This is a genomic window from Streptomyces sp. BBFR51 (assembly GCF_044591655.1).
Classification (GTDB): domain Bacteria; phylum Actinomycetota; class Actinomycetes; order Streptomycetales; family Streptomycetaceae; genus Streptomyces.
Window position 1 is genome coordinate 1,525,001 of record NZ_CP172448.1, and the last position, 57,671, is coordinate 1,582,671.

Consider the following 57,671-nt stretch of genomic DNA (forward strand, 5'->3'; position numbering starts at 1 on the left):
CAGTGCGATTCTCGCGCGGGCGCTCGGGGTGCCCGCGGTCGTGGCCCTGCCCGGGGCCGGGGAGATTCCCGAGGGCACCGTCGTCGCCGTGGACGGCAGCACCGGTGAGATCTTCGTGAACCCCACCGACGAGAAGAAGGCGCGACTGGCGGCGCAGGCGGCCGAGCGCAAGGCCGCGCTGGCCGCCGCGACCGGGCCGGGTGCGACCTCGGACGGGCACAAGGTGCCGCTCCTGGCGAACATCGGTGGTCCCGCCGACGTGCCCGCGGCGGTCGAGGCCGGCGCGGAGGGTGTCGGACTGTTCCGGACCGAGTTCCTCTTCCTCGACGACAGCAAGAACGCGCCGTCGGAGGAGAAGCAGGTCACCGCCTACCGTCAGGTGCTGGAGGCGTTCCCCGAGGGCCGGGTCGTCGTGCGGGTGCTGGACGCCGGTGCCGACAAGCCACTGGACTTCCTCACCCCGGGCGACGAGCCGAACCCGGCGCTCGGCGTGCGGGGCCTGCGGACGCTGCTCGACCACCCGGACGTGCTGCGTACGCAGCTGACCGCGCTGGCCAAGGCGGCTGAGGGTCTGCCGGTCTACCTCGAGGTCATGGCGCCGATGGTGGCGGACCGCGCCGATGCCAAGGCGTTCGCGGACGCGTGCCGCGAGGCCGGGCTGCGGGCGAAGTTCGGCGCGATGGTGGAGATCCCGTCGGCCGCGCTGCGGGCGCGCTCGGTGCTGCAGGAGGTGGAGTTCCTGTCGCTGGGGACGAACGACCTCGCGCAGTACACCTTCGCCGCCGACCGTCAGGTGGGTGCGGTCTCCCGGCTGCAGGACCCGTGGCAGCCGGCGCTGCTCGACCTGGTCGCGCTGTCCGCCGAGGCGGCGAAGGCCGAGGGCAAGAGCTGCGGTGTCTGCGGTGAGGCCGCTTCGGATCCGCTGCTGGCGTGTGTGCTGACCGGTCTGGGTGTCACCTCTCTCTCCATGGGCGCGGCGTCTTTGCCTTATGTCCGGGCGACCCTGGCGAAGTTCACGCTGGCGCAGTGCGAGCGCGCCGCGGCGGCCGCCCGGGCGGCGGAGAGTGCCGAGGAGGCGCGGAACGCCGCTCAGGCGGTGCTGTCCGGCGAGTAGGACGGAGCGGCGACGCCGCCGTCGTCGTCGCTGTGTGGTGCGGGGCGTTCCACCTTCGGGTGGGGCGCCCCGCGGGCGTTCAGTGGTGGTGTCCCGGTGGCAGCCGGTCGTCCCCGAGGTCGGGCGGTGCGCAGTAGTCGACGTTGGATTCCGGGGAGATGAGGTCACCGGAGTCGGCGTCGGTGCAGTAGGCGTCGAAGACCTCACCGGCGGTGAGGGGCTCGAGGCCGTATCCCCGCAGCCGCCAGCCGTGGATGCGGTCGGGGCCGGTCGGCGGGCTGACGCGCATGACGAGTCCGCCGGGGCTGTGGGTCGCCAGGCCGAGGGCGAGGACGCTGGTGAATTCCAGGACCTCGGCCTCGTCGATGTGTGGGGTGCCGTCGATCTCCTCGTCGACGAGGAGGGCGGAGACGAGGGTCTCCTCCGGATGGCCCGAGACGCTGCAGACCAGGTGCCGGCTGCCCGGTGGGGCCGTTTCGAGGACGCGGCCCAGGAGGCGTGAGGCGCGGGTGAAGGCGGCTCGGCCGAGGTCCTCGCCGCAGGTGGCGCAGCTGCCGAGGCGGGCGAGCAGGCCGGCCGTGTACTCCCAGGTGGCCTGGCGGACGGCTTCGTCGACGAGGGCCGGGAGCAGGTCGGCGAGGGTCTGGCCCTCGTACGGCACGCTGGGGCCGTGGACGGCGAGTTCGGCGGTGAACCGGGCGCGGCTGGCGGGGGCGTCGGCGTCGAGGCCCGCCACGGTGCAGAAGTCGGCGTACTCCTCCGGGTCGAAGAGCGCGATCGTGGTGTGGGTGCCCTGTGCCGCGCGTGCCCTGAGCAGGGCTTCCACCTGGCGCAGGTAGGCGGCGTGGTCGTGGAAGGTGAAGCTGCGGTAGCGCCGCATGGCGCGGAAGTCGTGTTCGTCGGTGAGCAGTCCGATGGTGCCCGCGATTTCGCGGCGCAGGACGCGTCGCATGGTCTGGTCGGTCTGGTCGGTGTGCGCCATGTTTCCCCCTGTGCACGGTCGATCAATGCTCACTCACAGTAATCGGAGGCACTGACAACGGCGTCGGGCAGGCGCGGGGAGCCGGCGGCCGTTCGGGGCGGCCGGCTCGTTGTCGCCCTGGTCAGGAGCGTTTGCGGGCGAGTTCCTCGTAGAAGTGGAGCAGGTCGAGGTTGTCGATGGAGCCGGGGTTGACGGCCTTGGTCAGCGGGGTGCCCTGGAGGAGGCGCTTGACCGGGACCTCGATGCGCTTGCCGGTCAGGGTGTGCGGGATGCCGGGCACCTCGATGACCTCGTCGGGGACGTGGCGTGGGGAGAGCTGTGCGCGGATGGTCCGCTTGATGCGGTCGAGGAGGGCCTGGTCGAGGACGGCTCCGGGTGCCAGGTGCACGAACAGGGGCATCCAGTAGCCGCCGTCGGGCTGTTCGATGCCGATGACGAGGGACTCCCTGATCTCGGGGAGGCGCTCGACGGCTTCGTAGATGTCGGCCGAGCCCATGCGGACGCCCTGCCGGTTGAGGGTGGAGTCGGAGCGGCCGTGGATGACGACGGACCCGCGGGAGGTGAGGGTGATCCAGTCGCCGTGCCGCCAGACGCCGGGGTAGGTGTCGAAGTAGCTGTCGTGGTAGCGGCTGCCGTCGGGGTCGTTCCAGAAGCGGATCGGCATCGAGGGCATGGGGTTGGTGACGACCAGTTCGCCGACCTCGTCGGTGAGGGGGTGGCCGTTCGGGTCCCAGGACTGGAGGTCGGTGCCGAGGCCGGGGGCCTGGAGTTCGCCGATGTGGACCGGGAGGGTGGGGACGGCGCCCGCGAAGCAGGAGCACACGTCGGTGCCGCCGCTGACTGAGGCGATCCACAGGTCGGCGCCGCTCGCGGCGAACTCGTCGTGCAGCCAGCGGAAGCCGTCGGGCGGGAGCGGGGAGCCGGTGGTGGCGACGCACTGGACCCGGGAGAGGTCGTGATCGCGGGCCGGGTGCACGTCGGCCTTGCGGCAGGCCATGACGTAGGCGGCGGAGGTGCCGAAGAGGGTGGCGCCGGTGCGCTCGGCGATGCGCCACTGGGCGTCCGTGGCCGGGAAGCCGGGGCTGCCGTCGTAGAGGACGATCGTGGTGCCGGTGAGCAGGCCGGAGACGAGGAAGTTCCACATCATCCAGCCGGTCGAGGTGTACCAGAAGAAGCGGTCCTCGGGGCCGAGGTCGCAGTGCAGGCCGAGCTGTTTGAGGTGTTCGACCAGGATGCCGCCCTGGGACTGGACGATGGCCTTGGGCAGGCCGGTGGTGCCGGAGGAGTAGAGCACCCACAGGGGGTGGTCGAAGGGCACCTGCTCGAACACGGGGTCCGTGTCCGCGGCCGTCAGGGCCTCCCATTCCAGCGCGCCCTCGGGGGCCTTGGTGCCGAGCAGCGGGATGTGTACCACCGCGCGCACGGTGGGCAGTTCCCGGCGGAGTTCGGCGACGGTGTCGCGGCGGTCGTGTTCCTTGCCGCCGTAGCGGTAGCCGTCGACGGTGAACAGGACGACGGGTTCGACCTGCTGGAAGCGGTCCAGGACGCTGCGGGCGCCGAAGTCGGGGGCGCAGGAGGTCCAGACGCCGCCCACGGCGGCCGTGGCGAGGAGGGCGACCACGGCCTGCGGGATGTTGGGGAGGTAGCCGCTGACGCGGTCGCCGGGGCGTACGCCGAGGGCGCGCAGTTCGGCGGCGAGCGAGCCGACCTGGCGGCGCAGCTCGGCCCAGGTGACGGGGCTCGGTTCGTGGGTCTCGTCGACGTACAGGAGGGCCGGTTCGTCCGCGCGGGTGGCCGCCGCGCGCAGGGCGTGTTCGGCGTAGTTCAGCGTGGCGCCGGGGAACCACTGGGCGCCTGGCATCGCGCGGTCGCCCAGCACGCGCGCGTAGGGCGTCGAGAAGCGTACGTCGAACCATTCCGTGACGGCTTTCCAGAAGGTGTCCAGCTCGTCGACGGACCAGCGGTGCAGGGCGGCGTATCCGCCTTCGGCGGGGGCGCCGTGGTGCTCGGCTGCCCAGGTCTGGAACCTGGTGATCCGCGCCTCGGCGATGCGCTGCGGGTCTGGCTGCCAGAGCGGCTGGGGGTTCAGGGTCGACATGGGGCGGCTCCCGGACTGTGCGCGTCGTGTGCGTCCTGCGCGCACGGGCTGGGGTGTGCGCGTGACGCGGCTGACAGGGACGATGCCATGTGATCGACTTCCGCACCAGGGCGCGCCCCACATAGTCGGTGACATGAAGATGTGGTCCGGTCACGGGTGAACGGCAGTTGAACGACGCCCTCGCGCGAGGTCGTCGATGGCAGGGTGAGCAGCATGGACGGTCGTGACCTGGTGCGTTCGATGAAGACGGTCGGTTCTGCGGGGATGGCGCAGGGGTTGCGTACCGTACGGGCGGCGTTGCGCAGGCGGCGGGCCGATGCCGCCGGGCTGCCGCCGCGGGGCGCGGAACGGGCGCGGGTGCCGGGTCCGCTGCGGGAGGTGGAGCCCGGGCCCGGGGGTGGTGTCGTCCGGTTCGGCCGCTCGGAGCTGCGCATCCTCGTCGCGGTGAACGGAGCCGTGTTCTGGGGCTGGGACGGGGCCGGTCCTGAGCCGTCGTACGCGTTGGCGGGCCGTTGTCCGGAGCCCGATCCGCGGGCGGTGCTGGAGCCGGACAAGGACGGCGGCTGGCGGGTGGTGGCGGAGCGGGCGACGGTGGCCGTGTCCCGGCACGGCGCGATCGAGGTCCGTACGCCCGGGGGTGTGGTGTTGCGGAGCGAGCTGCCGCCCCGCTGGTGGGAGCCGGTGGGTGGCGGGCCGGCGCGCTGGACGCAGCGGTCGGAGGTGGCGGCCGACGCCCGGTTCTTCGGGCTCGGCGGGCGGTCTGCGGGTCCACGGCTGCGGGAGGGCACGTACCGGCTGTGGAACACCGGTCGCGGCCTGCCCCTCGCTGGGGGTGAGGACCCGTTGTCGGTCACGATGCCCGTGCAGCTGGTGGTGGCCGACGCGGGGACGCACCTGGTCTTCCACGACAGTTCGTGGGACGGCACGGTGGCGTTGCGGGAGGGTGCGGAGGGGGCGGGGTCCGGGCACGACCGGCCCGGACGGAGTGTGCTGCGGATGGACGGCGGTCCGCTGCGGTGCTGGGTGATGGTGGGTACCCCCGCGCGCGTGCTGCTGGCCTGGGCATCGCTCACCGGGGCGCCCGCGCTGCCTCCGGCGTGGGCGCTCGGGCACCATCACGCGCGGTGGGGGTGCGGTGACGAGCAGGACATACGCCGGGTCGTCGCCGGCCACCAGGAGCGGGATCTGCCGCTGGACGCGGTGCATCTGGGCATCGGCCATGCCGACGCCCAGCGGGTGTTCACCGTCGACGAGGAGCGCTTCGCGAAGCTGCCCGTGCTCGCCGAGGAGTTGCGGCGGGACGGTATCCGGCTGGTGTCGGTCGTCGAGCCGACGGTGGCGACCGCGCCCGGCGACGGCGTGTACGACGGCGGGACACGTGGGGACGTGTTCGTGCGGGATGCCTCCGGACCGGTCGTCAGGGGGGTGGGGCGGCCCGGGGACGTGGTCTTTCCGGACTTCACGCACGCGCGTGCCCGCGCATGGTGGGGCGGGCTCTACGAGGAGCGGCTCGGGCAGGGGTTCGCCGGGTTCTGGCACGACCTGGACCAGCCCACGTCGTTCGCCGCCTTCGGGGAGCCGACGCTGCCGCGGTCGGCCCGGCACTCGCTGGAGGGCAGGGGCGGTGACCATCGGGAGGCGCACAACGTCTACGCGCTGTGCATGGCCCGGGCCGGGTACGAGGGGCTGCGGGCTCTGACGCCGGACGAGCGGCCGTTCCTCCTCTCGCGCTCCGGGTGGGCCGGGATGCAGCGCTACGGCGGCACGTGGTCCGGGGACGTGGCGACGGACTGGCCGGGATTGCGGGCGTCGCTGGCGCTGGTGATGGGGCTCGGGCTGTGCGGCGTGCCGTACTCGGGGCCGGACGTGGGCGGGTCGGACGGGAGTCCGTCGCCCGAGCTGTATCTGCGGTGGTTCCAGCTGGCCGCCTACCTGCCACTGTTCCGCACCCACGCCGGGCCGCGGATGGGAGGCCGGGAGCCGTGGGAGTTCGGGACCGAGGTGCTGGAGCACGCGCGCGTGGCGCTCGTCGAGCGGCGGCGGCTGCTGCCGTACTTCGTGACGCTGGCGCACCTGGCCCGGCGTACGGGCGCCCCGTACGTGCGTCCCCTGTGGTGGTCGGCGCCGGAGGATCGGGCGCTGCGGGACTGCGAGGACGCCTTCCTGCTGGGTGACTGTCTGCTGGTGGCGCCGGTGCTCCACCCCGGGGCGGACAGGCGTGCGGTGCGGTTGCCGCGGGGGCGCTGGTACGACGTGGTGACGGAGCGGGCGTACGAGGGGCCGGCGCAGGTTCTCGTCGACGCTCCGCAGGCGCGGATTCCGGTGTTCGCGCGCGCGGGGTCGGTGGTTCCGGTGCGCGGTGCGGACGGCGCACCGGAACTGGAGGTGTGGGCGCCGGCGCGGGGGCGGACCGGCGGGGGCCTGGTGGTGGCGGACGGGGGCGACGGCTGGGTGGAGCCGCAGATCGAACGGTACGTGTCCCGCTGGGAGGGGCGGCGGGTGGTCGTGGAGCGGGAGGGCGAGGACGGTGTGAGCGGGCCGTCCTGCGCGGTCCGCGTCCGTGGGCTCGTGGAGCGCTCGGCTCAGATGTAGCGGCCCTCGAAGAAGGCCCGTGCGGCCCGTGTGTGGAGCGGGAAGGCCAGTTCCTCCGCCCTGCGCAGGAGGTGCCAGCCCTCGGTCTCGTTCGTGGCGGCGGAGGGCGGGAGGCCCTCCGCCGGCCGCTCGGGCAGCAGCCCGAAGAGCAGCAGGTGGCCGTCGGGCGAGCTCATGGCGTCGGCCAGCCGTACGTCGCGGTTCGCGGCGTCGATGCCCGTCTCCTCCTTGAGTTCGCGGACGACGGCCTGCCGCCAGTCCTCCCGGTCGTCCACGTAGCCGCCGGGCAGGGCGACGCCGCCGCGTGCGGGGGTCACGGTGCGGGTGATCACGACCAGGGCGGTGCCCTGCGTGTCGTACACGGGCTGGAGGGCGACCGCGACGGGCAGCGGGTTGCGGTAGGCCACGGTGCCGCATGCGGGGCAGGTGCGGGGCCAGCCGGAGACGCCCTCTCCGTAGGGCGTTCCGCAGCTCGAACAGTGGGAGTCCGGTGCGGAGTTGGGAACGGAGTTTTCAGTTTCGGACACGCGGCGGACTGTATCCGATCACGGAGGGGACGTCTCCGGCAGGCCGTTCAGCGGCGGCCGGCGAGGGACTTCGCGCAGACCGGGAAGTCGAAGTAGGTGTCCGGGTAGGGCTCGGGCTTGTACGTGAAGTGCCACCACTCCTCGGGCAGGTTCACCAGACCGACGTCCTCCAGGGTGTTCTTGAGCAGCAGTCGGTTGGCGCGCTGGACGCCCTGGATGCGGGGGTCGGCGGTGTGCGAGAGGGTGTCGAAGCAGTCGAAACCGGTGCCCATGTCGACGGAGTTGTCGGGGAAGCGCTCGTCCTGCGGCGCGTAGCAGGGCACCAGGGGCTGTCCGGGGTGGTACGGCGGGGTGGGCTTCGCCGGGAGCCGGACGATGGTGAGGTCCATGGTCGAGCCGCGGCTGTGGCCGGACTTCTCCGCGATGTAGCCGTCGGCGAACAGGCGGGTCTTGTCGACGTCCGGGTAGAACTCGGCCTTCATCTTCTGGTCGTCGAGGTCTTCGGCCCAGCGGACGAAGTGGTCGACGGCGCGCTGGGGGCGGTAGCAGTCGTACACCTTGAGGGAGTAGCCCTGGCGGGACAGCCGGGTCTGGGCCAGGTGGAGGGCTTCGGCCGCGGGGCGGGTGAGGATGCACAGGGGCTGTCGGTAGCCGTCGACGCGCTCGCCGACGAAGTTGTGCTCGGTGACGTAGCGCATCTCCTCGATGATCGTCGGGTCGACGCTTCTCAGGGCCACGAAGTCCTCCGGGGCCCTCGGTTCGGGCCGTGCCTGAGCGGTCGCGGGGACGGCCGTGACGGCGAGCAGGGCGGCGAAGGCGGTGACCAGTCCGCGGAACGCGGTGGAGATTCGTGTCATGTCCCCTGCATCTATCAGGGTTGGGCCGCGCGAGGGAAGTGGGCGGGCCGACGACCCCGCCGGGCGTACGCTGCGTGAGCGTGCCCCAGTCCTGCGTGAACGTCGCATGAACTGGGCCCGGTCGGCCGTGGGCCGCGCCATCCTGCTCCCGTGCGCTCCTGGACGGACACTCTCCGCTTCGCCTTCCAACCGGTGGTCAATCTGATGACCGGTACGGTCGCGGCGCTGGAGGTACTCGCCCGCCCGGAGACCGGCGACGTCCTGGCCGAGGCGCGTCGCGACCCCGAACTCGACGGCCGCCTGGCGGTGTCGGCGCTGCGTGCCGCGGCGCGCAGGGAGACGCTGCTGCCGCTGCACGTCAACGTGTTCGCCGGCACGCTCGCCGACCTCGGCGGTCTCCAGCCCCTGCACGACGCCGTGCGTGAGGTCGGGCACCGGGCACCGGACCCCGGGCCGCCGGACGGTGGCGCGCGCGGTCGGCGTGGGGCGTTCGGGGTCGTCAGGGGCCTGGGCGGCCGGGGGCGTCGGGCGTGGGCCGGACGGCCGGTGTGGGCCGGACGGCGGACGGGAACCGTTGCGGTCGGCCACCTTGACGCTCTCCGGGCGCCGGTGAACACTTCCGGTGTCAGTCGACGTCGCCGTACATCTCGGCGTATTCCGGCACTGCGTCGCGCGGGCTCTCCTGTGCTTCGAGGCCCACTCCCCCACGGGCGGTTCGGCTGTTACGGCACGCTCGTCACTCACGCCCCCCGGCGGACGTCGCCATGGGAACGCACACCCCGCACGTGAGGACCGGGGCCGATCGTCCCGGGCCAGGGCCTAGGAGCCGCCATGAGCAACGGAGACATCTTCGTCGGCGAGATCATCGGTACGGCGATCCTCATCCTCTTCGGCGCGGGTGTCTGCGCCGCCGTGACTCTCAGGTACAGCAAGGCGCGGGCGGCGGGCTGGGTGGTGATCGCGTTCGGCTGGGGGTTCGGCGTGCTGGCGGGCGCGTACACCGCGGCCCCGCTGTCCGGCGGGCACCTCAACCCGGCCGTCACCCTCGGGATCGCCATCGACACCGGCGAGTGGGGCAAGGTCTGGGTCTACATGCTGGGGCAGTTCGTCGGCGCGATGCTCGGTGCCGTCCTGTGCTACCTCACCTACTTCGCCCAGTTCCAGGCCAACGTCCGCGGGACCGGCAGCACCGAGGGCACCGCGGACGAGCCCGTGGCGACGCTCGGGATCTTCTCGACCGTCCCGGAGATCCGGAACCCGGTCGCCAACCTGGTGACGGAGATCATCGCGACCGTCGGGCTCGTGCTGCCGATTCTCGCGTTCGGGCTCACCGAGGGGCTCGGCGAGTCGGGGACGCTGGTGCTGATCGTGGCGCTCCTCGTCGTCGGGATCGGCCTCTCCCTCGGCGGGCCGACCGGCTACGCCATCAACCCGACACGCGATCTCGGTCCGCGCATCGTGCACACGTTCCTGCCGATCCCGAACAAGGGGACCTCCGACTGGGGTTACGCCTGGATCCCGGTGGCCGGCCCACTGATCGGCGGAGCGCTCGCCGGGCTCATCTACAACGTCGCCTTCTGAACGGCCCACCGCGACCGCCGCCTCCGCGGTCGCCTCCGCGGTCGCCTCCGCGGTCGCCTCCTCAGCCCTCCGAACCCAGCCCAAGGGGCAGCCATGACGGACCACTCCACGAAGTACGTCGCCGCCATCGACCAGGGCACCACCTCCAGTCGCTGCATCGTCTTCGACCAGGACGGCGCGATCGTCGCCGTCGACCAGCGCGAGCACCGCCAGATCTTCCCCAAACCCGGCTGGGTGGAGCACGACGCCACCGAGATCTGGTCCAAGGTGCAGGCCGTGGTCGCCGGAGCGATCGCCCGGGCAGGGCTGCGCGCCGAGCAGCTCTGCGCGCTGGGCATCACCAACCAGCGCGAGACGACGGTCCTGTGGGACCGCGCGACCGGCAAACCCGTGCACAACGCGATCGTGTGGCAGGACACCCGTACGTCCGCGCTGTGCGGGGAGCTGGGCGGCACGGACGGGCAGGACCGGTTCCGCGAGACGACGGGGCTGCCACTGGCCAGCTACTTCTCCGGGCCCAAGGCTGCCTGGCTGCTCGACAACGTGCCGGGCCTCAGGGCCCGCGCCGAGCGCGGCGAGATCGCCTTCGGCACCATGGACTCCTGGCTGATCTGGAACCTCACCGGCGGCACCGAGGGCGGACGGCACGTCACCGACGTGACCAACGCGGGGCGCACCATGCTGATGGACCTCCGGACCCTCCAGTGGGACCCGGAGATCCTGTCGGCGATGAGCATCCCCGAGGCCGTGCTCCCCGAGATCAGGTCCAGTGCCGAGGTGTACGGCACCGCCGTCGGCCCACTGGCCGGGGTGCCCGTGGCGTCGGCGCTGGGCGATCAGCAGGCGGCGGTGTTCGGGCAGGCCTGCTACGACGTGGGCTCGGCGAAGAACACCTACGGCACCGGCAGCTTCCTGCTGCTCAACACCGGTGACCGGCCGGTCCCGTCGAAGAACGGGCTGCTGACGACGATGGGCTACAAGATCGGCGACCAGCCGCCCGTGTACTGCCTGGAGGGGTCGATCGCCGTCACCGGTGCACTGGTCCAGTGGTTCCGCGACCAGCTCGGCATCATCCGCTCCGCCGACGAGATCGAGCCGCTGGCCGCGAGCGTGGCGGACAACGGGGGCGCGTACATCGTGCCCGCCTTCTCCGGGCTGTTCGCGCCGTACTGGCGGTCCGACGCGCGCGGAGTCGTCACCGGGCTCACCCGGTACGTCACGAAGGCGCACCTCGCACGCGCCGTGCTGGAGGCGACGAGCTGGCAGACGCGCGAGGTCGTGGACGCCATGTACCAGGACTCCGGCGTGCGCATCACGGCGCTGAAGGTCGACGGGGGCATGACCAAGAACAACCTGCTGATGCAGCACCAGGCGGACGTGCTGGGCGTGCCGGTGATCCGTCCCCGGGTCTCCGAGACGACCTGCCTGGGTGCCGCGTACGCGGCCGGACTGGCCACCGGTGTGTGGGACGGTCTCGACGAACTCCGGGCGCACTGGCGGCGGGACGCCGAGTGGGCGCCCGCCATGGAGGCGTCGGTGCGCGAGGGCGAGTACCGCAACTGGCGCCGGGCGGTGGAGAAGAGCTTCGGCTGGCTCCAGGACGGCGGCGACGAGGGCGAGGGGTAGGTGCGGTGGGTTGGTCCCCTCAGGTCGTGACGACCCGGCGCCGGTCCGCCGCCTGGGCCATCGCGTGCTGGACGACGCCGATGAGGACCTCCTTGACGGACTCCCGGTCCCGGGCGTCGCACATCACCAGGGGAACGTCGGCGTCGAGGTCGAGGGCCTGGCGGACGGTCTCGGCCGGGTAGCGGGCCGAGCCCTCGAAGCGGTTGACGCCGACCACGAACGGGATGGAGCGCCGCTCGAAGTAGTCGACGGCGGCGAAGCAGTCCTCCAGGCGCCGGGTGTCGGCCAGTACGACGGCACCCAGGGAGCCCTCGGACAGCTCGTCCCACATGAACCAGAACCGCTCCTGGCCGGGTGTGCCGAAGAGGTACAGCACCAGGTCCTCGCGCAGCGTGATCCGCCCGAAGTCCATGGCCACCGTGGTGGTGTGCTTGTCCTCGACACCGCTGACGTCGTCCACGGGCCGCCCGGCCTCGGTGAGCAGTTCCTCGGTGCGCAGCGGTCTGATCTCGCTGACCGCGCCGACGAGGGTGGTCTTGCCCACGCCGAACCCGCCGGCCACCAGGATCTTGAGCGTGACGGGCTCGACCGGCGGCTTGCCGCGCTGAGAACGCCCGAAGATCATCGATCTCTTCTCCTTAACCTGCCGCTCACCGTGCCCGGGAGCCGATTCACAGTGCCCTCAGCCCGCTGATCACGTCGCGCAGAATGTTCTCGTCCGGCAGTTCGGCCGGGGGCACGGGCCGGTTGACGTGGACGAGTTCGACGTCCACGAGGTCTCCGACCAGGACCCGCACGACCCCGACGGGGAGGTCGAGTTCGGCGGCGAGTTCGGCGACCGACTGCGGCTCCTGCCGGCACAGTCCGACGATGTCCACGTGCTCCGGGGAGAGGGTGACGTCCGCCTCCGGGTCGTCCGCGTGGGGCTCCGCGACGACCACCGCGATCAGGTCGAGGCGGTGCTGGGCCGCGCTGGTGGTGCGGCCGCGCGTCATGGCGTACGGACGGACGACGGGCCCCGCCTCGTCGTCGAACCAGTGGTTTCTTCCCTGACCGTCTGCGCTCATGTCATCCCACTTACCCGCCCGAGGGCAGATCGGTGCGCGGCGCGGTGCCCAGGTGCACGCCGACCCGCTTGACGAGGAGGGTCATCTCGTAGGCGACCTGTCCGACGTCCGAGTCGGCGTCCGACAGGACGGCCAGGCAACTGCCGTCGCCGGCGGCGGTGACGAAGAGGAAGGCGTCGTCCAGTTCCACGACGGTCTGCCGGACGCTGCCCGCCTCGAAGTGGCGGCCCACGCCCTTGGCGAGGCTGTGGAATCCCGACGCCACGGCGGCCAGGTGCTCGCTGTCCTCCCGGGTCAGGTCCTTGGACACGCCCGTCGCCAGGCCGTCGCCGGACAGGACCACGGCCTTGCGGATGCTCGCGACACGGTCCACCAGGTCGTCGAGGAGCCAGTTCAGCTCCCCGGACTTGGTCGCGGTGTGGCCGGTCGCCTTTGGTGCGGTCATCGACCGTCCCCCTTAGTCGTTCCTCGTGGTGCTGATGGTGCTGTGCCGTCGGGGACGTCGTCGCCCGCGGCGTTCTCCGTGCGGCCGCGTTGCCAGCCGCGCTGGAGCGAGGCCATACGGCTGCGTACTTCCTCGGCGTCACGGTCGCTGGGGTCGGAGCGGTCCTCGGCGGAGGGTTCGGGGCTCTGTCTGAGCTGGGGTGCCAGGTTGGCCTGCCGTACGCGCCGGGGCAGTGCGCCGGTGGCGCCGGTGCCGGACGGAGCGTCCTCGCGCGCGGGGGGCGTGCCGCGGCGGCGGGCGGGGAGGGAGGGCAGCGCGTCGGACTCCGTACGGCCGGCGGGGCGGCGGGCGGGCAGGGCGGGCGGCTCGCCCTCCCGTGCCTGTGCCGGGGCCGGGTGCTCCGTGGGGTCCGCGCCCGCCGTCGGCGCGTCGACCCCGGTGTCCCGGGCGTACCGGGTGGCCCGCTCCGGGACCGGACGCCCGTGCGAGCTGACCAGCTTGGGGGTCCGGCGGCGGGGCAGCGGAAGCGGTCCGTTCGCCTCGTCCCCGTCCCCGTCCCCGTCCTCGGCCGGCTCGGTTTCGTGATCCCGCCCGGAGCGTCGCCGTTCGGCGCGGCGGGCCGCCCGGTCGTCGTCCGCCGCGACCAGTGAGCGGCGCGGGCGGAACAGGCCGCCCCGCTCGCCGTCCTGGTCGTCGAGGGCGTCCAGGTCGACGGACGCCTCCAGTTCGACCGGTCCGTCCAGCAGCGGGGCCGGCCGGTCCGAGAGCCGTGCGGGCACGTGCGAGAGGGCGGAACGGCGGCTCTCCTGCCGCTCCTTCTCCTTGACGTGCTGCGGGCGGTCGAGGCGGAAGCCGACGCCGTTGGTGTCCGGGGCGTCGTCCGTGAGCAGCGCGTCGGGGACGAAGACGACCGCGGTGGTGCCGCCGTACGGGGAGGGCTGCAGGGACACCCGGACGTTCTGCCGCTGGGCGAGCCGGCTGACGACGAAGAGTCCGAGCCGGTCGGTGTCGGACAGCTCGAACTCGGGCGTCTCGGCCAGCCGGAGGTTGGCGTCGAGGAGGGCGTCGGCGGCCATGCCGAGTCCGCGGTCGTGGATCTCCAGGGTGAAGCCGTTGGCGACGCGCTCGCCCAGGACCTGCACGGCGGTGTGCGGCGGCGAGAACACCGTGGCGTTCTCCAGGAGTTCGGCCACCAGGTGGGTGAGGTCGGCGACCGCCGGTCCGGTGACGGCGATGCGCGGCAGCCTGCGGACCTCGATGCGCTCGTAGTCCTCGACCTCGGCGACGGCGGCCCGCACCACGTCCATCAGCTGGACGGGCTTGCGCCACTGCCTGGACGGTGCGGCGCCGGAGAGGATGACCAGGCCTTCGGCGTGCCGACGCATGCGGGTGGTCAGGTGGTCCAGGCGGAACAGGTCGGCGAGTTCCTCGGTGTCCTCGGTCCTGCGCTCCATCGTGTCGAGCAGGGTGAGCTGCTTGTGCAGCAGCACCTGGCTGCGACGGGCGAGGTTGACGAAGACCTCGGAGACGCCGGCGCGGAGTTCGGCCTGCTTGACGGCCGCTTCCACGGCGGCCCGCTGGAGGGTGTTGAGGGCCTGGCCGACCTCGCCGATCTCGTTCCTGTCGTACTCCAGGCGCGGCACCTCGGTCTCCACGTCGACCTCTTCGCCCGCCGACAGGCGGCGCATCACGCTGGGCAGTCGCACGCCGGAGGCCTCGTGGGCCTCCAGTCGCAGCTGCTTGAGGTCGCGGATGAGGGAGCGGCCGACGCGTACGGACAGGAAGACGGAGTACAGCAGGGCGATCAGGCCGAGCGCGCCGGCGATGACGACCTTGGCGATGACGTTCGTGGCGACCGGGTCGACCCGGTCCTGGTAGCGGTCGGCCGCGTGGTCGTCGAGGTCGGCGAGTTCCTCGAGGACGCTGCCGACGGCGGTGTCCCAGCTCTGGGCGGTGACGCCGCGGGGCGCGCCGGCCTCGGAGGCGACGGCGGCCTCCTCGGCGACCCGCAGGGGGGCAGAGGAGGCGTTCTTCCAGAAGCGCTCGTAGCGGTCGCGTTCGGCGGAGGGCAGCAGCGGCAGGTTGATGTCGTACATCACGGTGCGCTGCGCGACCAGGTCGGAGACGTCCCGTATCTCGCCGCGGGTGAGCCGGCCGGTGACCAGGGCGGAGCCGAGGAGGGCGTCCTCGCGGGAGAGCAGTTCGCGGGCGCGGGAGACGTTGACGAGCGCGCGGTACTGCTTGTCGAGATTCACGTTGTCGACGACGTCGAGATTGGCGAGCAGGTCGTGGCAGGGGTCGACGAGACGGTTGTAGAGGCCGAGGGCCTGCGCGCGGTTCACGGTGCCGTCCTCGACGCTGCGGCGCAGGGAGCCGATGCCGTCGAAGGCGTCCAGTACGGCGGTGAGCCGCTCCTCCCCGGCCTGGCCGAGGTCGTCGCGTACGTCGGCGTCGGTGGCGTTGCGGCGGATCTCGGCGACGGCCTCGTCGGTGGCGGTGCGGCTGCGCTGCAGAGCGGCGAGTCCGTCGGAGGCGCGCGGGTCGGCGAGGTGGACGAGGGTCTGGCGGCGTTCCTGCTGGAGGACACGGACGGTGTCCTCGATCGGATAGCCGATTTCCTCGACGACGGTCGAGACGCTGAACAGCCGCCCCGCCTCGCGTCCCGTCAGTACCGTGGCGAACGCCCAGATCGCGGTGAGGGACACCAGCGGCACGAGAAGCAGCGCCACGATCTTCCGGCGGATCGACTTCCCGCGAAAGCGCATGGCCTCCCCCAGCTCGACCCCCACCGGCGGGGGTACACATGTGCGTCAACAAACGGCGCGAGCCTACTACTGACGCACAGGTAACTCGAAGACCCATCCGGAGGTCGAACCTCCGCACCGGGGTCATGCGATGGTCAGTTGTCCGGTCATTGCGGGAGATTGCCTCCCGGGATCGGCGGACGGAGGGGAGGGAGTCGTTCCGGCGTGACGGGCGGATTGGCCGAAATTCTTCGACTGCGCGGGATTTTCGGGAATCTTGGGGACCCGTCGTTCGTCCTTCACTACGGGAAATGGAGGCGGAATCGGCCACAGGAGCCGCATCCCGCCCCTGGGCGGCGTAAAGCAGCGCAAGCCGGGCAGCCAGAGGGGAGCCGTGTCTTGGGGCACGGGCGAGCTGTCTGCTGGCGGTGGGGAGTGACATGTTGATGGGCACGGCGGAGCGGCGCAGGGCGCCCGAGGAAGACGGTGCGGGCGGGTTGACCGCCCCATCGGCCTCCGAGGCTCCGGATCGCGACATTCCGGCTGCCGGGCCGGGCGCGCCGGCCGGTGGACGGCCGACGCGTGAGCGGCCGGAGCGGGAAGGACCGGAGCGATCGAACGGTCGGGAAGCGCGGGAGCAGCGCTCGGGCTACCGGCCGTTGTGGACGGAGGAGCCCGCGCGGCGCCGCCGGCTGCCGGATCCCGTGCGTACGGCGGCAGTTCGCGCGGTAATCGTCGTCGCCGTGACGCTGATACTGGCGATGGTCGCCTTTCTGTGCACGATGGCGGAGTCCTGGCTGGCCTTCCCGATGGTGCTCGGCAGTGTGGCGGGCACAGTGGTGGCGACCTGGGGCGTGCTGGACGTGTGGGTGACGCGCCAGGTCTACAACCAGCGGCACGGCGTGGTGTCGGCGCCGAGCAGCACCGCGCGCGCCATGCGCCGCGAGCGTCGCCGGGCCAGGCGCCAGGCCCGGTCCGCCGAGCGGGGCCAGGAGCGGATACGCAGGCAGGGCGGCACGGGCCGGCTGTCCCACCCCTGAGTGGCAGGCCGGCGTCCGCGCTTCACGGCACGGCCGACCGCACCGCCCCGGCCGTCCTCGGCATCCCCTGGCTCTGGCGGGCGAGTTCGCGGCGGGCCCGCATGAAGGGGCGGGGCCGGTCGACGGCGAGCACCGCGGCCGTACGGCCGTCCCGTTCGTACCGGGCGAGGAGGCCGCCCTCCGTGGGCGCGCCCCCGGCGATCTCACCCTCGGTGACACGGACGGTGTCGCCCTCCCGGCGCCGGCCGGCGAACTGAAGGCGGGCGCCGTACTGGTCGGACCAGAAGTACGGCACCGCGCTCGCGCTCCGCACCGTGCGCCCGGCGAGCAGGTTGGTCACGGCGACCTGGGGCTGTTGCGTGGCGGAGGTCCAGTGCTCCGCGCGCGTGCCGCCGACGCGGGCCACGTCGCCGACGGCGACCACCTGCGGCAGGGAGGTCACACAGCCGTCGTCGCACAGGACGCCGTCGTTCAGGACCAGTGCCGAGCTCGCCAGCCAGGCGGTGTTGGGCGTGGCGCCGATGCCGACGACCACCACGTCCGCGGGCAGCGTCCGGCCGTCGGCGAGTGCCACCGCGGTGACGGCCGCGGTGCCGTGCAGTGCGGCCACGGAGGCGCCGGTGACCAGTGCGACGCCGCCGCGGCGGTGCAGTGCGGCGCACACGGCGGCCATCTCGGGCCCGAGTTGGGGCACGAGCGGCAGTGGAGCGGCCTCGACGACGGTGACGTCGTGCCCGAGGGCCGCGCACGAGGAGGCGGTCTCCGCGCCGATGAAGCCGCCGCCGACGACGACCACCCGGCGTGGCCCGCGGGTGAGTTCCGCGCGCAGGGCGCGGGCGTCGTCCAGGGTGCGCAGGGTGTGTACGCCGTCGAGACGGTCCGCGGTGAGGCGGCGGGCCGAGGCGCCGGTGGCGACGACGACCCCGTCGGTGGACACCGTACGGCCGTCGTCGAGCAGGACGGTACGGCCGCGGGCGTCCAGAGCGCGGGCGCGGACGCCGAGCAGCCACTCGGCGTCCAGGTCGGCGCCCTCCTCGGCGTCGGTGAGCGCCAGCAGGCCCTCGTCGGCCCGGCCGGTGAGGTAGTCCTTGGAGAGGGGAGGCCGGTCGTAGGGCCGGTGGGGCTCGTCGCCGACGATCACCAGTCGGCCGTCGAACCCCTGGGCCCGCAGTTCCCGGGCGGCGTACAGGCCGGACAGCGAGGCGCCGACGACGGTCACGGTCCTCATGCGGCGTTGCCCTCCTCGGCGGCGAGATGGACGTGGACGAAGCCGTCGTCGACGGTGACCCGGTGGGTGCGGACGGGCCTGCGGGCCGGGAGGCAGGTGGGCAGTCCGGTGCGGAGGTCGAACGAGGCGGCGTGCAGTGGGCATTCGACCAGGCAGCCCTCCAGCCAGCCGTCGGACAGGGAGGCGTCCTGGTGGCTGCAGGTGTCGTCGATGGCGTAGAGATCGCCGTCGTCGGTGTGGAAGACGGCGATCGGCGGGTTCGTCCCGACGCGGGCGGACTCGCCCTTGGGGAGGTCTTCGAGGCGGCAGACGGGAATCATGGGCTCCCCTCTCGGTCCGGAACGTGTCCGGCGGGGTGCGCGGACGCGTACCCTTCCGGGATCCGGACGCTTCGGTAACATGATGTTTCACATGGCGCACTGGAGAGCGCTATGCGCAACAGAATCCGGGCGGGCGCCCGTGGCGTCAAGGGCTTCCCGCAGATGCGGTCCCCACAGGGCCGCCAGGTGGTGAGAGTTGAGCCATGCCCCGCACACAGAAGCAGCCCGACCATGGTGAGGACCACGTGGAGAACAAGCAGGGCGGCAGAGGCGCCGCGAGCGGCGTGCAGTCGGTGGACCGCGCCGTGAGCGTGCTGGAGATCCTCGCCCGGCACGGGGAGGCGGGTGTCACCGAGATCGCCGACGAGCTGGAGGTGCACAAGTCCACCGCGTTTCGGCTGCTCGGCGTGCTGGAGAACCGCGGCCTGGTGGCCCAGGAGAAGGAGCGCGGCAAGTACTACCTGGGCGCCGGTGTACTGCGCCTCGCGGGGGCGGCGGCGGTGCGGCTGGACATCTCGCAGGAGGGCGTGCCCGTCTGCCGCGAACTCGCCGACGAACTGGGCGAGACGGCGAACATCGCGGTGCTGGACGACGACGCGGCGGTCAACGTCATGCAGGCGCGCGGCACCGCCTCCGTGACGGCGCAGAACTGGCTCGGCCGGCGCACTCCGCTGCACGCCACCGCCAGCGGCAAGGTGCTCCTCGCCCATCTGCCGCCCACCCTGCGCGAGGGCCTGCTGGCCCGTCCGCTGCACCGGTTCACCGAGCAGACCGTCACCGGCGCGACGGTGCTGCGGGGCGAGCTGGAGACCGTGACCGGGCAGGGCTACGCGATCACCCAGGAGGAGCTGGAGATCGGGCTCGCGGCCGTGGCGGCACCCGTGCGTTCCCACGACGGCAAGGTCATCGCCTCGATCAGTGTCTCGGGCCCGGTGTACCGGCTGACGCCGGACCGGCTGCCGGACCTGGCGAAGCGCACCCTGGCGGCGGGGGTCGAGCTGTCCCGCCGTATGGGGTACGGCGGCTGACCGTACCGGCGGCGCGGGACCGGGATCGCGAAGGGGACCCTCCGGGCCCGCGCCGCGGTGTGTGGCGGGCGCGGCGTGGCGTGCGTGGTGGGCGTGGCGGGCGCGGCGTGGCGTGGTGTGGCGGGCGGGCAGCGCCCGGCGGATTTCGGCCTTCGCGTTCCCTTTGCCAAGGGTTGAGCCGCACCTCTTGACGGCCACTTGATGGCATTCCCACTATGTTCCTCATCGCGCAACCCATCGTGCAATGCGCAACAGCAGAGGAGCTTGTCGTGCCACACGAGGTCCGTGCCGTAGTCGCTGTGAAGAGGGGCGCACCCGTCGAGGTGCAGACGATCGTCGTCCCGGATCCGGGGCCCGGCGAGGTGCTGGTCGCGGTGCAGGCCTGCGGGGTCTGCCACACGGATCTGCACTACCGGGAGGGCGCGGTCACGGACGACTTCCCGTTCCTGCTCGGCCACGAGGCGGCCGGCACGATCGAGGCGGTCGGTGAGGGCGTCGACGGCCTCGCGCCGGGCGACTACGTGGTGCTGGCCTGGCGGGCGCCCTGCGGGCGCTGCCGTTCCTGCCGGCGCGGCCGCCCGTGGTACTGCTTCGACTCCCGCAACGCCGCCCGGCCGATGACGCTGCTGGACGGCACTCCCCTGACCGGAGCCCTCGGCATCGGAGCCTTCGCTGAGAAGACGCTGGTCGCCGCCGGTCAGGCGGTGAAGGTCGACCCGGCCGCCCGCCCCGAGGCCGCGGGGCTCGTCGGCTGCGGGGTGATGGCCGGTTACGGCGCCGCCGTCAACACGGGCGGCGTGGGCCGCGGCGACTCGGTCGCCGTCATCGGCTGCGGCGGCGTGGGCGACGCGGCGATCGCGGGCGCCGCCCTGAACGGCGCCATGAAGATCATCGCGGTCGACGTGGACGGCGGGAAGCTGGACCGGGCGGAACGGTTCGGCGCCACGCACACCGTCGACTCCCGGGGCACCGACCCCGTCGAAGCGGTCCGCGCCCTCACCGACGGCCACGGCGTGGACATCGCGATCGACGCCGTGGGACTGCCCGAGACGTTCCGCCAGGCCTTCTACATGCGCGACCACGCGGGCGTACTGGTCCAGGTCGGCGTGCCCACGCCGGACACGACGGTCGAGCTCCCGCTCATCGACGTGTTCTCGCGCGGCGGCGCGATCAAGTCGTCCTGGTACGGCGACTGTCTGCCCAGCCGCGACTTCCCCTTCCTCATCGACCAGTACCTGTACGGGCTGCTCGACCTGGGCGCCTTCGTCTCGGAGACGACGACGCTGGACCGGGTGGAGGAGGCGCTGGCGAAGATGCACCGCGGCGAGGTGCTGCGTTCGGTGGTGGTCCTGTGAGCGCCCACGGCCTGAGGCCTCCGCCACGCGTGGTCGTCATCGGCGCCGGAATCGTCGGCTGCTCCCTCGCCGACGAGCTGACCGCGCGGGGCTGGACGGACGTCACCGTCCTCGAACAGGGCCCGCTGCCCGCCCCCGGCGGCTCCACCTCGCACGCGCCCGGCCTCGTCTTCCGGACCAGTCCGTCCCGCACCCTGACGGCCTTCGCCCAGTACACCGTCGAGAAGTTCACCTCCCTGGAATCGGACGGCGTGCCGTGCTTCCAGCAGGTCGGCGGCCTGGAGCTGGCCACCACGCCGGAACGCCTCGCCGACCTGCACCGCAGGGCCGGTCACGCCGCCGCATGGGGCGTGACCGGCGAGGTCGTCGGCGCCGCCCGCTGCAAGGAACTCTGGCCGCTCATCGACGAGTCGGTGGTGCTCGGCGGCTTCCACACCCCCGGGGACGGACTGGCCCGCGCACTGCACGCCTGTCGCGCCCAGCTGGACCGCGCGACCGCGCACGGTGCCCGATTCCTGGACCGGCACACGGTCACCGGCATCGAGCGACGGGACGGGAGGGTGACGGGAGTGGTCACGGACCGGGGCACCTTCCCCGCCGACCACGTGGTCTCCGCGGCCGGATTCTGGGGACCGGTCGTCGGCCGCATGGCGGGCGTCGACGTCCCTCTGCAACCGCTCGCCCACCAGTACGCGAGGACGGTGCCGCTGCCCGCCCTGAGCGGCGCCACGGCGGAGGCCGCGAAACCGATCCTGCGTTTCCAGGACTGTGACCTGTACTTCCGTGAGCACTCCGACCGCCTGGGCATCGGCTCCTACGCCCACCGTCCGCTGCCCGTGGACCCGTTCGCCGTCCTCCCCTACGACGAGGCCCGCGCCCGGAACATGGACATGCCGTCCTCGTACCCCTTCACGCCGCGGGACTGGGCGCCGAGCTGGGAGGACTGCCGTCGCCTGATGCCCGCCCTGCGCGACGCCGAGATCGAGTCGGGCTTCAACGGCGTGTTCTCCTTCACCCCGGACGGCATGCCGGTCCTCGGCGAGTCCCGGGCGCTGCGGGGCTTCTGGCTGGCGGAGGCGGTCTGGGTGACGCACTCGGCCGGTGTCGCCAAGGCCGTCGCGGAGTGGATGGTGAACGGGCGTCCGTCGCTCGACGTGCACGAGTGCGACCTCACGCGCTTCGAGGAGGCGCAGCGTTCACCGGCGTACATCCGTGAGCGCGGTTCACAGCAGTTCGTCGAAGTGTACGACGTCGTCCACCCGCTCCAGCCGATGGAGCGGCCACGCCCGCTCAGGGTCAGCCCCTTCCACGCCCGTCAGCAGCAACTCGGCGCGTACTTCCTCGAGGCCGGCGGCTGGGAGCGCCCGCACTGGTACGAGGCGAACTCGGGCCTCGCCGAAGAGGTGCGACCTCCCGGGCGCGACACCTGGTCGGCCCGCCACTGGTCCCCGATCGCGGCGGCCGAGGCGCGGGCCACCCGCGAGAGGGTCGCCCTGTACGACATGACCCCGCTGCGCCGCCTGGAGGTCACCGGCCCCGGAGCCCTCGACTTCCTCGACCGCATGACCACGAACAACCTCCGCAAGAAGCCGGGGGCGGTCACCTACACGCTCCTCCTCGACGAGACCGGCGGCATCCGTTCCGACCTCACCGTCGCCCGCCTCGCCCCCGACCGCTTCCAGGTCGGCGCCAACTCCCCCGCCGACCTGGACCACCTGCTGCGCCACGCACCCGACGGTGTCCACGTCCGGGACATCACCTCCGGCACCTGCTGCGTCGGCGTGTGGGGCCCGCTCGCCCGCGACCTCGTCCAGCCGCTGACGCCGGACGACTTCTCGCACGAGGCGTTCGGCTACTTCCGCACGAAGGAGACCTACGTCGGTCACGTACCCGTCACCGCCATGCGCCTGAGCTACGTCGGGGAACTCGGCTGGGAGCTGTACACCACCGCCGACCTCGGACTGAGGCTCTGGGACACGCTGTGGGAAGCGGGTCAGGACCTCGGCGTGATCGCGGCCGGGCGTTCCGCCTTCAACTCCCTGCGGCTGGAGAAGGGATACCGCGCCTGGGGCACCGACATGACGGACGAGCACAACCCGTACGAGGCGGGCGTCGGCTTCGCGGTCCGCATGGACAAGGCGGACTTCGTCGGCAGGGCGGCGCTGGAGCGCGCGGGCGAGCCGGACCGGCGCCTGACCCCCCTGCTCCTCGACGACCCGGCCGCCGTCGTCCTCGGCAAGGAGCCGGTCCATGTGGACGGCGCCCCCGCCGGGTACGTGACCAGCGCCTCGTACGGCTACACGCTCGGCCGCTGCGTCGCGTACGCCTGGCTCCCGGCTCCGCTGGCCGCCGGCACCGGGGTGCACGTGGAGTACTTCGGCGAGAAGATGCCCGCCACCGTCGCCGACGAGCCCCTGTTCGACCCCGGGATGACCCGTATCCGCCGCTGACCCGCCGCCAGGAGGTCTCCGTTGTCCCCCACCTACGACGTGATCGTCATCGGTCTCGGCGGCATGGGCAGCGCCGCCGCCCACCACCTCTCCGCCCGCGGCACCCGTGTGCTGGGCCTGGAGAAGTTCGGCCCGGTGCACAACCGGGGCTCCAGCCACGGCGGTTCCCGGATCACCCGGCAGTCGTACTTCGAGGACCCGGCGTACGTGCCGCTGCTGCTGCGCGCCTACGAGCTGTACGAGGACCTGGCGCGGGCCTCCGGCCGGGACATCGCCCTGCTCTGCGGCGGAGTGATGGTCGGCCGCCCCGACTCGTGGACCGTCTCCGGCTCGCTGCGCTCCGCGCGCGAGTGGGACCTGCCGCACGAGATGCTGGACGCCCGGGAGATCCGCCGCCGCTTCCCGACACTCACGCCCGAGGACGACGAGGTCGCCCTGTACGAGGCCAAGGCCGGGCTCCTGCGCCCCGAGAACACGGTCGCCGCGCATCTCCAGCTCGCCACCCGGCAGGGCGCCGACCTGCACTTCGACGAACCGATGACCCGCTGGGAGCCCTATCGGGACGGCGTGCGGGTGCACACCGCCGAGAACACCTACACCGCTTCCCACCTGGTGATCTGCCCGGGCGCGTGGGCGCCGCGGCTGCTCGCCGACCTCGGGGTGCCGTTCACCGTCGAGCGGCAGATCATGTACTGGTTCCAGCCGCGCGACGGCATCCGCCCCTTCCGTCCGGCGAACCATCCGATCTACGTCTGGGAGGACGCGGCCGGCGTCCAGGTCTACGGCTTCCCGGCCATCGACGGCCCGGCCCAGGGTGCCAAGGTCGCCTTCTTCCGCAAGGGGCAGGTCACGACCCCGGAGACCATCGACCGCACCGTGCACGACGACGAGATCGAGGCGATGGCGGACCACATGTCCGGCCGCATCCCCGATCTGCCCGGCACCTTCCTCAAGGCCGCGACCTGCATGTACACCACCACGCCCGACGAGCACTTCGTCATCGCCCGCCACCCGGCGCACCCCGAATCGGTCACCGTGGCCTGCGGCTTCTCCGGGCACGGCTTCAAGTTCGTACCCGTCGTGGGCGAGATCCTCGCCGATCTGGCGCTGACGGGCACGACCGCGCACCCCATCGGTCTCTTCGACCCCGCCCGAGGAGTACGCACGTGACGACGACGCCCCTGTCCTCCAGCCTCATCGCGACGCTTGCGGGCCACTACTACACCGACCCGGAGATCTTCCGTCAGGAACAGCGGCACGTCTTCGAGTCGATGTGGTTCTGCGCGGTCCGCGGCGCCGACCTCGAGCGGCCCGGCGCCTTCCGTACCGTGCAGGTCGGCCGCGAGAGCGTGATCGTCACGCGGACCCGCGGGGGCGGGCTGCGCGCCTTCCTCAACGTCTGCCGCCACCGCGGCGCCCGGCTCTGCCTGGAGGAGTCCGGCGAGGTGCGCCGCACCCTCCAGTGCCCGTACCACGCGTGGACGTACGACCTCGACGGCAGGCTCGTCGCCGCGCCCAACCTGACGAGGATGCCGGACGTCGACCGGTCGGCGTACGGCCTGGTCGAGGTCGCCCTGCGCGAGTGGCTCGGCTACGCCTGGGTGTGCCTGGCCGACGAGCCGCCCTCCTTCGAGGAGACGGTGCGCGGCGCGGCCGTCGAACGGCTCGGCGATCCAGCCGCCATCGAGCAGTACGGGACGGAGAACCTCGCGCTGGGCCGGCGCGTCAGGTACGACGTGCGGGCCAACTGGAAGCTGATCGTCGAGAACTTCATGGAGTGCTACCACTGCGCGACCATCCACCCCGAACTCACGGACGTGCTCCCGGAGTTCGCCGAGGGCTACGCGGCGCAGTACTACGTGGGCCACGGTGCCGGGTTCGGCGACGGGGTGAAGGGCTTCACCGTCGACGGCAGCGAGGGCTTCGGCAGGCTGCCCGAGGTGTCGCCGGACCAGGACCGCCGCTACTACGCCATCACGGTCAAACCGACGGTCTTCGTCAACCTCGTGCCGGACCACGTGATCCTGCACCGCATGTTCCCGATGGCCGAGGACCGCACGGTCGTCGAGTGCGACTGGCTGTACGCGCCCGAGGTCGTGGCGTCCGGTGCCGATCTGTCGAAGTCGGTCGAGCTGTTCCACCGGGTCAACACCCAGGACTTCGCGGCCTGCGAGCGGACCCAGCCGGCCATGGCGTCCCGGGCCTACCGGGCGGGTGGGGTGCTGGTGCCGACGGAGCACCACATCGGGATCTTCCACGAGTGGCTGCGGGAGCGGCTCGGCGGCCGCGACGAATAATTCGCGGCGCCTCTACTCCTCGTCGCGCAGCCGGGCCGCCAGCGAGGTCAGCGGCTCGGTCTCCTCGGTGTGGCCCAGGGCGGTCAGTCGGGAGACCGCCGCGTCGAGGCGGGTGAGGGCGGGGGCGGGGCGTTCCAGGTAGAGGCCCTCCACCGCGCCCGCGAGCCGGACGCACTCGGCCCACTCGCCGGCGCGGTCGTTGTCCGGGCCGGGCTCGCCGATCAGGGCGAGAGCCTGGTCCAGGGCGGTCAGGGCGTCCTCGTAGGCACCCGCGTAGGCGTTGACCCGCCCGTGTTCGTAGGCCAGCGCGGAGTCCAGGGGGCGGCCGTGGGCCTCGTACCCGGCGGTGCGGGCTCCGTCGGCGACGCGGGCGGCGTCGGCGAGGAAGGCGAGGGCGTCGGGCAGTCCTTCGGGGGCCTGCTGCTGGGCCTGGAGACGGGCCAGTTCGCGCAGGCAGTTGCTGAGCAGCTCGTGGCGCGGGTCGCGGGCGTGCGCGGCGAGTGCCTGGTCGGCTGCCTCGCGGGCGCTGCCGAACTCACCGGACTCGGCGAGGAGTACGGCCGTCTCCGCGGCGATCATGGCGTGGCTTCCCGGGTCGTCGTCCCAGCCGGCCGACTCCGCCGCGAGGGCGACGAACTCCGCCGTGGCGGCCTTGAGGTCGTCGCCCGTGTGCAGCGCGCGGGCGCGGGTCAGGCGCAGCTGGGCGGCCAGCCGGTCGTCCAGCTCTCCGGCGGCGACCTCCGGTTCGGCCAGCAGGGAGTCGAGCAGGGCGATGCAGTCCTCGACGCGGCCGAGGTCGAGGCTGAGCTGGGCCGCGTTGCTGTAGGTGCAGTACGCGTCGAACCGGCTGCCGCGGCGCAGGGTCAGCTCCGCCGAGCGCGTCAGGTGCCGCAGTGCCTCTTCGGGGCGGCCCAGATGCATGCAGGCCTCGGCCAGGTCGCCGTGGAGGCGGGCGGTGTCGACCGCGTCGGCCGGCCAGTCGGCGGCCAGGCGCAGCGCCTCGCCCAGGTCCGCGTGCGCGGCCTGCGCGTCCTGGAGGGCGAGCCGGAGCCGGGCACGGAGTGCGAGGGTGCGCGGCAGGTGCCAGGCCGGGCCGTGCGCCTTCAGCCGGTCGAGGAGCGCGTCGGCCTCGGTGAGCGCGGCGGGCAGGTCGCCGGAGATCGCGTAGGTGCTGGCCCGCACGAGCTGGGCGCCGGCGATCTGCCCGACGAGGTCGTGCCGGGTGGCGAAGGCGTGCAGCAGGTCCGCCTCGGCGAGGACCGGTGCGACGTGCGCCTCGCTCCGCGAGGTCTGCAGGCGCAGGCCGAGCGCGGTCGCCCGCAGCCGCAGCAGGCGGGCCTCCTGGTAGGGGGCGAGCCCGGGCGTGCCCTCGTGCAGACGGACGATGGCCACGTGGGCGGCGCCCAGCGCGGCAGCCTTCGCCCCGTCCGCGTCACCGCCGCCCGCGGGGCCCTGGCCCGAGGCCCCGTCCCCGGTCGCGGCGGGGATGGGGACCACGTCGCCGTCCCCGGCGGGCATCTCCGCGTCGGCCGTGGCGGGGGGCGTCGCGCCAGCCCCGGCCGGAATCCCCGCGCCGGCCACAGCAAGGCTCGCCGCATCAACCCCGGCCGGCATCTCCACATCGGCCCCGGCAAGGCTCCGTCCATCGCCCCCGACAGGGCTCACCGCATCAACCCCCGCCGGAACCCCCGCGCCGGCCACAGCAAGGCTCGCCGCATCAACCCCGGCCGGCATCTCCACATCGGCCCCGGCAAGGCTCCGCACATCACCCCCGACAGGGCTCACCGCATCAACCCCCGCCGGAACCCCCGCGCCGGCCACAGCAAGGCTCGCCGCACCAGCCCCGGCCGGCATCTCCACATCGGCCCCAGCAGAGATCACCACATCAGCCCCGGCAAGGCTCCGCACATCGCCCTCGACAGGGCTCACCGCATCAACCCCCGCCGGAACCCCCGCGCCGGCCACAACAGGGCTCGCCGCACCAGCCCCAGCCGGCATCTCCACATCGGCCCCAGCAGAGATCACCACATCAGCCCCGGCAAGGCTCCGTCCATCGCCTCCCGCAAGAGCCTGGGCATCAACCCCAGCAGGACCCCCTGCATCCGCCCCGGCAGGCGTCACCGCATCGCCCGCAACAAGACTCTCCGCATCAACCCCGGCAAGGGCCTCTGCGTCGCCCCCATCAGGAGCCTTGGCGTGGCCCCCGGCCACAGCCTCCGCGTCGCGCCTCGCAAGAGCTTCCGAGTCGCCCTCGGCCGCAGCCTCCGCGTCGTCCCCGGCGGTTGCCTCGGCGGTGGCGAGGAGGGCGCAGGCGCGGGCTATGGCCGCGTGGGCCGGTGCGCCGGCGTCGTCGTAGAGGCCGGCGGCCTCCTCGTGGAGGGCGGCCGCCTCGGTGAAGTCGTCCCTCTCACCCGCCCGGCTCGCCTCGTCGGCCAGCAGGTCGGCGCGCAGCCGTACGAGCGGGCCCACGGCCGGGTCGTCGGGGTGGGTGTAGTCACGGGCGGCGACGCGGGTGCGCAGCAGAGCCCAGCATGCCTGCGCGTCCGGGTGCCCCTGCTGGTCCAAGGCCCGGGCCCGCGCCACGAGTTCGGGCAGCGACTCGGGCACGTCGGCGGCCGTACGGGCGGCGGGAGCGGCGACCGGGGCGGCCGGGGCCACGTCGTCGAGGGCGCGGGTGCGCAGGGTCAGCTCCAGCGCGTCCAGCAGCGGGGCGCGCTCGAGGCGGGCGCCGCGGCGCTCGGTGTGGGCCGCGGTTTCGTTCCGGGCGTCGAAGCGGGCGGCGAGGTCGTCGGCGCGGCCCCGCACCTCGGTGCGCAGTCCGGCCACCGTCCAGGTGCGGCCCGCGTAGCCGCCGGCGGGCAGTTCGCCGTGGCCGAGCGCCTCGACGCGCTGGAGGAGGACCTCCGCGCCGGTGAGGAAGTCGAGCAGGTCGAGCGGCGAGTCGACCTCGTCGAACAGGTTCCGGTTCTCGGCGAGCAGTTCCAGGCCGCGCGCCTCGTTGCCGGTGAGCGCGCAGAACTCCAGGTGCCGCCCGACCTCGCCGGCCGTCGCGGGGTTGCGGCGGCAGCCGCGGTAGCCGGCGAGGTGCAGTTCGCGTGCCCGGTCGGTGCGGCCGGTGCGCAGCAGGGGCAGCAGCGCGTACGAGATGGACCGGGTCGGCTCCTCCTGGCAGGACTCCTTCCCGGCCAGGACGGGCTCCCAGGCGTCGAGCGCGCCCTCGTCGTCGCCCGCCGCGAGCCGGTACAGGGCGCGTTCGCAGATCTCGCAGGCCTCGCAGTCGCTGAGCACGGTGCGGCCGCGGCCCGCCCACAGCTCGTAGGCGAGGTCGGTGCCTTCGCCCATGTGGGCGGCGAGCTGGTACGCCTGCCCGTAGTAGGGCTGGAGGCCGAAGCCGGCCTTCTCGTACCGGTCGCGCATCTCGGTCAGCCACTGGCGCAGGCCGCTCAGCGGTACCTCGGGCAGCGCGCGCAGGGCGTTGGCCACCCACTTGAACCGCCAGAACAGCAGGTGGCGCAGCCGCTCGTCGAAGATGTCCGGCTGCTCGTCGAAGAGGGTGAGCAGGCGGGCGAAGACGACGGGTGACTTCCGGGGCTCCGAGCCGTAGGTGTACGCCTCCTGGAGTTCGAGGAGGACGCGGACGAGTGGAAGGGGCTCGGCGAACTGCTCGGCGGCGTCGACGAGTTCCTCGGCGGTGACGGTGCGGGTACGGCCGTAGGGGCGCCGCTGGTTCTCCTGGAGCGCCTCGTACAGCTCGTCGGTGTTCTGGGGTGCGGTCGGCATCGTCAGCTGTCCTTGCGGAGGGCGTGGGCGAGGAGGTCGAGGAAGGAGCGGTTGATGAGGCTGGACTCGGCGGGCCTGAGCGGGCGCCGGGACAACAGCGCGGCCTGTCCGTAGAGGGCTTCGGCGCTGGTGCGGGCCAGTTCGGGCTCGTCGATGGCGACGGCGGTGCGGACCAGCGGGTTGAGCTGGTTGAGGATCAGCTGGGCTCGCGGGGCCTCCTGGCGCAGGGCGCCGAGGATGTCGCCCCACAGGCTGCCCTCCTGCTCACGGGCGAGTTGGGAGCGGGTGCGCTCGTGCCGGGCCTCGCGGCTGTCGACGAGGAGGGCAGGGGCGGACGCCGGCTGGAAGGTACGCAGTGCGACGTCGCAGTCGAAGACGGCCAGGGCGTCGCGGGCCCGGGCGAGGTAGGCCGCGGCGGCCAGTTCCGTCTCGCGGTCCACGGGGTCGAGGTGGGCGGTGAGGGTCGCCGGGTCGAGGTCGGCGACGTTGACTTCCGGCCTGATCTCGGGCAGCCGGTGGACCAGTTCGCGGTCGTAGGTGTAGCCGCCGTTGACGACGCCGAGCCCGGCGGCCGAGGCGATCGCCGCGACCTGCCGGAACTCCTCCACGCTCGACGTCACGAGCACGGTGCGGTGGGTGCGCGCGAACTCGTCGAGTGTGGTGTGCCCATCGGTGGTCTCGAACGGCAGCCAGGGCAGCAGCATCCGCAGGATCTCGTCGTCGTGCACCGCGAGCGACTTCACGGCCAGGTGGTGGGCCTGGAGGAAGCGGGCGAGCAGGTCCGGGTCGCTGGCGGCGGCCCGGGCGATCCACGCGCGCAGCCGCTCGGCGAGGGCGTCGCGGACGGCGGCGAGGGTGTCGTCCTCGTACAGGGACTCGCGGGACGCCGTCGGGCGCAGGCTCTCGGCGTCGACGACGCAGCGGACGAAGAACGCCCACTCGGGCAGGATCTCCTCCGCCCGCTCGGACAGCAGCATGCCCTTGACGTGCACGCGGTGGCCGTGGCGACGACCGGCCGGCACGGCCTCCGGCAGGACGCAGGCGATGCCCTTCAGGCCCACGGCCGGCAGGTCCAGTTCGATGGTGTCCAGCGGCTTGAAGCCGAAGACCTCCTCCCCGTACGCGGCCAGGGCACGGGAACGGGCTCCCGGCGTCGGGTGGGCACGGGCCCAGGGCGCGGGCTCGGGGTTGACGGCCGCGCCGCCGCTGCCGCTGCCGCCCGTGCCGTCCTCGAAGGTCACCGGGTGACGCAGCAGGGAGCCGAAGTGCCGGGCCAGCGCGTGCACCTGGGCCGGCCGGGTCCACTCGCCCGCGTCGGCGCGGGGCGTCAGCGTGACGGTGGTGCCGGGCCGGGGGCGGGCGGAGGCGCGCAGGGTGCGGACGGTGTAGCTGCCGTCGCCGCGGCCCCGCCACTCCACGGCGGGTGCGTCCGGGGTGCGTGCGGAGCGGCTGACGACGTGGATCTCGTCCGCGACCAGGAAGCAGGAGAGCAGGCCGATGCCGAACTGGCCGATGAAGTCGGCGCGTTGCTCGGCGATCCGATCCGTGCGCTTGCTGCTGCGGCCGATCGTGGCGAGGAAGGTGTGGACGTCGGCCTCGGTGAGGCCGACGCCGTCGTCCTCGACGCGTACCACCGAACCGTCGGCGTACAGGCGGATGCCGAAGGCGTCGGCGGGGGCGGCCGGTTCGAGGCCGTGCCGGGCGGTCAGCGCGTCCACCGCGTTCTGCAGGAGTTCGCGCAGGTAGACGCGGGGACTGGAGTAGAGGTGGTGGGAGAGGAGGTCGACGAGGCCGCGCAGGTCCACTTGGAAGGTGCGGTCGGCGCCGGCCGGGCTCAGGGGGGCGTCGGGCAGAGTCATCGGGCAGTCCCGGGGTGGGTTGATCGAGGAGCGGGGGCGAGTGAGGGGCGGTGTGCCGGGCGGCGGGGCCGGACCGGGCGGCGGGCTCAGGCGTGGCGCCTGAAGCGGGCGTACGCCTTGTCCGGTTGCGCCATGTAGCCCCAGGGCCACGAGGTGTACGCGCCGTCCAGTGCGTGGAAGACACGCGGGGCCACGACGCTCTCCGAGGCGAGCGACAGGGCCATGGCGAAGACGTTGAAGTCGTGCTGCCAGCCCGGGCGCCGCTCGTAGGCGGGGTGGAGGATGCTGTGTCTGGCCGCCTCCCTCAACTCGGCCTGGATGTACGGCAGGTCGAGGCAGCTCTGGCTGTCCGACTCCACCCAGTCCTCGATGTGGGCCATCGCCACCACACAGCCGAGGCGGTGTCCTTCGGGCGCGCGGGTGAACGCCTCGCGGGCGTATGTCATGGCCTGCCCGGGCCTGCCGCCCCAGCGGGGCTGCAACTGCGACACCCACTCGACGTGGGTCTCCAGGTCCAGCGGGTCGCGGCGCAGGGCGGCGTCGCGCCGGGTCCGGTTGACGGTGTCCCCCAGCGACATGCCACGCCCCGAAGTCAGCAGCCGACGCCACGGCGTGACCCACGCGGGCCGCAGCTCGGCGGCCCGGAGCAGGTGCTCCTCGGCGACTTCGAGCCGCTCGTGGAAGACGCGCCACTGCTCCTGCGTGACGTTCGCGGCACGTTCGGCGGTGCGCGCCTCCCAGCCCCAGGCGATGTGGCGCGCCCCGGATATCAGCAGGGCCGTCGCCCGGTGGTCGCCGTCCTCCTCGGCGGCGCGGCCGATCCAGTCCTGCACGCCGTCCAGGTCGGCCAGTTCACCCAGTACCTGGTGGTCGCTGCCGAGATCGAAGGGGACCAGCGCCGCCTTGACCGCCTCCCAGTCACCCGCGTCGGCCGCCTCCACCAGCGCGAGCACCCGTGCGTCGCCGAGGGCGCGCACGGTGTACGTCCCGTTCTTGCGCCTGCGCGGGGCGGGAAGGGCGTGCGGGTCCGCCGCCGGTCTCTCCCCAACCCTGCCGAACAGCTTGCCGAGCATGTCGCGCCCTCCCCAGGTCCCGCGTGATCAACCGGAGCAGCATAAGCGGACCCACCGACATCCCCTCCACAGGGTTTTCACTGGGGCTTCACACGCTCGGACGGGCAGGGCCCCGGCCGGGCCCGCCCGTTTAGGCCGGTGGCTGGGCCGGTGGCTGGGCGGGCCGTTTGTACATGCGGGTCGCCGTGATCTCGCTGTGCACCGTCTCGCCCTCCCCCTCCGCGGCCGGGGTCGGCTGGGGCAGTCCCGGCTTCAGATGCTCCTCCACGCTGATGTACTTCAGCCCCGCCCTGAGGTCCGCGTCGTTGCGCAGCCGGATGACCAGCGGGAACTCGGCCAGCGCGGTCGTGTCGAACAGGCCGGTGGTGTACAGGAGCTGGACGCCGAGCGCGTCCGAGACGGCCCGCTGAAGCTCCAGCAGGTAGGTGGCGTTGGCGCGGCCGATGGGGTTGTCGAGGAACAGGGTGCCGGCGTGGCGGTGCCGGTCGCGGCCCCGGTCGTTGCTGCGCAGGGCTGCCATCGTGCAGTACAGGGCGATGGCCGCCGTGAGCAGCTGGCCGCCGGAGAAGACGTCGCCCATCTGCCCGACGGGGACGCGTTCGGCGCGCAGTACGGCGTCGGGCTTGAGGATCTCGACGGCGACGCCCTTGGGCGCCAGGGCGGCGGCGACGCCGCGCAACAGCAGGGACATGCCGTCGCGGCGCAGGTCGGAGTTCTTCTTCACGGCCGCGCGGGTGGCCTCGTCGACGACCTCGCCGAGCCGCTCGGTGAGGGTGGCCTGGTCGGGTTCCTCGAAGCGGATGCGCAGGAACTCCTGCCCGGACCACTCGCCGAGGCCCTCCGGCAGCCGGGAGAGCCGCTGGGCGGAGCGCAGGGTGGCGAGGGCGGACTCGACCAGGCCGCGCAGCCGGTCCACGATCGAGTCGCGGTTGCGCTCCAGCTGGGCCAATTCGTCCGTCAGGACCCGGAGCCGGGGCGCGAAGGCGTCCGCCCACTTGGCGGCGTGCTCGGGCAGTGCGGCGGCGGGCAGTTCGCGGATCTGCTGGCGGGCGGGGGTGCGGACCTGCTCGTAGCGAGTGGAGTTGGCGTGCCGGACGAGTACGTCGCTCGCCTCGCGTACGGCGGTCTCGGCGGCGGAGAGGTCGGCGGCGCAGCCGCGCAGCGAGCGGCGGGCCTCGGCGGCCGACTGGCGGGCCTCCTCCAGAGCGCCCGGGTAGGGCTCGGGCTCCTCCTGCTCCTCCTCGGGCGCGTGCTCGCGCAGCAGGTCGCGGAGCATGGCGGCGATCTCGTCGAAGCCGCCGGCCGCGTCCTCGGCGGCGCGGTGCGCGTCGAGCAGTTCGGCGTGGGCCTCGCGGGCCTGGGCCAGTGCCTCGGTCCGGGAGGCGAGTTCGGCGCTCGCCGTGCGCAGCAGGGTCTGGGCGTGCTCGGCGTCGCGCGGGAGGAGTTCCCCGGCGAGTTCGGTGTGGGTGTCGCCGTCCTCGGGCGCGTGCCGTTCGGCCTCGCCGCGCAGCCGGCCGAGCTGTTCGCTCGCGCTGGACATGCGCGTTTCCAGGAGCTGCACCAGCTCCTCGGCGCGGGCGGCGGCGGCCTGCCGGGAGGGCCCGTCGGAGCCGTCGGGCGACTCCAGCAACTGCCCGGCCCGGGTGCGGACCTTGTTGCTCAGCCGGTCCAGCTCCGCGCGGGCCGCGCTCTCGTCGCTCTCCGCGCGGGCCTGTTCGGCGCGCAGGTCGGCGCCGACGCCCACCTTCTCGTAGAGCTGGGAGGCGGCGCGGTAGGCCTCGCGGAGGGCGGGCAGGGACGACTGGGGCGTCTCGGTGCCGCTCTCCGATGCCTCGTCCGGTACGTCGTCGGGGGCGCCCGCGATCTCGGAGCGCTCGGCGCGCAGTGCGCGGGCGGTACGGCGGGCGTCGTCGGCGGCCCGCTGGGCGGCACGCCGGTCCTCGTCGGCGGCGCGGGCCCGCTCCAGGCAGGTCTGGGCGCGGGCCTCGGCCTCGGCGCCCTCGTCGGCCAGTTCACGGAGTCTCACCTGCCAGCCGGCGCGTTCGCGCAGCCGGAAGGCGAGTCCGGCGAGGGCGTCGGCGGCACGCCGGGCCTTCTGCGCGGCCTCCTGCCGCTCGTCCCGCATCCGTACGGCCTCGGCGGCGCTCTCGTCGGCCTCGGCCCGCACGGTGCGCGCCTCGGTCAGCTCGGCCTCGGTCTCAACGGCGAAGGCGCGGGCCTCCTCGGCGGTCTGTGCCAGCTCGGCGAGGCGTCCGGCGGGGCAGCCGGTGCGCCAGGAGGCGAGCCGGGCCGCCAGCTCGCGGTCCTTGCCGAGCCGGGCGGCCAGCGTGCGGATCTCCCCGTCCCGCTCGCCCGCCCGCGCGCGCAGCGCGTGCCGCTCCTCGTCGGCGGCGTGCTCGTCGTGCATGGCCGGGTTCGGCGGTACGAGGAAGACGTCCCCGGTGTCGGCGTCGGGGGCCGGGGTCGGCGCGAGGAGCGCGGCGGCCGTGCCGACGGCGACGGCGGAGCGCGGGAGCAGGGCGGCGTCGCCGAGGACGTCGCGGGCGCGGGTGTGCGAGTCGGGGTCGGTGATGATCACGCCGTCGACCAGCTCCGGGCGGGCGGCCAGCACGCGCGCGTGGTCGGCGGGGTCGACGGCCTGCGCGAGGTAGCGCCAGCCGGGCAGGGCGGGGATGCCGTGCTCGCCGAGGAACTCGACGGTGGCCAGCACGTCCGGTCCCGGCGGCAGCAGTCCGCCGTCGCCGAGCGCGCCGAGGATGCGGGAGTCGTCGGCGGCCGCGGTGCGCAGCTCGAACAGCTGGCGTTCGGCGGCGGAGACGGTGTCGTCGAGCAGTTCGCGCAGCTCGTCGGCGAAGCGGTCGAGCTCCTCGGGGGCCAGCGCGCCTTCCGCTGCCCTGGGGGCGGCACTCCGGTCGTCACGGTCCGCGTCCTGGCGGGGCTGGGGGATGCCCGGGCGGGTCTCGGCGGCCAGGCCGAGCAGGTCGGCGAGCCGTTCCTGAGCCGCCAGCGCCTCGGCCGTGCGCCGCTCGGCCTCGTGGGCGAGCTCGGCGGCGGTGGCCGCGTCCGCCGCGCGGGCCGCCGTCAGTTCGGCGCGGCTCTCCGCGGCGGCGGCCTCGCGCGCGTGCTCGGTGGCCCGGTGTGCCGCCTCGCGGGCGGTGTCCCAGGCCGCGACGGTCGTCTTCTCCGCGTCGCTGGCCGCGAGGGCGGCGCGGGCCGGGTCGGCGTCGGGCGCGCTGTCGTCCAGCCAGCCGGCGCGGACCGCCTCGGCGGTCTCCTGCTCGACCTCGCCGAGGCGCTGACGCAGGTGCCCGGCCTCGCTGCGGGCGCGCTGCGCCTCGGTGGCGGCGGTGGTGGAGTCCCGGTGGGCGGCCTCGCCGGCCTCCTGGAGGGCGGCGGAGCGCTCCTCCTCCTCGTTGGCGTGGTGCTCGGCCTTCCCGGCCGCCGCGTGCAGGGCGCGGACGAGTCCGACGGCGGCCTTGGCGCGGGCGGCGAGCGCGGGGGCCGCGTCCCGCTCGGCCTCCTGGATGGCGGCGGACACGCGGGAGACGCGGTCGGCGGCGGCGCGGTCGCGCAGGACGGCCTCGGCGGCCTGCCAGGCGGAGTGCAGGGTGCGGGCGTCGGCCAGTTCGCGCTTCTGCGCGGCGGCGGACTTCTCCGCGGCGGTCAGGGCCAGGGAGGCGTGCCGGTAGGCGAGTTCGGCGGCGACGAGGGAGCCGCGGTCCCGTGCGGACTCGGCGTGCGTGACGGCGTACGCGGCGGCGGTGACCCGCTGGGCGAGGTCACCGGCCCGCACCCGCTCCCGGGCGCCGCGGGCGGAGAGCCGGCGGGCCAGGTTCCTGGTGCGGCGTTCGGCGGCGGTGTGGACGTCCCGCGCGCGTGTGCGCGCCTCGGCGGCCTCGACGATCCGGCCGAGGAGGTCGACGGACCCGGCGGTGAAGTCGCGTTCGGCGATCAGCTCGGCGCGCCGGCCCAGCTTGTTGCCGAAGCCCCCGACCAGGTCGGCGAGTCCGTCGGTGTCGCGGGTGTCCGTGACGGCCCGCAGCAGCAGGTCGGTGAAGTCGGAGTCCTTCTTGACGGCGAAGAGGCCGGCGGCCTCGCCCTCGTCGGCGTTCATCTCGCGCTGGTAGCGGAAGAGTTCGGGGTCGAGAGCGAGGTCGCCGAGGTGCTCGATCCAGCGGTCGTGGATCTCCTCCCAGTGCACCTCCAGATGCGGGTACGCCTTGCCGGCCTCGGTGAGCGCGTCCCGGAAGCCCTTCATCGTGCGCCGCCTGCCCTGCGCGCCGGAGACGCCCTCGGCGGGCGGGCGTACGGCGGTGGCCTCGGCGACGGGCAGGTTGTCCAGGGTCAGTCCGGGTCCTGGCCGGAAGGAGTACCAGGCCTCGGCGAACTTGCGCGGGTCGCCGGAGACCTGCCGTCCCCGCCACTCGCTGACCTTGCCGACGACGACGCACTCGCCGGTCTGCACGTGCTGCCACTCCAGCGCCACGTGTCCGCAGTCGTCGGCGAGCAGGAACTTGCGCAGCACGCCGGAGCTGGCGCCGCCCAGGGTGTTGCGGTGGCCCGGCAGCATCACCGAGAAGATCAGCTTGAGCAGCACGGACTTGCCGCCGCCGTTCTCCAGGAACAGCACGCCCGCGGGAGCGGGCCGGCGCGGCGGGCCGACGGGCTCCTCCTCGAAGAACTCCGCCTGCGTGGGCGCGGGGTCGGGCACGGGCTCACCCACACCGCGCAGGTCAAGCACGGTGTCGGCGTAGCGCGCACCGGCGGGTCCGATGGAGTAGAGGCGGACCCGGGACAGCTCGTACATGGCGGACTCTCGTAAGTCTTCGGGAAGTCGGGGACGTTCGGACGGGTGCGGGGGCAGGGACGGAGGCGGGGCGGGGGCCGGGCGGCCGGAGGTCAGGTGGAGTGGAAGGGCAGGCCCGCGTCGGCGACCAGGTCCAGGTCGTCCGTCTCCTCGGCGGGCAGCAGCGTCGCGGTGCCGTCGGTGACCGGGACGACGCCGAGGTCCAGCAGCTCGGCCAGGGCGGCGCTGCCCGCCATGTCGCGCACCTGGAGCTGGTAGCGGGCCGTCGTGCGGTACGTGCCGCCGTTGTCGTCGCCGGTGCGCTGGAGGAAGCCGGACTCGGTGAGGAACGCGGCGGCCTTGCCGACGATGCCGGTGGTGGAGCCCGGGAGTCTGCGCGCGTCCTTGGTGGCGCCGGTCGCGCTGCGCCGGACCCAGATCCGCCACGCGGCCTCCAGGCCGGGGGCGTCGCTGGCCGGGTCGGTGTTCTCGCCCTGCTGCTCCGCCCGCTCCTCGAGTCTCCGGCAGGCCTGGCGGACGAACGCGTCCACGCCGTTGACCGTGACACGGCCGATGTAGCCGTCGTCGGCGAGGTCCTCGGGGCGGGGGTAGGCCATGGCGGCGACGGCGAGGTGGGCGAGGCCGTGCAGGAAGCGGTCGCCGGAGTCGGTGGCGGCGCGGCGCGCGTAGTCGCCCATGCGGACGGCGAACACCGAGTCCTCGGCGGCGCTCACGGCCATCCCCGCGCGCGGGGACACCTCCAGGACGATCAGTCCGAGGCCGGCCGCCACGGCGTCGGCGAGCCGGGCGAAGGGCGGGTCCTCGCGGTACCGGCGCAGCAGGTCGGCGTACTCCTGGTCGCGGGCGGGGAGCAGCTTGGGCTGGAGGCCGAAGGCGACGAGCCGCGCCGCGTCGGCGGCGTCGGCGGGCGTGACGGCCGCGGTGGCCGGTGCGGCACCCGCTTCCGGTTCGCTCCGGTCGACGTGCTCGGTCACGGTCGGTACTCCTCGCTGTGCGGTCGCTCGGGGGTGAGGTGGTGGGAGGGGTGCTGCGGGCCGGTCATGCCGCCTCCGTCCGGTCGGCGGCCATCCCCGCGGCGTCCAGCAGTGCCGTGCCGACTATCAGGTCGGCGCCGCCGAATCCGGGGTCGTCCAGCTCGGTGCCGTCGTCCACGGCGAACAGCAGTTTCGGCTCGCCCTGGCGGTAGGCGGTGCCGACCGGCGGACTGGCCGCGTGGACGGCGAGCAGGGCGACGAGGTACGGCAGTTCGGGGTCCCGGGCGCGGGCGTCGGCCAGCAGCCCCGACAGCCGGCGCGGGGCGTCGTGCGGCAGGTCGAGCAGTTCCATGGCGGCGGCGAGCTGTTCCTCGCTGAAGCGGCTGTCGTCCGGGGTGGCGATCAGGTCGGGTTCCGGCATCTCGGCGCCCAGGTGCTCCCGCTCCACCGGCGGGGTCAGGAGTATGTCGACGAGGTCGCCGACCCGGACGGAGACGGGCGTGCGCAGCCCGGTGCCGCGGGTGAAGAAGGCGTCGGTGACGCGCAGCGCCCGCTCCAGGGGCAACGGCAGCACGGGGGCGACGAGATGGCCGTACAGGTCCAGGCCCGAGGTCGTCAGGGGGGTGGCGAAGGCCTGCCGGTCCTGCTCGGCACGGAAGAGCGGGCCGGCCTCCAGGAGCCGGGACTGGAGCTGGGTGTGGCGTCGGATGCAGTCCTTGACGATGTCGACCAGCTCGGCCGCGCGGCGCTTGTGCTCGGCGTCCTCGGACTCGTCGCGGGCTTTGCGGATGTTGGTGAGGATCGCGTTCTCGTGGCGGTACCGGTCGGCGACGTGGTCCAGGGCCTCCGCGATCATGTCGGGGACGGCGCTGAGCCAGTCCACCGCGCGGACGTTGCGCCGAGTGGCGTCCAGGGCGCGGCGCAGGGTCTCGGAGTACTGCACGGTCCGGTACCTGGCCTGCTCGGCGGCGAGCTGGGCGTCGGCGAGGCGACCGCGGCTGATCAGCACCTCCAGCTTGACCTCGGCAGCGATCTGGGCGCTGGTGACGTCGGTGTCGAGGGCGCCGACGAGGACGTTGACCGCCTCGTCGGTGGTGCGCAGGTAGACGGTGCCGCCGGGGCCGGGGACCTCCTCGAGCAGCTTGAAGTCGTAGTCCCGGCGGACGTAGGTGCCGTCCGGTCCGAAGGTGCCGTACACCGCGCGGAAGCCGCGGTCGACGCTCCCGACGTTGATCAGGTTCTCCAGGACCCAGCGGGCCACCCGCTCGTGCTCGGCGGCGGGGCGGCGCGGGGCCTGGGCGGCGACGCGCGGGATCAGTCTGGCCACTATCTGGTCGTGGTCGGCGCCCGTGTCGAAGTCCATGTTCAGTGTGACGAGGTCGATGGCGGCCAGGGCGACCTCCGCCATGCCGTAGACCGAGTACTCGCCCGCGAGGTTGGCCTTGCGTGCGTCGAGGTCGTGCAGCGGCGCCGTGCAGGCGAGCGCGCGCAGCCGCCGCGCCAGTCCCTCGTCGGCGGCCGGGCCCGGTGCGGGGCGCGGCCCCGCGCTGAGCTGGGGCGGAACGCTGTCCGTCGATGCAGGCGAAGTCACGGTGCACAGACTAGGTCCTCGGTCTGACATCGACCCAAACGACGCAGATGCGCCCCGACGCGACAGGCCGAACCGCAGGGCCGTCGTGCCGTCCTGCCCTCGCGCCGCCGTGCCGTCCTGCCGCCGCGCCCGGAACTATCCCTCGTCCCCGACCCGCCGCAGGTAGACCTCGACCACGCGCTTGAGCGAGTTCTCGAGGTAGACCGCGAGCAGTCGCGCCGCCGTCTCCCGCTCGCCCGCCTCCAGGGTCGCGAGGAGTTCCGCGTTCCGGGCGATGTAGGGCTCGTGCAGGCGTCGCGGGTCGTCCACGACGTGGAAGGCGAGGCGCAGTTCGGCGAAGACGCTGCGCATCAGTTCGTCGGTGCGTTCGCTGCCGGCGAGGGCGACCAGTTCCCGGTGGAAGTGGATGTTGGCCGTACCCACGGCTTTCCAGTCACCTTCGCGGGCCGACCGCCGTCCGTCCTCGACCGCCTCGGCGAGCCCCTCCAGGGCGTACGGGGGCTCGGCGAGACCGCGGACGACGGCGCACTCGACGAGGGAGCGGGTGCGGTAGATGTCCTCGACGTCCTCGACGGTGAGCACCCGGACGAAGACGCCCCGGTTCAGTTCGTGGACGAGCAGGCGCTCGTGCGTGAGCAGCCGGAACGACTCGCGCAGGGTGTTGCGGGAGACGCCGAGCGCGCCGCCGATGCTGTCCTCCGACAGCCGGGTCCCGGGTGGGAAGTAGCCCTCGGCGATCCGGCTCCTGAGGATGTCCGAGACCCGCTCGGCGGTGCTGGTACGTCCGAGGAGGGCGCGGTCGTCGGCCAGTCCCGTCAACTGCTCTGCCATGCCCGGAATTCAATCGCAGATACCAGAACGAAACAACATGGGTATTGAGGGATCGTTGAACAATCCCCTACGGTGCCCACAAGTGCCCGGCACGGCGCCCGCACCGCTCACTCGACCAGCACCCTCCGTCCTCCCACTGCGAGGTGCACCATGAGCACTCCCCCTCCACCGCAGGCCCTGTCCACCGACACCCCTCCTCCCGGCACGGCCGAACGCTCCCCGGAAGACGGCCCGTTCGGCTGGCTGCGCGCCCTCGGCCCGCGGGGCCGCCGCGCCTTCGGCGGCGCGTTCGGCGGTTACGCCCTCGATTCGTACGACTACTTCACGCTGCCGCTGACCATGGTCGCGCTGGCCGCGTACTTCGGTCTGGACAGCGGCCAGACCGGTCTGCTCACGACGGTCACGCTGGTCGTCTCGGCGGTCGGCGGTGCCCTCGCGGGTGTCCTGGCGGACCGCGTCGGCCGGGTCAGGGCGCTGCTGCTCACCGTGATCACCTACGCCGTGTTCACGGTGGCCTGCGGCTTCGCGCCCAACTACGAGACGCTGCTCGTCTTCCGCGCCCTTCAGGGCCTCGGTTTCGGCGGCGAGTGGGCGGTCGGCGCCATCCTGGTCGCCGAGTATTCGAGCGCCAGGCACCGGGGGCGCACGCTCGGCGCGGTCCAGAGTTCCTGGGCCGTGGGCTGGGCGCTCGCGGTGGTCGTGTACACGCTGGTGTTCTCAGTGGCCGGTGACGACCTGGCCTGGCGCGTCATGTTCTGGACGGGCGCGCTCCCGGCGCTGCTCGTGGTGTGGGTGCGGCGCAGCGTCCACGACGCGCCCAGGGCCGCCGAGGTCCGGGAGAAGGGCGCGGGGAAGGGCTCGTTCGCGGCGATCTTCAAGCCGGGCACGGCCGGGACACCGGGTCTGCTGCGTGTCACGCTCTTCGCGAGCCTGCTGTCCACCGGCGTCCAGGGCGGCTACTACACCCTCGCCACCTGGGTGCCGACGTATCTCAAGGACGAGCGCGACCTGTCGGTCGTCGGCACCGGCGGCTACCTGACGTTCCTCATCTCGGGCGCCTTCCTCGGCTACCTCACCGGCGGGTATCTCACCGACGTACTGGGCCGCAAACGCAACATCTGGCTCTTCGCCCTGCTGTCGGCGGTCTGCATCCTGGCGTACGCGAACATCCCCAGTGGCGCCAACACCCTGCTCCTGGTGCTCGGTTTCCCGCTCGGCTTCTGCATGTCGGCCATCTTCAGCGGTTTCGGTTCGTATCTGAGCGAGCTGTATCCCACGGCGGTACGGGGCGCGGGCCAGGGCTTCACGTACAACACCGGACGCGCCGTGGGCGCCGTCTTCCCCACCACGGTCGGTTTCCTCGCCGACAGCTGGGGCGTGGGTGGCGCGCTGGTCTTCGGCGCCATCGGCTACGGCATCGCGGCGCTGGCCCTGCTGGGACTGCCGGAGACGCGCGGAAAGGAACTGGCATGAACCCCTCCCACCACGTGACCGGGGACCGGCCGCTCGCCCTCGTCGACGAGCACGCGCACGCGTGGAGCCCGAAAACGGCCCGCTCCCGCTTCCGGGACGGGCTGACCGGCCCCACGGCCGGCGTCGCGGCCGGCCACACCCAGGCCAACCTGATCTCGGTGCCCGCCGACTGGGCGTACGACATGCTGCTCTTCTGCACGCGCAACCCACGGCCCTGCCCGGTGCTCGACGTCACGGACGCCGGCTCCTGGACCACCGTGCTCGCCGACGGCGCGGACCTGCGCACCGATCTGCCGCGCTACCGGGTCTGGCGGGACGGCGAGTTGGCGGACGAGCCGACGGACGTACGCGGGTACTGGCGGGACGACCTGGTGACGTTCCTGATCGGCTGCAGTTTCACCTTCGAGTGGGCCCTGGCCGCGGCGGGCGTCCCGATCCGCCACGTCGAGCAGGGCCGCAACGTCCCGATGTACGTCACCTCCCGCCAGTGCCGCCCGGCCGGACGGCTGCACGGTCCGATGGTGGTGTCGATGCGGCCCGTGCCGCCCGCGCACCTGTCGGCGGCGATCCACGAGACCAGCCTGCTCCCGGCGGTGCACGGCAGCCCGGTGCACTGCGGCGACCCGTCGGCGCTCGGCATCGACGATCTGGACCGCCCGGACTTCGGCGACGCGGTGGGCACCGAGCCGGACGACATCCCGGTGTTCTGGGCCTGCGGCGTGACCCCCCAGGCGGCGGTCATGGCCTCACGGCCGCCTTTCGCCCTCACCCACGCGCCGGGGCAGATGTTCCTCACCGACGCCCGTGACGAGCAGTACCGCGTGGCCTGATCCAGGATGGCGCGGCGCGGGCGCCGAAAACTCCGACAAACCAATCAACCCCGACAACCCGGAGAACCCGGAGAACCCGGAGAGCGGGGACACTGGACACATGAGCTCGATCGATCTCAACGCGGACCTCGGCGAGGGATTCGGCCGCTGGCGGCTCACCGACGACGAGGGGCTGCTCTCCGTCGTCACCAGCGCCAACGTCGCCTGCGGCTTCCACGCCGGGGACCCGGCCACCATGCGGCGGGTGTGCGAGACGGCGGCCGAGCGGGGCGTGACGATCGGCGCGCAGGTCTCCTACCGGGACCTGGCCGGCTTCGGGCGGCGGTCGATGGACGTGCCGTCCACCGAGCTGGCGGCCGAGGTGGCCTACCAGATCGGCGCCCTGGAGGTCTTCGCCCGGGCGGCGGGCACGCGCGTGGCGTACGTCAAGCCGCACGGCGCCCTCTACAACCGGGTGGTCCGGGACGAGGAGCAGGCCGCCGCGGTCGTCGACGGCGTACTCCTGGCGGGCGGCGCCCTGCCCGTGCTCGGGCTGCCCGGCTCGCGCGTGCTGGAGCGGGCCGGCCGGGCGGGACTGCCGGTCGTCCCGGAGGCGTTCGCGGACCGGGCGTACACCGACGAGGGCACGCTCGTGCCCCGCGGGCAGCAGGACGCCGTGATCGCCGACCCGGACGCCGTCGTGGAACGCTCGGTGGGGCTGGCCCGCTCGGGTACGGTCACCGCCCGCTCGGGGACACGGGTCGAGGTCCGCGCGCGCTCCCTGTGCGTGCACGGCGACACGCCCGGGGCGGTGGACCTGGCGCGCCGGGTCCGCGAGCGGCTGGAGGCGTCCGGCGTCCGTGTGGAGGCCTTCGCGTGAACGTCCTGCCGGTCGGCGACGACGCCCTGCTCGTCGAGGTGGCCTCGGGCGCGGAGGCCGAGGCGCTGCACGCCGAGCTGCTGCGGCGCCGAGCGGAGGGCGCCCTCGCGGCCCGGGAGATCGTCCCGGCGGCCCGCACCGTCCTCCTCGACGGCCTCACCGACCCGGTCGGGACCTCGTCCGAGCTCACCGCCGCCGAGGTGCCGCCCGCTCCCCCGGGCACGGGGCGCGTCGTCGAGGGCCACGAAGCGGACGCGTCTCACGACACGCCCTCCGGCTCCCGCGTCGGCTCCGGCCCCGGCCCCGGCCCCGGCAGCACGGGACGCGACGGAAGCGTCGCGTCGTGGGCCGCCAGGAACCCCCGGACCGCCGCGTCCCAGCCGAAGCACTCCGCACGCGCGCGTGCCGCCTCCCGCCGGTGCGCCTCCCGGCGGTCCAGGAGCAGCTCCACGGCGTCCGCGAAGGCGTCCCCGTGGTCGGCGGCGACGGCCCCGGCGGAGCCGATCACCTCCGGGAGCGCCGAGGACGCGCTGACCACCACGGGCGTGCCGCACGCCATCGCCTCCAGCGCGGCCAGTCCGAACGTCTCGGCCGGCCCGGGAGCCAGGCACACGTCGGCGGACGCCTGGAGCGCGCCGAGCAGCCCGGCGTCACGGACGTGGCCGAGGAACGTCACCGGTAGCCCCCGTTCCCGCGCCCGCTGTTCGAGCCGCGGCCGCAGTGGCCCGTCCCCGGCCACCACCAGCACCGCGCGTCCACCGCGCCCCCGGAGCGCCGCCAGCGCGTCGAGCGCGGTGCCGGGCCGCTTCTCCACGGACAGCCGGGAGCACATGACGAGCAGGGTCTCGTCCAGGCTCGCGTACCGGTCCCGCAGCCCGGGGTCGCGCAACGCGGGGTGCCGCCCGGCCAGGTCGACGCCCAGCGGAGCCCGTACGACGTTGCGGGCGCCGATGCGGACGAACTCCCGCTCGGCGAACTCCGTGGTGCACACCACGCGCGCGTAGGTGTGCGCCGTACGGACGTTGAGCGCGTCGGCGGTGCGCCGGGCCGCGCCCTCGGGCAGACCCCACGTGCGCAGCACGCCGTCGGTGGTCTCGTGGGAGACCATCACGGCCGGGACCCTGGCCCGCCTGGCCCACCTGCCGGTCCAGCGCAGGGTGGTGCGGTCGGACACCTCCAGGCGGTCGGGTCCCAGATCCTCGAGCAGGGCGGCCACGCGCCGCCGGTCGGTCAGGACGCGGTAGCCGCCGGTGCCCGGCAGCAGCGGTCCCGGAAGGGTGATCACCCGGCCCTGTCCGGTCTCCCGGTCGTCGGCATACCGGCCGGGGACGACGAGGACGGGTTCGTGTCCGGCCGCCCGGTACCCCCTGCCCAGCTCGCGCAGCGCGGTGCGCAGGCCGCCGGAGGCCGGTGCGACGAAGTTGGCGAGCCGGACGATGCGCAGCGCGCTCATGCCGCCAGCACCGCCTTCCGGGAGGCGAGCACGTCCGTGTAGTGCCCGATCAGCCGGTCGCCGACGGCCGCCCAGGTGCGCCCCTCGACGGTGGCCCGCCCGGCAGCGCCGTAGGCGGCCCGCAGCACGGGGTCCGCGGACAGGGACCACACGGCGTCCCGTACGGCGGCGGCGTCGCGCGGCGGCACGAGCAGTCCGGTGCGCCCGTGGGCCACGAGGTCCAGCGGGCCTCCCGCCGCGGGCGCGACGACGGGCACGCCGCTCGCCATGGCCTCCTGAACGGTCTGGCAGAACGTCTCGAAGGGGCCGGTGTGCACGAAGACGTCTAGTGCGGCGAAGATCCGGGCGAGGTCGTCGCCGGTACGGCGGCCGAGGAAGACGGCGCCCGGCAGCGCCTGCTCCAGGCCGGGCCGGCTGGGCCCGTCGCCGACGACCGCGACGCGCACGCCGTCCAGGCCGCACACGCCGGACAGCAGCTCCACCTGCTTCTCCGGGGCGAGCCGCCCGACGTAGCCGACGAGCAGCTCGCCGTCCGGGGCGAGTTCGCGGCGCAGCGCCTCGTCCCGCAGGCCGGGCCGGAACCGGACGGTGTCCACGCCGCGCGGCCACAGGCTGACCCGGGGCACGCCGTGCGCCTCGAGGTCGCGCAGTGCCGCGCTGGAGGGGGCGAGGGTGAGGTCGGCGGCGCCGTGCACGGAGCGGATGCGCCGCCAGGCGGCCGCCTCGCCCGCCCCCATGTACGTACGGGCGTATCCGGCGAGGTCGGTCTGGTAGACGGCCACGGCGGGGACCCCGAGGCGCGCGGCGGCGGCCATGCCCCGGACGCCGAGGACGAAGGGTCCGGCCAGGTGGACGAGGTCGGCGCGGTGTTCGGCGATCGCGGCGGCCACGCGCCGGCTGGGCAGGGCGACGCGGACCTGCGGGTAGCCGGGGAGCGGGAGGGAGGGGATCCGGACGACGGGGCACGGAGCGGACGCGTCCGCGTCGTTGCCGGCGGCGGTGGCCGGTGCGACGACGACGCAGTCGTGACCGCGGCCGACGAGGTGCCGGGCGGTCTGGAGCGCGCAGTGGGCGACGCCGTTCACATCGGGGGGAAAGGATTCGGTCACGATGACGACACGCATACCCGTGTTGTCGCCGGACTGGACGTGCTCGCGTCAACGTCGATCTTTCCGGCCGAGGAACGTCCCGTGAGCGTTGCTCTGCTCCTCGGGCCCGTCGGACCACGGCCACGCCCGCCTGCACCGCGGTCCATCCGGCGTTCACACGGAGCGGCGGCCGTGGGCGAGGGTGCGGCCGCCCGAGCCGGATCGCGCCGCCCGCGTCACGACGGGCGGACGCGCGGCCGGCCGGCCCGCCGACGCCGGGCGGCGACCCGTCGGCACCCGTCGGCACCCGTCGGGCAGGATCCGCGCTCACCCGTCCGTGCCGGGCCGCCGGGCCCCGTGTCTCTCACACGGCGGGCGCGTCCGGTCCGAAGCGGCTGCGTACCGCCGTCTGGACCTCGTCCTCCTCGGCCGGGTCGGCGGCGAGCCTGCGCAGCCGTTCGACGACGCGGTTGTCACCGGTCTCGGCATGGCGCGCGGCGAGTTCGCGGGTGGTCTCCTCGCAGTCCCACAGGCATTCGATGGCGAGGCCCGCCGCGAAGGACGGATCGGTGGCGGCGAGCGCGCGGGCGGCCCGGCCGCGCAGGTGGGAGGAGGCGGTTTCGCGGTAGACGTGACGCAGTACGGGGGCGGCGCAGGCGATGCCGAGCCGTCCGGTGCCGTCGACGAGGGTCCACAGGGTCGGCGCGTCGGGGCCTTCCCCGCGTACCGCCTCCCGCAGCGCGGCGAGGACGAGGTCGCGGTCCTGGGCGGCGCCCCGGCAGGCGAGCACCCGCCCGGCGGCCGCGCCCAGGGCGTCGGGCCGGTGCACCCAGCCGCGCGCCCGGTCGACGGCGGCGAGACTGCGCATGCGCTCGAACGCGGCGACGGCGGCTTCCACGACCGGCGTCGAGCCCGTGGCCACGGCGACCTCGACGAGGTCGAGGACGGCCGGGTCGTTGCCGTCCGCCAGATAGCGCAGGGCGGTGCAGCGGGCGCCCTCGGTGCCGGACCGCGCGGCCTCGACGATCTCGGGTCGGTCCTCTGGTCCCGCGACGGCCGTGAGGCAGCGGGCGGCGGGCACATGGAGCGGTGTGCCGCGCTCCAGTCCCTGCTCGGCCCACTCGAACACGGCCCGCACGCTCCACCCCGGACGCGGTCCGGTGGAGTTCATCTGCCGCTGCCAGCGGTCGAAACAGCCCGTCTCCTGGGCGGCACGCACGCGCGTGGCGATCGATTCGCGGGGATCGTCGGCCCACAGGCGCCAGGGCCGGGGTTCGAAGGCGTCCCGCACCGCGACGGCCAGCTCGGCCTCGCCCTCGGCATCGCGCGGGAAACGGGCCAGGACGGGCGCGGCGAGGGCGCGCAGTCCGGCGTCGTCGTCGCGCAGCGCCAGCTCGTCCAGGGCCCACGCCCAGTTGACGCCGTGGGCGGCGTACCTGCGCAACAGCTGGAGCGCGTCGAGCCTGCCGTAGGAGGCGAGGTGGCCGAGGACCGCGAGGGCCAGCCCGGTGCGCGACTCGTCGGCGTCCAGGACGTCCTCGGGGTCGAAGAGGTGGGCCTCGACCGCGTCCAGCTCGCCGTTCAGGTCGAGGTAGAGGCGGGCGTAGTAGAGGGAGCGGTTCTCGACCTGCCAGTCGTGGCGGGGGTCGTGGAGCACGCAGTGGTTCAGAGCCGCGAGCGCTTCGGCTCGCGGAGCGGTGAGCGCGTGCAGCGTGCCGTCGCCGCGACCCCGCTGAAGCAGGCCGAGCAGCGTACCGCTGGGCGCTATGACCGGATCGAACATGGGAAACAGCCTCACATCAAGCGTCGACGCAACCGGGGAACACGCGTTACCTGGCCGTGCGCCAACACGTCGGAGCGCCCGCCGTCTCTTGCTTGCTGAAGACCATGTTCCTGCCTCTCGTCGGTGGCCCTTGCGGGCCGTGTCACGGCCCGCGCGGTGCGGCAACATCTGCCCAGCCATCACGTCCGTGAACCACGTCGTCATGATGACCCGGCGGTCACATCTGCCGCGACCGAAATTTCGGCGGCCCTGTACCGCCTCCCCCGTTTTCAGTGTTTTCCCTGGTCAGAAATTGTGGAGTGGACCCGGACAAGGTCCGCTCCGGCGTCCCGTCACTGGGCGCCGAACAGCTCCAGCAGGTCCGTCCGCGCGAACATCCGCGCCGTGTCGACGGCCGACGGGGTGCCCGCGGCCGGGTCCGCGCCCGCCTCCAGAAGCGCCCTGGTCACTTCCGTCTCACCCTTGAAGGCGGCCCCGGCGAGCGGGGTCTGACCCCGGTCGTTGACGCGGTCGGCGTCGGCGCCACGGGCGAGCAGCGCGCGCACGGCGTCGGCGTGGCCGTGATAGGCGGCGAGCATGACGAGGGAGTCTCCGCGGTCGTTGGTGAGGTCCGCCGGAACGCCGGCGTCCACGTAGGCCACCAGGTCCTCGGTCCGCCCCTGCCGGGCCAGATCGAAGATCTTGGTCGCCAGCTCCACGACCTCGGGGTCGGGGGCTTCACTCATCGGCCGGACCACCTCTCACTACGAACGTTGCGCGAATCGCCAGGGTACTGGCTCGCGGGGCACTCAACCGGACCAACGACCGCTGAGCCACCTGGGGTAATTCCGCGTAATTTCGCCCATTTGCACCTTTTATCGTATGGATACATGCTGTGAGCCTGGAAGTACTCATGGTGACTGTCCCCGTGAACCAGGAGAACTCACATGATCCTCTCGATCTCAGGCGTGGTCCTGCTCGGCATCGTCGTCTTCATCTTCTTCCGCAAGGACGGCCTCAAGGCCTCCCACCTGCTGGTCGCCGTCCTCTTCGGGTTCTATCTCGCGAGCACGGCCATCGCCCCGAGCATCAAGGCAGGCGGCGAGAGCCTGGCGGGCCTCCTCGGCGGAATCAAGTTCTGACGGCCCGCCCACCCCGCCCGACATCCGCACGTACGCACTTCCAGGAGGCAGCAGTGGCCCGGCGGCCCCTCCCCCGCATTCTGAGCAACGGCGGCGCACAGCTCGCCCGGAGCCGGGAGCTGGCCCGGACGGCGGCCGACAGCGCCACCGACGTCCTCCAGCCGCTGATCACGATCGCCCGCGGTCTGCGCCGACTGGCCGCGGCCGCGCGGCGCAGATGGGCCGAGACCCCCAAGGACCGGCGCGGCGCGCTGCTGTTCCTGGTGGCCTCGGTGGTCCTGGTCGTGGCACTCGTGCCGTACGGCCCGCTGCTCGCCGTCATCGTCCTGATGGCGGCGGCAGCCTGGCAGGGCAGGGACCGCGCCGCGCCGGTGCCCGACGGCCCCGACGACACCCAGACCAAGCGCCTGCAGTCGCTCTACGAGGCGCTGGTGCCGTACTTCTCGATCGCCGAGGACCCCGACCCCCTGTACGTCCACGGCGGCACGTGGGAGAAGGCGTTCCCGGCGTACGAGTTCGACGACACCGGCCGCTTCGCCCACCTGGTGATCCGCTACCCCGCGTACTTCACCGACGGGGAGGCCGAGTCCCGGGCCCGGATCGAGCACCTGCTCACCGCGAAGTCCGGCCGGGGCCGGGAGTACCACTTCACGTGGGACGAGGAGGCCAACCACCTCTCCGTCGACGTGCTCACGGCGCTGCCCACCGACATCGCCGCCCAGCGCTTCGTGACGGCACCCGGCGAGACCGTCCTCGGCTTCACCGACCCGACCCGGGTCCAGCGCACCCTCCCGCTCACCCACGGCGAGGAGCGGCGGGACGTTCCGCCGGTCGTCTGGCGCACCGGCGTCCGCTCGACCGAGCCGCACCTGCTGGTCCTGGGGCAGCCCGGCACCGGCACGTCCACCCTGTTGCGCTCGGTCGCCCTCCAGGCGCTGCACCACGGCGACCTGCTGATCGTCGACGGCGGCGGCACCGGCGAGTACGCCTGCCTGGTCGGCCGGGACGGCGTCCTGGCCGTGGAGTGCGGCCTCACCGGGGCGCTGACCAGCCTGGAGTGGGCGGCCGCCGAGACGGAACGGCGGCTGATCGCTGTCAACCGGGCCCGTCAGGAGGGCCTGGCGGCGCCGGACGACACCCGGCGGCCCCTGTGGGTCTTCGTGGACCGTCCCACCGCGTTCACGCACCTCGCCACCTCTGACGGCCGCCGGGACCCGCAGTCCCTGCTCCAGGTCCCGCTGCGGCACGGCCGGGCCGCGCACGTGACCGTGGTCGTCGCCGACCAGCTGGACGCCCTGGACGGCCTCACCGACGCCGTACGGCAGCACACGCGCGCGCGTGTCGTCCTCGGCCCGGCCACGGCAGACGAGCTGACCGCCGTGCTGGGCGCTCCCCCGCACACCACGCCGGTCGACCAGGTTCCGCCCGGCCGGGGGTACGCCCGCCTGGGCACCGGTCCGGTGCACCGTCTCCAGGTCCCCGCCACTCCGGACCCCTACGACGACGCGACGAGCGGCGCCCAGCGGCAGGCGGTGCTCGATCTGCTCCCGCCGCGCACGACACCGGCGGACGGGGAACGGGCCCCGATCCCCGCGGAAGCGGAGGCGGAAGCGGAAGCGGAGGCCGAGTCAGCGGCGGCGGCCGAGCCGAAGGCCGGGGCCGAGGCGAAGGCCAAGACCGTCTCCATCGTGAAGAAGGACGCGCCGGCCGAGACCGCCACCGAGCCGGAAGAAGCCATGGCGGACGCCGGGCCCACGCCGGTGGCGGTGGACCTCGGGCCGGCGCCGGTCGCGGTGGAGACCGCGACGCCGGACGCGCCGGCCGAACCGGCACCTGCGGAGCCGGTCGCGGTCAAGGCGGTCGCGGCGGAGAGCTCCTGACGGGCCGGCCGGGGCGGCGCGACCCACCGCTGTGCCCCGGCCACGCCCCGGTCTCACTCGCCGCTCGCCGCTCGCGCGGCTACGCCACGAACGTCCGCGGCGCCTCGCCGCCGCCGACGCCCCCCTTCTCCACCAGCCGGGCCGCCGCGGCCAGCCGTACCGCCGCCTCCTCGGCCACCGCGCCGCCGACGGTGAACGGCAGCCGTACGTAGCCCTCGAAGGCGCCGTCGACCCCGAAGCGCGGCCCCGACGGGACGCGTACGCCCACCCGCTCCCCCGCTTCCGCCAGCCGGGAGCCGGACAGACCCCCGGTCCGCACCCACAGGGTGAGTCCGCCCCGGGGTACCTCGAACTCCCAGTCGGGCAGCTCCCGCCGTACCGCCGTCACCAGCTCGTCCCGGTTCTGCCTGGCCTGTTCGCGGCGCACCGTCACCGCCTGCTCCCAGCCGCCGGTGCTGAACAGCCAGTTCACGGCGAGCTGCTCCAGCACCGGGGTGCCCAGGTCGGCGTACGCCCGCGCGGCGACCAGGCTGCGGATCACGTCGGGCGCGGCACGGACCCAGCCGATGCGCATCCCGGCCCAGAAGGCCTTGCTCGCGGAGCCGACGGTGACGACGGTGGACCCGGCCGGGTCGAAGGCGCACACGGGGCGCGGCATCTCGACGTCGTCGTCCAGCCACAGCTCGCTCATCGTCTCGTCGGCAACGAGCACCGTCCCCGCCGACCGGGCCGCGTCCACCAGCCGCCGTCGCTGGTCGTCGTCGGCGAGGGCGCCGGTGGGGTTGTGGAAGTCGGCGACGACGTAGGCGATACGGGGCGCGGCGTCGCGCAGCACCTGGCGCCAGCGGTCCACGTCCCAGCCGGTGAGCCCCTCGGCCATCGCCACGGGCACCAGCCGGGCCCCGGCCTCGCGCATCAACTGGAGGATGTTGGCGTAGGACGGGGACTCCACGGCGATGCGCTCGCCGCGCCCTCCGAAGAGGTGGCAGATGGCGTCGATCGCGCCCATCGCCCCCGTGGTCACCATGATCTGCTCGGGCATGGTCGGGATGCCCCGCGCGGTGTAGCGCTCGGCGATCATCGCGCGCAGCGCGGGCAGCCCGGCCGGGTAGTCGCCGTGGGTGTGCGCGTACGGCGGCAGCTCCTCGAGGGCACCCCGCACCGCGCGGGTGAGCCAGGGCTCGGGGGCGGGCAGCGCCGCGCAGCCGAGGTCGATCACCGAGCCGAGGGCCTCGGGCGGCAGCGGCTCGAGACCGCGTGCCGGCAGCGGGTTTCCGGCCGGGACGGCGGTCCAGCTGCCCGCGCCCCGCCGGGACTCCAGGAAGCCCTCGGCACGCAGCGCCTCGTAGGCGGCGGCGACGGTGGTACGACTGACGGTCAGGGCGAGGGCCAGTTCGCGTTCGGCGGGCAGCCGGGCGGCGACCGGTACGCGGCCTTCCAGCACCAGCAGCCGGATGCCGTCGGCGAGCGCGCGGTAGGCCGGCGGGCGGCGGGTGCCGGGACCGGCAGGGCGGTCCTGCTGGGAGCCGAGCAGCCGGGCGAGCTGTCCCGCCCCCACGGCCGAGGTCCACTGCGCCATGGAAATCAGTCCACCTTCCCCGAATTGGCCATGGTTGACTCTGCTTCTCAAGCCACAGGGTGTCATGCAGCAGGCCACTACCACCACACAGGGGGCACATCTTGTCCAGGCAGTCCAGGCAACTCCCGCGGCGACTGACACAGCTCTACGGCGGTCTGGTGCTGTACGGCGCGAGTTCGGCCCTGCTGGTGAGGTCCGGGCTCGGTCTGGAGCCGTGGAACGTGCTGCACCAGGGGCTCGCGGAGCACACCGGCCTGTCGATGGGCGTGGTGCTCACCATCGTGGGCGCGGCGGTCCTGCTGCTGTGGATCCCGTTGCGCCAGCGGCCTGGCCTCGGCACGGTCTCCAACGTGCTGGTGATCGGCGCCGCGATGGACGCGACGCTGGGGGTGGTGCCCGACGCCCACGGCTGGACGCTGCGGATCGCCATGATGGTGGCGGGCATCGTCCTGAACGGCGCGGCGACCGGGCTGTACATCGCCGCACGGTTCGGACCGGGCCCGCGCGACGGCCTGATGACGGGGCTGAACCGGCGCACGGGACTCTCGGTGCGCCTGGTGCGGACCGCAGTCGAGATCACCGTCGTCGTGACCGGCTTCGCCCTCGGCGGCACGGTCGGCCTCGGCACCCTCCTCTACGCGGTGTCGATCGGCCCGCTGGCCCAGATGTTCCTGCGGATGTTCGCCGTGCCGTCGGCACCGGACGGCAGCACGGTGGTTGCCGCCGGTCAACCGGGGCGCGCGATACTGCGTCGGTGACCACGCCGATACGCCACCCCTACCTCGACCATCCCGGCCCGATCGCCTTCGCCCACCGGGGCGGAGCGGCGGACGGCCTGGAGAACACGCTGCGACAGTTCTGCCGCGCGGTCGAGGCGGGCTACCGGTACATCGAGACCGACGTGCACGCCACGCGGGACGGGAAACTCGTCGCCTTCCACGACGCGACCCTGGACCGGGTGACGGACGGCGCCGGGCGGATCGCCGACCTGCCGTGGGACAACGTGCGCCACGCGCGCGTGGCGGGCGAGGAACCGGTGCCGCTCTTCGAGGAGCTCCTGGAGACCTTCCCCGAGGTGCGCTGGAACATCGACGTGAAGGCGGAACCGGCGCTGCGGCCCCTCCTGGAGCTGATCGAGCGAAGAAACGCCTGGGACCGCATCTGCGTCGGCTCGTTCTCCGAGGCGCGTGTGGTCCGCGCCCAGCGGCTGGCCGGCCCGCGCCTGGCCACCTCGTACGGCACCCGTGGCGTCCTGGGTCTGCGGCTGCGCTCGTGGGGCCTGCCCGCGGCGCCGCGCCGCACGGCGGTGGCGGCGCAGGTTCCTGAGGCCCAGTCGGGCATCCAGGTGGTGGACCGGCGCTTCGTACGCGCGGCCCACGCGCGCGGGCTGCAGGTGCACGTCTGGACGGTGAACGATCCGGACCGCATGCACCGGCTCCTCGACCTGGGAGTGGATGGCATCATGACCGATCACATCGACACACTGCGCAAGGTCATGGAGGACCGCGGCGTCTGGGTATGAGAGCCCGGCCGGGCCCCGGGGACGGTGCGCGTTCACGGGGAAGCGAGGGCACGGGTGGGCACCGACACCCTGCGGTCGGAGGCGGCCGACGGCGCCGACGGGGCCGCCGAACGACGGCGCGAGCAGCGCGGCTGGTACTTCTACGACTGGGCGTGCTCGGTCTACTCGACCAGCGTGCTCACCGTGTTCCTGGGGCCCTATCTGACGTCGGTCGCCGAGTCGGCGGCGGACGCGGACGGCTACGTCCATCCCCTGGGCATACCGGTGCGTGCCGGATCGTTCTTCGCGTACTCGGTGTCCCTGTCGGTGATCGTGGCGGTGCTGGTGATGCCCCTGGTGGGCGCCGCGGCCGACCGCTCCGGCCGCAAGAAGCCGCTGCTGGCCGCCGCCGCGTACACCGGCGCCGCGGCCACGACCGGCATGTTCTTCCTCGACGGCGACCGCTATCTGCTGGGCGGTGTGCTCCTGGTCGTCGCCAACGCGGCGCAGTCGGTGGCGATGATGCTCTACAACTCCTATCTGCCCCAGATCGCCCCGCCCGAGGAGCGCGACGCGGTCTCCTCCCGCGGCTGGGCCTTCGGCTACGCGGCCGGATCACTGGTCCTGGTCGTGAATCTGATCCTCTACACCGGCCACGACTCCTTCGGCCTGAGCGAGAGCGCCGCGGTCCGCGTCTGCCTGGCGTCCGCGGGGCTGTGGTGGGGCGCCTTCGCGCTCATTCCGCTGCGCCGTCTGCGTGATCGGCGCACGCCCGCGCGCGAGGCCGCGCTCCCCGGCTTCCGGCAGCTCGCGGCGACCGTCCGCGACATGCGCCGCCGCCCGCTGACGCTGTCCTTCCTGCTGGCCTACCTCGTCTACAACGACGGCATCCAGACGGTGATCTCCCAGGCGTCGGTCTACGGCTCCGAGGAACTGGACCTCGGGCAGTCCACGCTGATCGTGGCGGTGCTGCTGGTCCAGGTGCTGGCGGTGGCGGGCGCACTGGCGCTCGGCCGGCTGGCCCGGACGTACGGGGCCAAGCGAACGATCCTCGGCTCGCTGATCGCCTGGACCGTGACCCTCGCGGCCGGGTACTTCCTTCCCGCCGGAGCGCCGGTGTGGTTCTTCGTACTGGCCGCCGGGATCGGGCTCGTCCTGGGCGGCAGCCAGGCCCTCTCCCGCTCCCTGTTCTCCCACCTGGTCCCGCCCGGCAAGGAGGCCGAGTACTTCTCGGCGTACGAGCTGAGCGACCGCGGGATGAGCTGGCTGGGGCCGTTGCTCTTCGGGCTCACCTACCAGCTGACCGGGAGCTACCGGGACGCGATCATCTCGCTGGTGGCGTTCTTCGTCATCGGTTTCGTGCTGCTCGCGCGGGTCCCGGTGCGGCGGGCGATCGGCGACGCGGGCAATCCGGTACCCGAAAGGATTTAGCACTCGGCGCGAAAGGGCTGTAGTGTACGCGTTTGGCCTGCCAGGCGTACCGTTACTGCGCGTCAAAGGTGCCGAAACGCTATGCCACATCTGCTAGCAGAGGTGACAAACCGGACGTCGGCGGGTACTGCACTGGTTGCAAGGCTGCGGCTGCGACGGCGACGCAGGACCCGGATCGGGAGTCGGGACGGGAATCTTTACCGCCGCCCGGACGTTGACCGGATGACGACGACAGCGACACCTGTCCTGTGGGCGACAAGCCCGGGAGGCACGATTCATGAGTGAGCGAGCTCTTCGCGGCACGCGCCTCGTGGTGACCAGCTACGAGACGGACCGCGGCATCGACCTGGCCCCGCGCCAGGCCGTGGAGTACGCATGCGAGAAGGGGCATCGATTCGAGATGCCCTTCTCGGTCGAGGCGGAGATCCCGCCGGAGTGGGAGTGCAAGGTCTGCGGGGCCCAGGCACTCCTTGTGGACGGCGACGGCCCTGAGGAGAAGAAGGCCAAGCCCGCGCGTACACACTGGGACATGCTGATGGAGCGACGCACCCGCGAGGAACTCGAAGAGGTCCTCGAGGAGCGGCTGGCCGTTCTGCGCTCCGGCGCGATGAACATCGCGGTTCATCCGCGAGACAGCCGCAAGAGTGCGTAGCGGGAAACCGTAGGCGACACAACCGAACACCGCGGGTGCCGTACGTGAGTCTCACGTACGGCACCCGCGGTTTTGGTGTGTCCGGACCCGACCCCGGCCCCGGACCGAGCCAGGAGGCTCAGCGGGTCAGCGGGTCAGCGGAGGGCGGGGGTCCTGCGGGGCGTCGTCCGGGTCGTCCCGGATGACCTCGCCCTGGACGACCTTGCCGTCCGGCTGGTGCATGCGGGCCTGACGGAAGGCGTCGCTCAGCGTGCCCGGACCGGCGTCGCGGAGCTTGCGCTCCACCGTCCGCTGCGCGTAGCGGCTGACGCCCTTCTGGACCGGCGGGAGCAGCATCAGCAGGCCGAGCGCGTCCGAGATCAGGCCGGGAAGTATCAGGAGCAGCCCGCCCAGCATCATCAGGCCGTTGCCCTCGCTGTTGGGGCGGGTCTCGGGGGGTGTGCCGGACTGCTGCTGCTGCAGTGTCTCCGTGAGGTTCCGGAAGGCCCGGCGGCCCGCCGCCTTGATGACCACGGAGCCGAGGACGACGCCGGCGACCAGGAGCAGGAAGACCACGAAGCCGCTGGACGCCCCCGCGACCACGATCAGCAGCCAGATCTCCAGCACGAGCCACAGGACGACGCCCAACGGAAGGAACGTGCGCAACCGGGAACGCGGAGGCCGGGCAGGGGACCTGGGGGTCTGGGCGCCAGTCGTCATACTCCCAGTGTGCCTGGCCCCGGCTCAGTGCGGCATAAGAGGAGGGTCAGGCGTTCCCGTCAGGCGCCTTCGTCGACTTGTCGCCCACTGTCGCCGACTCCTCGGCGGGCTCCGCCGACTCGACCGGCTCGACCGGCTCGACCGACGTCCGGGCTGCCTGCCTGTCGCGGCCCAGCACCTTGCCGACCCTCTCCCCCACACCCCACGTGGTGACCCGCCAGAGGGCCTCGACGAGGATGTCGCGGCTCATCTTGGAGTCGCCCAGTTCGCGCTCGACGAACGTGATCGGCACCTCGACGACGTGGTACCCGGCCTTGATCGCCCGACGGGCGAGGTCGACCTGGAAGCAGTAGCCCTGCGAGGAGACCTCCTCCAGGCCGAGTCCCTCCAGGGTCTCGCGGCGGAAGGCGCGGTAGCCGCCGGTGATGTCGCGCAGCGGCAGATCGAGCGCGATCCGCGAGTACATGCTGCCGCCGCGCGAGATGAACTCGCGGGACTTGGGCCAGTTCACCACCCGGCCGCCGGGCACCCAGCGGGAGCCGAGCACCAGGTCGGCGCCCTTCAGAGCGGTCAGCAGCCGGGGCAGCTCCTCGGGCTGGTGGGAGCCGTCGGCGTCCATCTCGATCAGCACGCCGTAGCCGTGCTCCAGGCCCCAGCGGAAGCCCGCGAGGTAGGCGGCGCCCAGCCCTTCCTTGCCCTTGCGGTGCAGGACCTGGACGTGGTCGTCCCCGACCGCCAGCTCGTCGGCGAGCTTGCCGGTGCCGTCGGGGCTGTTGTCGTCGGCCACGAGAACGTGTGCCTCGGGGACCGCCTCGCGCACGCGCGCGACGATCGCCTTGATGTTCTCCGCCTCGTTGTAGGTCGGGATGATCACCAAGGCCGTGCCCAGGGGGCCGAACCGCCTCCCCCGCCCCGCAGCCGCGGGCGTCCCGTCGCCGTCGTTCACCACTGCCCCTTCGTGTCCGTACGCAGAGGACCACCATAATCGCCTGGGCCTGCGCCGACGTGACAGGACGTGCCTACGGGGGTGTCGTTTCCCCAAGAGCGGGGTAGGGA

The 57,671-nt window shown here is 73.4% G+C and carries 43 protein-coding genes and 2 pseudogenes (1 of these 45 cut by a window edge); 21 read left to right on the top strand and 24 right to left on the bottom strand.

The annotated features are described in order from the left end of the window. Positions 1-1,114 carry the 3' portion of a phosphoenolpyruvate--protein phosphotransferase gene (gene ptsP / locus ACGH7X_RS06860; RefSeq protein WP_399882628.1) on the top strand. It extends 557 nt beyond the left edge of the window, so only the last 1,114 of its 1,671 coding nucleotides appear in the window; the start codon falls outside the window, past its left edge; it ends in the stop codon at positions 1,112-1,114. Between the two features lie 79 nt (positions 1,115-1,193). On the opposite strand, the gene ACGH7X_RS06865 is transcribed toward ptsP, so the two are convergent. Both ACGH7X_RS06865 and ACGH7X_RS06870 read right to left on the bottom strand, forming a co-directional pair. Next, positions 1,194-2,096, bottom strand: coding sequence for a hypothetical protein (locus tag ACGH7X_RS06865; protein ID WP_399882630.1), 903 nt, complete (start codon positions 2,094-2,096; stop codon positions 1,194-1,196). Positions 2,097-2,217: 121 nt separating this feature from the next. Next, positions 2,218-4,194, bottom strand: a complete 1,977-nt coding sequence (locus tag ACGH7X_RS06870) for an acetoacetate--CoA ligase (RefSeq protein WP_399882632.1) — start codon at positions 4,192-4,194, stop codon at positions 2,218-2,220. 213 nt (positions 4,195-4,407) lie between these two features. Between ACGH7X_RS06870 and ACGH7X_RS06875 the strand changes: the two genes are divergently transcribed. Continuing rightward, positions 4,408-6,786, top strand: coding sequence for a glycoside hydrolase family 31 protein (locus ACGH7X_RS06875; RefSeq protein WP_399882634.1), 2,379 nt, complete (start codon positions 4,408-4,410; stop codon positions 6,784-6,786). On the opposite strand, the gene ACGH7X_RS06880 is transcribed toward ACGH7X_RS06875, so the two are convergent. Next, entirely contained in the window at positions 6,777-7,313 is a 537-nt protein-coding gene (locus ACGH7X_RS06880; RefSeq protein ID WP_399882636.1) for an NUDIX domain-containing protein, read from the bottom strand. The genes ACGH7X_RS06875 and ACGH7X_RS06880 overlap by 10 nt on opposite strands. A gap of 47 nt (positions 7,314-7,360) precedes the next feature. Further along, positions 7,361-8,170 (bottom strand): M15 family metallopeptidase, encoded by an 810-nt coding sequence (locus tag ACGH7X_RS06885; RefSeq protein ID WP_399882638.1) that lies wholly within the window; start codon positions 8,168-8,170, stop codon positions 7,361-7,363. Between the two features lie 150 nt (positions 8,171-8,320). On the opposite strand from ACGH7X_RS06885, the pseudogene ACGH7X_RS06890 reads away from it, so the two are divergent. From ACGH7X_RS06890 to glpK, 3 genes and pseudogenes are all read left to right on the top strand, one after another. Then, positions 8,321-8,603 (top strand): annotated as a pseudogene (locus ACGH7X_RS06890) (diguanylate cyclase); the annotation flags it as partial. Between the two features lie 398 nt (positions 8,604-9,001). Then, positions 9,002-9,751, top strand: coding sequence for an MIP/aquaporin family protein (locus ACGH7X_RS06895; RefSeq protein ID WP_399882640.1), 750 nt, complete (start codon positions 9,002-9,004; stop codon positions 9,749-9,751). 93 nt (positions 9,752-9,844) lie between these two features. Next, the gene (gene glpK / locus ACGH7X_RS06900) at positions 9,845-11,377 is read left to right on the top strand and encodes a glycerol kinase GlpK (protein WP_399882642.1); all 1,533 of its coding nucleotides are present in this window, start codon (positions 9,845-9,847) and stop codon (positions 11,375-11,377) included. 19 nt (positions 11,378-11,396) lie between these two features. On the opposite strand, the gene ACGH7X_RS06905 is transcribed toward glpK, so the two are convergent. Genes ACGH7X_RS06905 through ACGH7X_RS06920 form a run of 4 tightly spaced genes read right to left on the bottom strand, consistent with a single transcriptional unit; the run spans position 11,397 to position 15,654 of the window. Next, entirely contained in the window at positions 11,397-12,002 is a 606-nt protein-coding gene (locus tag ACGH7X_RS06905; RefSeq protein WP_399882644.1) for a GTP-binding protein, read from the bottom strand. A 46-nt stretch (positions 12,003-12,048) separates the two neighbouring features. Then, positions 12,049-12,444 (bottom strand): DUF742 domain-containing protein, encoded by a 396-nt coding sequence (locus tag ACGH7X_RS06910; protein WP_399882646.1) that lies wholly within the window; start codon positions 12,442-12,444, stop codon positions 12,049-12,051. 10 nt (positions 12,445-12,454) lie between these two features. Next, positions 12,455-12,889: a roadblock/LC7 domain-containing protein gene (locus ACGH7X_RS06915; protein WP_076973433.1), complete on the bottom strand. Its 435-nt coding sequence runs from the start codon at positions 12,887-12,889 to the stop codon at positions 12,455-12,457. Beyond that, a complete protein-coding gene (locus ACGH7X_RS06920) occupies positions 12,886-15,654 on the bottom strand; it encodes a nitrate- and nitrite sensing domain-containing protein (RefSeq protein WP_399882648.1) in 2,769 nt (922 codons plus the stop codon). Before ACGH7X_RS06920 ends, ACGH7X_RS06915 begins: the two co-directional genes overlap by 4 nt. 419 nt (positions 15,655-16,073) lie before the next feature. Here ACGH7X_RS06920 and ACGH7X_RS06925 point away from each other — a divergent pair, with 419 nt between their 5' ends. Further along, entirely contained in the window at positions 16,074-16,673 is a 600-nt protein-coding gene (locus ACGH7X_RS06925; protein ID WP_399882650.1) for a hypothetical protein, read from the top strand. Positions 16,674-16,695: 22 nt separating this feature from the next. Here ACGH7X_RS06925 and ACGH7X_RS06930 read toward each other — a convergent pair whose 3' ends face one another. Then, on the bottom strand, positions 16,696-17,901 hold the full coding sequence (locus ACGH7X_RS06930; protein ID WP_399882652.1) for an NAD(P)/FAD-dependent oxidoreductase: 1,206 nt from the start codon (positions 17,899-17,901) through the stop codon (positions 16,696-16,698). Beyond that, positions 17,898-18,221, bottom strand: a complete 324-nt coding sequence (locus ACGH7X_RS06935; protein ID WP_399882654.1) for a bifunctional 3-phenylpropionate/cinnamic acid dioxygenase ferredoxin subunit — start codon at positions 18,219-18,221, stop codon at positions 17,898-17,900. The genes ACGH7X_RS06930 and ACGH7X_RS06935 overlap by 4 nt, the downstream gene beginning before the upstream one ends. 203 nt (positions 18,222-18,424) lie before the next feature. Here ACGH7X_RS06935 and ACGH7X_RS06940 point away from each other — a divergent pair, with 203 nt between their 5' ends. From ACGH7X_RS06940 to ACGH7X_RS06960, 5 genes are all read left to right on the top strand, one after another. Beyond that, positions 18,425-19,249: an IclR family transcriptional regulator gene (locus ACGH7X_RS06940; RefSeq protein WP_399882656.1), complete on the top strand. Its 825-nt coding sequence runs from the start codon at positions 18,425-18,427 to the stop codon at positions 19,247-19,249. 269 nt (positions 19,250-19,518) lie between these two features. Further along, entirely contained in the window at positions 19,519-20,604 is a 1,086-nt protein-coding gene (locus ACGH7X_RS06945) for an S-(hydroxymethyl)mycothiol dehydrogenase (RefSeq protein ID WP_399882658.1), read from the top strand. Then, entirely contained in the window at positions 20,601-23,054 is a 2,454-nt protein-coding gene (locus tag ACGH7X_RS06950; protein WP_399882660.1) for an FAD-dependent oxidoreductase, read from the top strand. Before ACGH7X_RS06945 ends, ACGH7X_RS06950 begins: the two co-directional genes overlap by 4 nt. Before the next feature lie 21 nt (positions 23,055-23,075). After that, entirely contained in the window at positions 23,076-24,224 is a 1,149-nt protein-coding gene (gene solA / locus ACGH7X_RS06955; protein ID WP_399882662.1) for an N-methyl-L-tryptophan oxidase, read from the top strand. Then, on the top strand, positions 24,221-25,351 hold the full coding sequence (locus tag ACGH7X_RS06960; protein ID WP_399882664.1) for an SRPBCC family protein: 1,131 nt from the start codon (positions 24,221-24,223) through the stop codon (positions 25,349-25,351). The genes solA and ACGH7X_RS06960 overlap by 4 nt, the downstream gene beginning before the upstream one ends. Before the next feature lie 12 nt (positions 25,352-25,363). Here the strand turns inward: ACGH7X_RS06960 and ACGH7X_RS06965 are convergent, their stop codons facing one another. The 7 genes from ACGH7X_RS06965 to ACGH7X_RS06995 all read right to left on the bottom strand — a co-directional run bounded on the left by ACGH7X_RS06965 (position 25,364) and on the right by ACGH7X_RS06995 (position 40,266). Further along, on the bottom strand, positions 25,364-29,131 hold the full coding sequence (locus ACGH7X_RS06965; protein ID WP_399882666.1) for a hypothetical protein: 3,768 nt from the start codon (positions 29,129-29,131) through the stop codon (positions 25,364-25,366). Between the two features lie 2 nt (positions 29,132-29,133). Then, positions 29,134-30,990, bottom strand: a complete 1,857-nt coding sequence (locus tag ACGH7X_RS06970; protein ID WP_399882668.1) for an HSP90 family protein — start codon at positions 30,988-30,990, stop codon at positions 29,134-29,136. An 86-nt stretch (positions 30,991-31,076) separates the two neighbouring features. Continuing rightward, entirely contained in the window at positions 31,077-32,063 is a 987-nt protein-coding gene (locus ACGH7X_RS06975) for a hypothetical protein (protein ID WP_399882670.1), read from the bottom strand. Positions 32,064-32,193: 130 nt separating this feature from the next. Further along, positions 32,194-36,870: a hypothetical protein gene (locus tag ACGH7X_RS06980; protein WP_399882672.1), complete on the bottom strand. Its 4,677-nt coding sequence runs from the start codon at positions 36,868-36,870 to the stop codon at positions 32,194-32,196. A 92-nt stretch (positions 36,871-36,962) separates the two neighbouring features. Next, the gene (locus ACGH7X_RS06985) at positions 36,963-37,844 is read right to left on the bottom strand and encodes a hypothetical protein (protein WP_399882674.1); all 882 of its coding nucleotides are present in this window, start codon (positions 37,842-37,844) and stop codon (positions 36,963-36,965) included. Between the two features lie 64 nt (positions 37,845-37,908). After that, complete coding sequence (locus ACGH7X_RS06990) at positions 37,909-39,435, bottom strand: hypothetical protein (RefSeq protein WP_399882676.1); 1,527 nt, start codon at positions 39,433-39,435, stop codon at positions 37,909-37,911. 135 nt (positions 39,436-39,570) lie between these two features. After that, on the bottom strand, positions 39,571-40,266 hold the full coding sequence (locus ACGH7X_RS06995) for a GntR family transcriptional regulator (RefSeq protein WP_217165606.1): 696 nt from the start codon (positions 40,264-40,266) through the stop codon (positions 39,571-39,573). A gap of 150 nt (positions 40,267-40,416) precedes the next feature. Here ACGH7X_RS06995 and ACGH7X_RS07000 point away from each other — a divergent pair, with 150 nt between their 5' ends. The 4 genes and pseudogenes from ACGH7X_RS07000 to ACGH7X_RS07015 form a co-directional block, all read left to right on the top strand. Next, a complete protein-coding gene (locus tag ACGH7X_RS07000; RefSeq protein ID WP_399882678.1) occupies positions 40,417-41,739 on the top strand; it encodes an MFS transporter in 1,323 nt (440 codons plus the stop codon). Next, a complete protein-coding gene (locus ACGH7X_RS07005) occupies positions 41,736-42,569 on the top strand; it encodes a putative hydro-lyase (protein WP_399882680.1) in 834 nt (277 codons plus the stop codon). The genes ACGH7X_RS07000 and ACGH7X_RS07005 overlap by 4 nt, the downstream gene beginning before the upstream one ends. A gap of 100 nt (positions 42,570-42,669) precedes the next feature. Beyond that, entirely contained in the window at positions 42,670-43,428 is a 759-nt protein-coding gene (locus ACGH7X_RS07010; RefSeq protein WP_399882682.1) for a LamB/YcsF family protein, read from the top strand. Continuing rightward, positions 43,425-43,667, top strand: a pseudogene (locus tag ACGH7X_RS07015) (allophanate hydrolase subunit 1); the annotation flags it as partial. The gene ACGH7X_RS07010 and the pseudogene ACGH7X_RS07015, both read left to right, overlap by 4 nt. Before the next feature lie 20 nt (positions 43,668-43,687). On the opposite strand, the gene ACGH7X_RS07020 reads toward ACGH7X_RS07015, so the two are convergent. The 4 genes from ACGH7X_RS07020 to ACGH7X_RS07035 all read right to left on the bottom strand — a co-directional run bounded on the left by ACGH7X_RS07020 (position 43,688) and on the right by ACGH7X_RS07035 (position 48,477). After that, positions 43,688-44,881, bottom strand: a complete 1,194-nt coding sequence (locus ACGH7X_RS07020; protein ID WP_399882684.1) for a glycosyltransferase — start codon at positions 44,879-44,881, stop codon at positions 43,688-43,690. Continuing rightward, positions 44,878-46,005: a glycosyltransferase family 4 protein gene (locus tag ACGH7X_RS07025; RefSeq protein WP_399882686.1), complete on the bottom strand. Its 1,128-nt coding sequence runs from the start codon at positions 46,003-46,005 to the stop codon at positions 44,878-44,880. The genes ACGH7X_RS07020 and ACGH7X_RS07025 overlap by 4 nt, the downstream gene beginning before the upstream one ends. Positions 46,006-46,333: 328 nt before the next feature. Continuing rightward, entirely contained in the window at positions 46,334-47,752 is a 1,419-nt protein-coding gene (locus tag ACGH7X_RS07030) for a HEAT repeat domain-containing protein (protein WP_399882688.1), read from the bottom strand. Between the two features lie 332 nt (positions 47,753-48,084). Beyond that, the gene (locus ACGH7X_RS07035; RefSeq protein WP_399882690.1) at positions 48,085-48,477 is read right to left on the bottom strand and encodes an ankyrin repeat domain-containing protein; all 393 of its coding nucleotides are present in this window, start codon (positions 48,475-48,477) and stop codon (positions 48,085-48,087) included. 201 nt (positions 48,478-48,678) lie between these two features. Between ACGH7X_RS07035 and ACGH7X_RS07040 the strand changes: the two genes are divergently transcribed. Together ACGH7X_RS07040 and ACGH7X_RS07045 are read left to right on the top strand one after the other, a co-directional pair. Beyond that, entirely contained in the window at positions 48,679-48,873 is a 195-nt protein-coding gene (locus ACGH7X_RS07040) for a hypothetical protein (RefSeq protein WP_115741101.1), read from the top strand. 53 nt (positions 48,874-48,926) lie between these two features. Next, positions 48,927-50,753, top strand: coding sequence for a hypothetical protein (locus ACGH7X_RS07045; RefSeq protein WP_399882692.1), 1,827 nt, complete (start codon positions 48,927-48,929; stop codon positions 50,751-50,753). 79 nt (positions 50,754-50,832) lie between these two features. On the opposite strand, the gene ACGH7X_RS07050 is transcribed toward ACGH7X_RS07045, so the two are convergent. Further along, the gene (locus tag ACGH7X_RS07050; protein ID WP_399882694.1) at positions 50,833-52,332 is read right to left on the bottom strand and encodes a PLP-dependent aminotransferase family protein; all 1,500 of its coding nucleotides are present in this window, start codon (positions 52,330-52,332) and stop codon (positions 50,833-50,835) included. 98 nt (positions 52,333-52,430) lie between these two features. Here ACGH7X_RS07050 and ACGH7X_RS07055 point away from each other — a divergent pair, with 98 nt between their 5' ends. The 4 genes from ACGH7X_RS07055 (at position 52,431) to ACGH7X_RS07070 (ending at position 55,916) form a co-directional block, all read left to right on the top strand. Further along, positions 52,431-53,090: a YitT family protein gene (locus tag ACGH7X_RS07055; RefSeq protein WP_399896829.1), complete on the top strand. Its 660-nt coding sequence runs from the start codon at positions 52,431-52,433 to the stop codon at positions 53,088-53,090. Next, entirely contained in the window at positions 53,087-53,854 is a 768-nt protein-coding gene (locus ACGH7X_RS07060) for a glycerophosphodiester phosphodiesterase (RefSeq protein WP_399882696.1), read from the top strand. Before ACGH7X_RS07055 ends, ACGH7X_RS07060 begins: the two co-directional genes overlap by 4 nt. Positions 53,855-53,908: 54 nt before the next feature. Beyond that, complete coding sequence (locus ACGH7X_RS07065; protein WP_399882698.1) at positions 53,909-55,264, top strand: MFS transporter; 1,356 nt, start codon at positions 53,909-53,911, stop codon at positions 55,262-55,264. A gap of 277 nt (positions 55,265-55,541) precedes the next feature. Beyond that, complete coding sequence (locus ACGH7X_RS07070; protein WP_003977404.1) at positions 55,542-55,916, top strand: RNA polymerase-binding protein RbpA; 375 nt, start codon at positions 55,542-55,544, stop codon at positions 55,914-55,916. 126 nt (positions 55,917-56,042) lie between these two features. Here the strand turns inward: ACGH7X_RS07070 and fxsA are convergent, their stop codons facing one another. Next, positions 56,043-56,615, bottom strand: coding sequence for an FxsA family membrane protein (gene fxsA, locus ACGH7X_RS07075; RefSeq protein ID WP_399882700.1), 573 nt, complete (start codon positions 56,613-56,615; stop codon positions 56,043-56,045). Between the two features lie 46 nt (positions 56,616-56,661). After that, positions 56,662-57,561, bottom strand: coding sequence for a polyprenol monophosphomannose synthase (locus ACGH7X_RS07080; RefSeq protein ID WP_399882702.1), 900 nt, complete (start codon positions 57,559-57,561; stop codon positions 56,662-56,664). Positions 57,562-57,671: the final 110 nt, after the last annotated feature.

Coding starts and splice junctions, on each gene's coding strand:
- ACGH7X_RS07020 (WP_399882684.1), bottom strand. CDS start 44,881: ATGAGCGCGCTGCGCATCGTCCGGCTCGCCAACTTCGTCGCACCGGCC.
- ACGH7X_RS07050 (WP_399882694.1), bottom strand. CDS start 52,332: ATGGCGCAGTGGACCTCGGCCGTGGGGGCGGGACAGCTCGCCCGGCTG.
- ACGH7X_RS06885 (WP_399882638.1), bottom strand. CDS start 8,170: ATGACACGAATCTCCACCGCGTTCCGCGGACTGGTCACCGCCTTCGCC.
- ACGH7X_RS06895 (WP_399882640.1), top strand. CDS start 9,002: ATGAGCAACGGAGACATCTTCGTCGGCGAGATCATCGGTACGGCGATC.
- ACGH7X_RS06930 (WP_399882652.1), bottom strand. CDS start 17,901: ATGAGGACCGTGACCGTCGTCGGCGCCTCGCTGTCCGGCCTGTACGCC.
- ACGH7X_RS07040 (WP_115741101.1), top strand. CDS start 48,679: ATGATCCTCTCGATCTCAGGCGTGGTCCTGCTCGGCATCGTCGTCTTC.
- ACGH7X_RS06980 (WP_399882672.1), bottom strand. CDS start 36,870: ATGTACGAGCTGTCCCGGGTCCGCCTCTACTCCATCGGACCCGCCGGT.
- ACGH7X_RS06925 (WP_399882650.1), top strand. CDS start 16,074: ATGTTGATGGGCACGGCGGAGCGGCGCAGGGCGCCCGAGGAAGACGGT.
- ACGH7X_RS07000 (WP_399882678.1), top strand. CDS start 40,417: ATGAGCACTCCCCCTCCACCGCAGGCCCTGTCCACCGACACCCCTCCT.
- ACGH7X_RS07070 (WP_003977404.1), top strand. CDS start 55,542: ATGAGTGAGCGAGCTCTTCGCGGCACGCGCCTCGTGGTGACCAGCTAC.
- ACGH7X_RS06875 (WP_399882634.1), top strand. CDS start 4,408: ATGGACGGTCGTGACCTGGTGCGTTCGATGAAGACGGTCGGTTCTGCG.
- ACGH7X_RS06865 (WP_399882630.1), bottom strand. CDS start 2,096: ATGGCGCACACCGACCAGACCGACCAGACCATGCGACGCGTCCTGCGC.
- ACGH7X_RS06870 (WP_399882632.1), bottom strand. CDS start 4,194: ATGTCGACCCTGAACCCCCAGCCGCTCTGGCAGCCAGACCCGCAGCGC.
- ACGH7X_RS07035 (WP_399882690.1), bottom strand. CDS start 48,477: ATGAGTGAAGCCCCCGACCCCGAGGTCGTGGAGCTGGCGACCAAGATC.
- fxsA (WP_399882700.1), bottom strand. CDS start 56,615: ATGACGACTGGCGCCCAGACCCCCAGGTCCCCTGCCCGGCCTCCGCGT.
- ACGH7X_RS07005 (WP_399882680.1), top strand. CDS start 41,736: ATGAACCCCTCCCACCACGTGACCGGGGACCGGCCGCTCGCCCTCGTC.
- ACGH7X_RS07010 (WP_399882682.1), top strand. CDS start 42,670: ATGAGCTCGATCGATCTCAACGCGGACCTCGGCGAGGGATTCGGCCGC.
- ACGH7X_RS06920 (WP_399882648.1), bottom strand. CDS start 15,654: ATGCGCTTTCGCGGGAAGTCGATCCGCCGGAAGATCGTGGCGCTGCTT.
- ACGH7X_RS06940 (WP_399882656.1), top strand. CDS start 18,425: ATGCCCCGCACACAGAAGCAGCCCGACCATGGTGAGGACCACGTGGAG.
- ACGH7X_RS06965 (WP_399882666.1), bottom strand. CDS start 29,131: ATGCCGACCGCACCCCAGAACACCGACGAGCTGTACGAGGCGCTCCAG.
- ACGH7X_RS06915 (WP_076973433.1), bottom strand. CDS start 12,889: ATGACCGCACCAAAGGCGACCGGCCACACCGCGACCAAGTCCGGGGAG.
- ACGH7X_RS07025 (WP_399882686.1), bottom strand. CDS start 46,005: ATGCGTGTCGTCATCGTGACCGAATCCTTTCCCCCCGATGTGAACGGC.
- ACGH7X_RS06910 (WP_399882646.1), bottom strand. CDS start 12,444: ATGAGCGCAGACGGTCAGGGAAGAAACCACTGGTTCGACGACGAGGCG.
- ACGH7X_RS06970 (WP_399882668.1), bottom strand. CDS start 30,990: ATGACTCTGCCCGACGCCCCCCTGAGCCCGGCCGGCGCCGACCGCACC.
- glpK (WP_399882642.1), top strand. CDS start 9,845: ATGACGGACCACTCCACGAAGTACGTCGCCGCCATCGACCAGGGCACC.
- ACGH7X_RS06905 (WP_399882644.1), bottom strand. CDS start 12,002: ATGATCTTCGGGCGTTCTCAGCGCGGCAAGCCGCCGGTCGAGCCCGTC.
- ACGH7X_RS07030 (WP_399882688.1), bottom strand. CDS start 47,752: ATGTTCGATCCGGTCATAGCGCCCAGCGGTACGCTGCTCGGCCTGCTT.
- ACGH7X_RS06935 (WP_399882654.1), bottom strand. CDS start 18,221: ATGATTCCCGTCTGCCGCCTCGAAGACCTCCCCAAGGGCGAGTCCGCC.
- ACGH7X_RS06975 (WP_399882670.1), bottom strand. CDS start 32,063: ATGCTCGGCAAGCTGTTCGGCAGGGTTGGGGAGAGACCGGCGGCGGAC.
- ACGH7X_RS06995 (WP_217165606.1), bottom strand. CDS start 40,266: ATGGCAGAGCAGTTGACGGGACTGGCCGACGACCGCGCCCTCCTCGGA.